General features: G+C 65.2%; 45 protein-coding genes, 1 tRNA gene and 2 pseudogenes (1 of these 48 only partly in view). 29 read left to right on the top strand and 19 right to left on the bottom strand.

Annotation, left to right across the window (positions count from 1 at the left end):
• The 5 genes from ACFWP0_RS11030 to ACFWP0_RS11050 all read right to left on the bottom strand — a co-directional run.
• Positions 1 to 152: the 5' portion of a Bug family tripartite tricarboxylate transporter substrate binding protein gene (locus ACFWP0_RS11030; RefSeq protein ID WP_377841964.1), read on the bottom strand. The gene continues 838 nt to the left of window position 1, outside the view; 152 of the gene's 990 nt are visible here — the first part of the coding sequence; its start codon is at positions 150 to 152; the stop codon falls past the left edge of the window.
• Between the two features lie 151 nt (positions 153 to 303).
• A complete protein-coding gene (locus tag ACFWP0_RS11035) occupies positions 304 to 1,218 on the bottom strand; it encodes a LysR family transcriptional regulator (protein WP_377841966.1) in 915 nt (304 codons plus the stop codon).
• Between the two features lie 40 nt (positions 1,219 to 1,258).
• Entirely contained in the window at positions 1,259 to 2,017 is a 759-nt protein-coding gene (locus ACFWP0_RS11040) for a GntR family transcriptional regulator (protein ID WP_377841969.1), read from the bottom strand.
• A gap of 16 nt (positions 2,018 to 2,033) precedes the next feature.
• On the bottom strand, positions 2,034 to 2,945 hold the full coding sequence (locus tag ACFWP0_RS11045; protein WP_377841971.1) for a fumarylacetoacetate hydrolase family protein: 912 nt from the start codon (positions 2,943 to 2,945) through the stop codon (positions 2,034 to 2,036).
• A gap of 65 nt (positions 2,946 to 3,010) precedes the next feature.
• Positions 3,011 to 4,135: a cupin domain-containing protein gene (locus ACFWP0_RS11050; protein WP_377841973.1), complete on the bottom strand. Its 1,125-nt coding sequence runs from the start codon at positions 4,133 to 4,135 to the stop codon at positions 3,011 to 3,013.
• Between the two features lie 214 nt (positions 4,136 to 4,349).
• On the opposite strand from ACFWP0_RS11050, the gene ACFWP0_RS11055 reads away from it, so the two are divergent.
• The 6 genes from ACFWP0_RS11055 (at position 4,350) to ACFWP0_RS11080 (ending at position 9,693) form a co-directional block, all read left to right on the top strand.
• Entirely contained in the window at positions 4,350 to 4,595 is a 246-nt protein-coding gene (locus ACFWP0_RS11055; protein ID WP_057283314.1) for a hypothetical protein, read from the top strand.
• Between the two features lie 406 nt (positions 4,596 to 5,001).
• A complete protein-coding gene (locus tag ACFWP0_RS11060) occupies positions 5,002 to 5,580 on the top strand; it encodes a GAF domain-containing protein (RefSeq protein WP_377841975.1) in 579 nt (192 codons plus the stop codon).
• 89 nt (positions 5,581 to 5,669) lie between these two features.
• Entirely contained in the window at positions 5,670 to 5,879 is a 210-nt protein-coding gene (locus ACFWP0_RS11065) for a sulfatase (RefSeq protein ID WP_377841977.1), read from the top strand.
• A 301-nt stretch (positions 5,880 to 6,180) separates the two neighbouring features.
• A complete protein-coding gene (locus tag ACFWP0_RS11070) occupies positions 6,181 to 7,182 on the top strand; it encodes a tripartite tricarboxylate transporter substrate binding protein (protein ID WP_377841978.1) in 1,002 nt (333 codons plus the stop codon).
• A gap of 40 nt (positions 7,183 to 7,222) precedes the next feature.
• A complete protein-coding gene (locus ACFWP0_RS11075) occupies positions 7,223 to 8,770 on the top strand; it encodes a UxaA family hydrolase (RefSeq protein WP_377841980.1) in 1,548 nt (515 codons plus the stop codon).
• A 23-nt stretch (positions 8,771 to 8,793) separates the two neighbouring features.
• Positions 8,794 to 9,693, top strand: coding sequence for a LysR family transcriptional regulator (locus ACFWP0_RS11080; protein WP_377841982.1), 900 nt, complete (start codon positions 8,794 to 8,796; stop codon positions 9,691 to 9,693).
• 20 nt (positions 9,694 to 9,713) lie between these two features.
• On the opposite strand, the gene ACFWP0_RS11085 is transcribed toward ACFWP0_RS11080, so the two are convergent.
• Entirely contained in the window at positions 9,714 to 10,397 is a 684-nt protein-coding gene (locus ACFWP0_RS11085) for a diguanylate cyclase (RefSeq protein WP_377841983.1), read from the bottom strand.
• Between ACFWP0_RS11085 and ACFWP0_RS11090 the strand changes: the two genes are divergently transcribed.
• The 6 genes and pseudogenes from ACFWP0_RS11090 to ACFWP0_RS11115 all read left to right on the top strand — a co-directional run bounded on the left by ACFWP0_RS11090 (position 10,369) and on the right by ACFWP0_RS11115 (position 22,500).
• Complete coding sequence (locus ACFWP0_RS11090) at positions 10,369 to 10,863, top strand: DUF421 domain-containing protein (RefSeq protein WP_377841985.1); 495 nt, start codon at positions 10,369 to 10,371, stop codon at positions 10,861 to 10,863. The genes ACFWP0_RS11085 and ACFWP0_RS11090 overlap by 29 nt on opposite strands.
• Positions 10,864 to 10,997: 134 nt before the next feature.
• A complete protein-coding gene (locus tag ACFWP0_RS11095) occupies positions 10,998 to 13,967 on the top strand; it encodes an autotransporter outer membrane beta-barrel domain-containing protein (RefSeq protein ID WP_377841987.1) in 2,970 nt (989 codons plus the stop codon).
• Between the two features lie 660 nt (positions 13,968 to 14,627).
• Complete coding sequence (locus tag ACFWP0_RS11100; RefSeq protein ID WP_377841988.1) at positions 14,628 to 17,417, top strand: autotransporter domain-containing protein; 2,790 nt, start codon at positions 14,628 to 14,630, stop codon at positions 17,415 to 17,417.
• 428 nt (positions 17,418 to 17,845) lie between these two features.
• A pseudogene (locus ACFWP0_RS11105) lies at positions 17,846 to 18,343 on the top strand (transposase); the annotation flags it as partial.
• 342 nt (positions 18,344 to 18,685) lie between these two features.
• On the top strand, positions 18,686 to 22,126 hold the full coding sequence (locus tag ACFWP0_RS11110) for a CheR family methyltransferase (RefSeq protein WP_377842336.1): 3,441 nt from the start codon (positions 18,686 to 18,688) through the stop codon (positions 22,124 to 22,126).
• Positions 22,123 to 22,500: a response regulator gene (locus ACFWP0_RS11115; RefSeq protein WP_377841990.1), complete on the top strand. Its 378-nt coding sequence runs from the start codon at positions 22,123 to 22,125 to the stop codon at positions 22,498 to 22,500. Before ACFWP0_RS11110 ends, ACFWP0_RS11115 begins: the two co-directional genes overlap by 4 nt.
• Positions 22,501 to 22,661: 161 nt before the next feature.
• On the opposite strand, the gene ACFWP0_RS11120 is transcribed toward ACFWP0_RS11115, so the two are convergent.
• The 4 genes from ACFWP0_RS11120 to ACFWP0_RS11135 form a co-directional block, all read right to left on the bottom strand.
• Positions 22,662 to 24,017, bottom strand: coding sequence for a PQQ-dependent sugar dehydrogenase (locus ACFWP0_RS11120; protein ID WP_377841992.1), 1,356 nt, complete (start codon positions 24,015 to 24,017; stop codon positions 22,662 to 22,664).
• Positions 24,014 to 24,442 carry a DUF2231 domain-containing protein gene (locus tag ACFWP0_RS11125; protein ID WP_377841994.1) on the bottom strand — a complete coding sequence of 143 codons (429 nt, stop codon included), beginning with the start codon at positions 24,440 to 24,442 and terminating at the stop codon, positions 24,014 to 24,016. Before ACFWP0_RS11125 ends, ACFWP0_RS11120 begins: the two co-directional genes overlap by 4 nt.
• 353 nt (positions 24,443 to 24,795) lie before the next feature.
• A complete protein-coding gene (locus tag ACFWP0_RS11130) occupies positions 24,796 to 25,647 on the bottom strand; it encodes a c-type cytochrome (protein WP_377841995.1) in 852 nt (283 codons plus the stop codon).
• On the bottom strand, positions 25,644 to 26,099 hold the full coding sequence (locus ACFWP0_RS11135) for a c-type cytochrome (RefSeq protein WP_377842338.1): 456 nt from the start codon (positions 26,097 to 26,099) through the stop codon (positions 25,644 to 25,646). The genes ACFWP0_RS11130 and ACFWP0_RS11135 overlap by 4 nt, the downstream gene beginning before the upstream one ends.
• A gap of 144 nt (positions 26,100 to 26,243) precedes the next feature.
• Here ACFWP0_RS11135 and ACFWP0_RS11140 point away from each other — a divergent pair, with 144 nt between their 5' ends.
• The 3 genes from ACFWP0_RS11140 to ACFWP0_RS11150 are packed head-to-tail and all read left to right on the top strand — an operon-like array spanning position 26,244 to position 30,097.
• Positions 26,244 to 27,203 (top strand): cytochrome c oxidase subunit II, encoded by a 960-nt coding sequence (locus ACFWP0_RS11140; RefSeq protein ID WP_377842340.1) that lies wholly within the window; start codon positions 26,244 to 26,246, stop codon positions 27,201 to 27,203.
• Positions 27,200 to 29,746 (top strand): cytochrome c oxidase subunit I, encoded by a 2,547-nt coding sequence (gene ctaD, locus ACFWP0_RS11145; protein ID WP_377841997.1) that lies wholly within the window; start codon positions 27,200 to 27,202, stop codon positions 29,744 to 29,746. The genes ACFWP0_RS11140 and ctaD overlap by 4 nt, the downstream gene beginning before the upstream one ends.
• A gap of 27 nt (positions 29,747 to 29,773) precedes the next feature.
• Positions 29,774 to 30,097 (top strand): hypothetical protein, encoded by a 324-nt coding sequence (locus ACFWP0_RS11150; protein WP_377841998.1) that lies wholly within the window; start codon positions 29,774 to 29,776, stop codon positions 30,095 to 30,097.
• Between the two features lie 231 nt (positions 30,098 to 30,328).
• Here ACFWP0_RS11150 and ACFWP0_RS11155 read toward each other — a convergent pair whose 3' ends face one another.
• The 3 genes and pseudogenes from ACFWP0_RS11155 to ACFWP0_RS11165 form a co-directional block, all read right to left on the bottom strand.
• Entirely contained in the window at positions 30,329 to 31,255 is a 927-nt protein-coding gene (locus ACFWP0_RS11155; protein WP_377841999.1) for a symmetrical bis(5'-nucleosyl)-tetraphosphatase, read from the bottom strand.
• Positions 31,256 to 31,825: 570 nt separating this feature from the next.
• Positions 31,826 to 32,252, bottom strand: a pseudogene (locus ACFWP0_RS11160) (alcohol dehydrogenase catalytic domain-containing protein).
• A 19-nt stretch (positions 32,253 to 32,271) separates the two neighbouring features.
• Positions 32,272 to 32,481 carry a hypothetical protein gene (locus tag ACFWP0_RS11165; RefSeq protein ID WP_377842001.1) on the bottom strand — a complete coding sequence of 70 codons (210 nt, stop codon included), beginning with the start codon at positions 32,479 to 32,481 and terminating at the stop codon, positions 32,272 to 32,274.
• A 119-nt stretch (positions 32,482 to 32,600) separates the two neighbouring features.
• Between ACFWP0_RS11165 and ACFWP0_RS11170 the strand changes: the two genes are divergently transcribed.
• Positions 32,601 to 32,984 (top strand): hypothetical protein, encoded by a 384-nt coding sequence (locus ACFWP0_RS11170; RefSeq protein WP_377842003.1) that lies wholly within the window; start codon positions 32,601 to 32,603, stop codon positions 32,982 to 32,984.
• A 66-nt stretch (positions 32,985 to 33,050) separates the two neighbouring features.
• Here the strand turns inward: ACFWP0_RS11170 and ACFWP0_RS11175 are convergent.
• Positions 33,051 to 33,125 (bottom strand) — tRNA-Arg (locus ACFWP0_RS11175).
• 231 nt (positions 33,126 to 33,356) lie between these two features.
• On the opposite strand from ACFWP0_RS11175, the gene ACFWP0_RS11180 reads away from it, so the two are divergent.
• Positions 33,357 to 34,256 (top strand): c-type cytochrome, encoded by a 900-nt coding sequence (locus ACFWP0_RS11180; RefSeq protein ID WP_377842005.1) that lies wholly within the window; start codon positions 33,357 to 33,359, stop codon positions 34,254 to 34,256.
• 68 nt (positions 34,257 to 34,324) lie between these two features.
• On the opposite strand, the gene ACFWP0_RS11185 is transcribed toward ACFWP0_RS11180, so the two are convergent.
• The 4 genes from ACFWP0_RS11185 to ACFWP0_RS11200 all read right to left on the bottom strand — a co-directional run bounded on the left by ACFWP0_RS11185 (position 34,325) and on the right by ACFWP0_RS11200 (position 39,139).
• Complete coding sequence (locus ACFWP0_RS11185; protein WP_377842006.1) at positions 34,325 to 35,848, bottom strand: 3-hydroxyacyl-CoA dehydrogenase; 1,524 nt, start codon at positions 35,846 to 35,848, stop codon at positions 34,325 to 34,327.
• A gap of 32 nt (positions 35,849 to 35,880) precedes the next feature.
• Positions 35,881 to 37,110 carry a CaiB/BaiF CoA transferase family protein gene (locus tag ACFWP0_RS11190; RefSeq protein ID WP_377842008.1) on the bottom strand — a complete coding sequence of 410 codons (1,230 nt, stop codon included), beginning with the start codon at positions 37,108 to 37,110 and terminating at the stop codon, positions 35,881 to 35,883.
• 204 nt (positions 37,111 to 37,314) lie between these two features.
• Positions 37,315 to 38,463, bottom strand: coding sequence for an acyl-CoA dehydrogenase family protein (locus tag ACFWP0_RS11195; protein ID WP_377842009.1), 1,149 nt, complete (start codon positions 38,461 to 38,463; stop codon positions 37,315 to 37,317).
• 52 nt (positions 38,464 to 38,515) lie between these two features.
• A complete protein-coding gene (locus ACFWP0_RS11200) occupies positions 38,516 to 39,139 on the bottom strand; it encodes a TetR/AcrR family transcriptional regulator (protein WP_377842011.1) in 624 nt (207 codons plus the stop codon).
• Between the two features lie 151 nt (positions 39,140 to 39,290).
• Here ACFWP0_RS11200 and ACFWP0_RS11205 point away from each other — a divergent pair, with 151 nt between their 5' ends.
• Both ACFWP0_RS11205 and ACFWP0_RS11210 read left to right on the top strand, forming a co-directional pair.
• Positions 39,291 to 40,262 carry an NAD(P)H-dependent flavin oxidoreductase gene (locus ACFWP0_RS11205; protein WP_377842012.1) on the top strand — a complete coding sequence of 324 codons (972 nt, stop codon included), beginning with the start codon at positions 39,291 to 39,293 and terminating at the stop codon, positions 40,260 to 40,262.
• The gene (locus ACFWP0_RS11210) at positions 40,259 to 40,996 is read left to right on the top strand and encodes an enoyl-CoA hydratase-related protein (RefSeq protein ID WP_377842014.1); all 738 of its coding nucleotides are present in this window, start codon (positions 40,259 to 40,261) and stop codon (positions 40,994 to 40,996) included. Before ACFWP0_RS11205 ends, ACFWP0_RS11210 begins: the two co-directional genes overlap by 4 nt.
• A gap of 9 nt (positions 40,997 to 41,005) precedes the next feature.
• On the opposite strand, the gene ACFWP0_RS11215 is transcribed toward ACFWP0_RS11210, so the two are convergent.
• Positions 41,006 to 41,839: an enoyl-CoA hydratase/isomerase family protein gene (locus ACFWP0_RS11215; protein WP_377842016.1), complete on the bottom strand. Its 834-nt coding sequence runs from the start codon at positions 41,837 to 41,839 to the stop codon at positions 41,006 to 41,008.
• A 114-nt stretch (positions 41,840 to 41,953) separates the two neighbouring features.
• On the opposite strand from ACFWP0_RS11215, the gene ACFWP0_RS11220 reads away from it, so the two are divergent.
• The 10 genes from ACFWP0_RS11220 to ACFWP0_RS11265 all read left to right on the top strand — a co-directional run bounded on the left by ACFWP0_RS11220 (position 41,954) and on the right by ACFWP0_RS11265 (position 52,435).
• Complete coding sequence (locus tag ACFWP0_RS11220) at positions 41,954 to 42,814, top strand: NAD(P)H-hydrate dehydratase (protein ID WP_377842018.1); 861 nt, start codon at positions 41,954 to 41,956, stop codon at positions 42,812 to 42,814.
• Between the two features lie 120 nt (positions 42,815 to 42,934).
• Entirely contained in the window at positions 42,935 to 43,168 is a 234-nt protein-coding gene (locus ACFWP0_RS11225; protein WP_377842020.1) for a hypothetical protein, read from the top strand.
• Positions 43,169 to 43,548: 380 nt separating this feature from the next.
• Positions 43,549 to 45,162 (top strand): ABC transporter substrate-binding protein, encoded by a 1,614-nt coding sequence (locus ACFWP0_RS11230; RefSeq protein WP_377842021.1) that lies wholly within the window; start codon positions 43,549 to 43,551, stop codon positions 45,160 to 45,162.
• Between the two features lie 87 nt (positions 45,163 to 45,249).
• Positions 45,250 to 46,221, top strand: coding sequence for a succinylglutamate desuccinylase/aspartoacylase family protein (locus tag ACFWP0_RS11235; protein WP_377842023.1), 972 nt, complete (start codon positions 45,250 to 45,252; stop codon positions 46,219 to 46,221).
• A gap of 95 nt (positions 46,222 to 46,316) precedes the next feature.
• Entirely contained in the window at positions 46,317 to 47,294 is a 978-nt protein-coding gene (locus ACFWP0_RS11240) for an ABC transporter permease (protein WP_377842025.1), read from the top strand.
• Positions 47,295 to 47,300: 6 nt separating this feature from the next.
• Positions 47,301 to 48,218 (top strand): ABC transporter permease, encoded by a 918-nt coding sequence (locus tag ACFWP0_RS11245; protein ID WP_377842027.1) that lies wholly within the window; start codon positions 47,301 to 47,303, stop codon positions 48,216 to 48,218.
• A gap of 154 nt (positions 48,219 to 48,372) precedes the next feature.
• Positions 48,373 to 49,356, top strand: a complete 984-nt coding sequence (locus tag ACFWP0_RS11250) for an ABC transporter ATP-binding protein (protein ID WP_377842029.1) — start codon at positions 48,373 to 48,375, stop codon at positions 49,354 to 49,356.
• Positions 49,353 to 50,363 (top strand): ABC transporter ATP-binding protein, encoded by a 1,011-nt coding sequence (locus ACFWP0_RS11255; protein WP_377842031.1) that lies wholly within the window; start codon positions 49,353 to 49,355, stop codon positions 50,361 to 50,363. The genes ACFWP0_RS11250 and ACFWP0_RS11255 overlap by 4 nt, the downstream gene beginning before the upstream one ends.
• Complete coding sequence (locus ACFWP0_RS11260) at positions 50,363 to 51,268, top strand: alpha/beta hydrolase (RefSeq protein WP_377842033.1); 906 nt, start codon at positions 50,363 to 50,365, stop codon at positions 51,266 to 51,268. Before ACFWP0_RS11255 ends, ACFWP0_RS11260 begins: the two co-directional genes overlap by 1 nt.
• Before the next feature lie 36 nt (positions 51,269 to 51,304).
• Positions 51,305 to 52,435, top strand: coding sequence for a M20 family metallopeptidase (locus tag ACFWP0_RS11265; RefSeq protein ID WP_377842035.1), 1,131 nt, complete (start codon positions 51,305 to 51,307; stop codon positions 52,433 to 52,435).
• The last annotated feature ends 185 nt before the right edge of the window (positions 52,436 to 52,620 follow it).

The following is a 52,620-nucleotide window of genomic DNA, read 5'->3' on the forward strand; positions in this document are numbered from 1 at the left end:
GTCAGGTCCACGCTGCCGCCGGCCGGGTAGCCCACCACCAGCGAAATGGCGCGCTCGGGATAATCGGCGAACGCGGACGGGGCCGCGGCCAGCGCGGAAGTGGCGCAAAGCGCGACAAGCGCGCTGCGCAGCGGATGCAATATGGACTTCATTTATTTCTCCCTGGGGTGCTGTGGCGGACGGCGGCGCCGTCTCATTTGAGGTTTCGGGAGCTATTCTCCTGCCGGGACCAGGGGCATTCCGTGCCAAGTCGGCACATTCCGGTGCTGATTCGCTTCGGCGCCCGCCTTGCGCGTGCGCCGCCTAGGCCTTCCGGCTGGCGGTGGCTTCCCAGGCGGCCTCGGCAAGGTCCGCCAGCCTGGCCCGCGACCGGTACAGGCGCACCTCGAAGGCGATTTCGTCGCTGCGCCCGCCCAGCGCGGCCAGCGCGCCCCGACGGCAATCGGCCGCCACCATCGACCAGGGCAGCCAGGCCACGCCGAGGCCCTTGGCCACGGCGCCGTGCGCGGCGTCCAGCGAATCGCTGCGCAGGAAAGGCGCCAGCGCATACGGTGTGGTTTCCAGGCGGTCGCCCACGATGCGTTCCATCGCCAGGCCCCCCGCATAGGTGATCAGCGGCGCGGGATGGCCGCCCTCCTGCAGCGCATAGCGGGCGCGCCCCCGCGAATCCGCCTGGCTGACCGGCACCAGCTTGTCGGTGCCCAGCGTCATGTAGCGGTAGCGCCCCGGGCTCAGCTGCACCGACAGCGCCGGATGCTCGTAGCAGCACAGCAGGTCCACCTTGCCCTGCTCCAGCCGCGCCGCCATGTCCTGCATCATGCCGGTGGACAGTTCGACCTGCGTGCCCTCGGTCAGCACCTTGGGCGTCCGATGGCGCAGCCTTGCGATCCAGTCCGCCACCAGGGTCCGCGCCAGGCTGCGTCCCGTGGCGATGCGCAGCACGGCCTCGCCGGCCGCGCCCGAGCTGCGGATGCGATGGCGCACCAGCCCCATCTGCTCGACCACCTGCGCCGCCGTCTTCAGCAAGGCCTCGCCTTCGACCGTCAGCGTCACGGGCAGGCGCTGGCGCTCCACCAGCGGCGCGCCCGCCCAGGCTTCCAGCGCGCGGATGCGCCTGCCGAACGCGGGATGCGTCACATGGCGCAGCTCGGCCGCGCGCACGAAGCTGCCGGTCTGCGCCAGCGCAATCAGGTCTTCAAGAAGTTTCAGGTCCGCCATGGACGCCAAGCTTACGGCATGGCGCCAGGCGCCGCGAGAATCAGGCGCTGGCCGCCTGCCTGCCGGGCCAGGCCAGGATGCGCTCGATGACCTGCGCCGTCTTGCGATAGTGCGCGGCCAGCATCGCGGCCGAGCGGTCGGCGTCGCGCGAGAGCGCCGCGTCCAGCAGCTGGCGATGCTCGTCGTCGACATTGCGTTCGGAGCCGCTGGCCACGGCCAGCGCGCGCGCGGGCCGGCGGTAGCGTTCCGTCTGCGCGTACAACTGTGCCGACAGGTCCAGCAGCCAGGGCGAACGGCAGGCGCCGATCAGCGCGTGGTGGAAATCGTGATGCCGCGCTTCCAGCGCTTCCTCGCGTTCCTGGTCCAGGACAGGCGCCTCGTCCGCGCGCCGGGCGGCCAGCGCCAGCGCGTGGAACGCCCCCACCAGGCGCGCCTCCCAGGCGTCGTCCGCGTTGGCCAGCGAGCGCCGCAGCGCGTCGCAGTCGATCAGGATGCGGGTTTCGCAGGCGTCCCACATTTCCTCGACGGACAGCGGCGCGATCCGGAAGCCGCGCGACGTGGTGGTCACCACCATGCGTTCGCTGCGCAGCCGGTTCAGGGCCTCGCGGATGGGCGAGAAGCTGCCGCCGTAGCGCTGCTTGAGCAGCTCCAGGCGCAGGGACTGCCCGGGCGCGAACGCGCCGCGCATGATGTCGCGCCGGAGCAGCCGATAGATCTGCTCCGACAGCGTGATGTCTTCCACCTCTGCGCCGCCGTCCGCGCCGGGCTCCTCGCGCAAGGCCTTGATTCTGGGTTTCAAGCGGTGCTCCCGGTCCCTATGCCGCCACCACCGGATGGCGCAGCGTGCCGATGCCCTCGACGCAGGCCACGACCACGTCGCCCGGCCACAGCCATTCCTGCGGCTTGCGGCCCGCGCCCACGCCTTCCGGCGTGCCGGTGGCGATGATGTCGCCCGCCTCCAGCGTGATGGCGGCGCTGATGTCGGAGATCAGGAACGGCACCTTGAACAGCATGTGCCGCGTGTTCGATCCCTGCTTCTTCTCGCCGTTCACCGTCAGCCACAGGTCCAGCACCTGCGGATCGGGGATTTCGTCGGCCGTCACGATGCAGGGGCCGAAAGGCGCATACGTGTCCTGGCCCTTGGAATAGATCCACTGGCCCGCGCGCCGGCAATCGCGGGCGGACATGTCCAGCATCACGCTGTAGCCGAACACGTAGGACAGCGCGTCCGCCTCCGCCACGCGCGACGCGCGCCGGCCCATGATGACGGCCAGCTCCACTTCCCAGTCCAGCTGCTGGGTGATCTTCGCGTTGTGTTCGATGGCGTCGCCCGGCCCGATCACGGCGGTGGGCGGCTTGGAGAAGATCACCGGCTGCTTGGGCAGGTCCGCCGAGGTATCCAGCGTGCGGCTGGATTCCGCCACGTGCTCTACATAGTTCAGGCCGATGCCGAAGATATTCTTTCGCGGGCGGGGGATGGGCGCCAGCAGCTTCACGTTTTCTTGCGGCAAGGCGGCGCCGACCGGCCAGGCGCCGCGGAACGTGTCGATCAGCCGCGTCGCCTGCGCCACCGCGACGGGCCCCAGGTCGATGAATTCCAGCATGTCGCCGGGCAGGTCCACACCGCCTTCCTGCCCCAGCAGGAAGAGGTCCACCACATAGCCGTCTACCAGCGCCCCCAATCGGGCGGCGGCAGTGGGATGAGCGCGAAATGTCACCAGGCGCATAGGTACTCCAGGAATGCAAACAGGTTGAAACGGGCGCCGCCACCGGGCGGCGCGGCGGATGAAAACTAGATCAGCGCCTGGCGGCCGCCATTCTCCGTGACCGCTTCTTCGCGGTACAGCGACAGCGCCCGCATGACGGGCAGGTCGTTGAAACAGAACAGGCAGGCATCGTCGTTGGAAGACAGGTTGGCGTGTTCGTGGATGGCCCACGAGGGCACGCAGAAGATGTCGCGTTCGGTCCAGTCGTAGCGCTTGCCGTCGATGACGGAAAAGCCGCTGCCCTTGGCGACCTGGTAGATAAAGCTGCCGGTGTGCCGGTGCGCCTGGGTGTGTTCGCCGGGACGCAGCATCTGCATGCTGGCGCCGATGGTGGGCATGACCGGGCCGCCCGTCGCCGGGTTCACGTATTCAAGCAGGATGCCGTCGTAGGGGCTGCCGGCGGCCGTGCGCGCGCAGCGGCGCAGCGCCTCGTAGGTGGGTTCCCATTCGTACTTGAAGAGCGGCGAATAGGGTTTGGTCCAGCCGGCCGCCTGCGGCCGCAGCGCCACCCCGCCCCAGGCCCCGCTGGTGTCGTCCACGGGATGGGTCACGGTTTGGTTCAGGTCGGGATGCACGGCATAGAAGCCCGCTTCCAGCGCATTGACCAAGGGAATGTCCAGGCCGTCCTGCCAGATGCAGGTGGTGCCGTCCTCGGCCACGCCGTGCTCATGCCAGGTGCCGTTCGGCGTCAGCACGAAGTCGTTCGCGCCCAGCGTCATCTTGTGGCCGTCCACCACGGTGTACGCCCCCCGGCCTTCCATGATGAAGCGCAGCGCGGAATGGGAGTGCGCGTGCGCCGAGGCCAGTTCGCCCGGCTTCATGACCTGCAGGCCGGAATACAGCCAGCCCACCGCCGCGGCCACATCGCGGCGGCCGGGATTGTTCAGGTAGATCACGCGGCGGCCCGCCTCTTCGGGCGAAACCAGCTCGGCGGAGCGCAGGACATGGCCGCGCAAGTCCTGGTAGCGCCAGACCACGGGCACGGACGCCGACCGGGGCGCCCAGGGCTCGATCTTGTTCGCCACCGTCCACAATGCGCCCGCCTCCAGGCGCGCGAGCTCCTGGTAATAGGCCACCCGCTCGGGCGAGTCGGCCACGTTGGCGCGGCCGGCGGTGTCTTCGCGGTAGGCGTCGTAGCGGTTCGCTTCCATCCCATGCCCCTTGGTTTTATAAAACACTCAGGATTTTCGAAAATATTAAGAGCCGGAAGGGAGATGCGGCAATGACCCTGCGCTAGGGGTTTTCCTCAGGCGGGCGCATGGCTGGCGAATTAGTTGGCGCGCCACCGCAAAATACTGTACAAAAACACAGTGAGACGTGATACATTTCGCTCGCCCGAAAAACTGTCGTCCAGGGGAGAATCCTGTGTCAGAAGCTGCTCATCTCGTTCAGTACATCGTCGTTCCCTACCGCGCCGCCGCCAACGGCGTCGCCCCCGGGGAAATCCGTCCGGCCAGCAGCGAATTCGGAGCCATCCGAATCGCGAATTCCATGGCCTCCAAATTCGCGGGCGTCGCCGCCTATGAAGTCTTGATCGACAAGGAAACCGGCGACATGGAGTCGCCTCGCATCCTGGCGCAGATCGGCACCGTGCCGTCGCTGGATGACTGAACCGGGACGCGCCCGCGCCCTGGCTTGGAATGCCGCCTTGCGGCATGGCCGCGGCTAGCGGCATATCTTGTGACGCGCATTTGCCATGCACGTTTTTCATGCGTGAACGACTTTTACCTTCGATGCAGGGCTGCGTGGACTGGCCTCCATTCGGTCCTATTCTTGCGGGCGTACGGGTCTTCCGCCTCACAGTCCGCGTAACTGTGAAATACCATTCTGCCGATCAGTACGGCAAACATGCTCGAGCACCCCAGATCGGTATTTCCGATTCCATTTAAGAGGGCAAGAGAAATTTGATAGGGAGGATGGCCCTTCATGAACGCCCCCACACATCCCAGGCGCTCAGCAGAAAAAATTCTGGCAAAAAAAGTGGCCAAGAGAACTGGTTTACAACGGGCCGCCGGTCATGGCCGCCGCGATTGCGGCCGTGAAGTTGGCGCAGGAACCCTCGCCCGACCTCTGGCTAGTCAGCCTCGCAACGATTGCCTGCATGTGGCTGGCCATCGCGACGGGCGTTCGCATCTCGCTTGCCCGAGCGGAAGACGCAAAAGAAGGGCCGGATTTCATCCACGAGGGACTATTTGCAGCCGTCTCGACGGTGCACACCATGCTTGCTCAGTATTGTTCAACGCGAAGTTGCGGCGGCGATATTCGTGCAACCTTCCATCGAGTCGTCCCTCCTGTGAATGACCCGGAGCAGATCGAGCAAATAATCAACTATGTAGGTTCGAACGGCGAGGGCGCTGGACGCCACTTCCCCATCAATGCCGGCATCACGGGCCGAGCCATCCGCAAGAAAACACCCGTGATCATGGCCAGTACGATGAGCAGTGAAGAGCAGCACCGCACTGAGCTCGTCAATGAATGGGGCTACACGGAAGCCCAGGCAAGACGCCTGATGCCGGGCCGATTTTCCGCAGTTGCCGTGCCGGTGCTCGGCCATTCTGGACAGCATGCGGTCGGTGCTCTACTCGGATTCAAGTGATAGAGCACTCTTTGATCGAGAAGACGTCATGGAGATCGTCGGCGTCGGTAGCCAGCCATCAGCGAGTTCGTCACGAAAAGGTACTGACCATGAAAACTGCCCCCGACACCCCGCGCTGGACGTTTGTCAAAGAGGCCAAGACCATCTCGAAGCCCGGAGCAGTTATCCAAGTGCGGGAGCTGACACTTACCGATCATGGTTTGCGTGCGATCACAAGCGGCAGTACCGGCATCACGCAAGGCGTAGCCGAGGACTTCGGTCCACCTTCACCTGCCAAGCGCAAGCTCCTGCCTGCATAGACGAAAAACGGAAACTCTGGGTTTCCTTTTTTTTTGCCTGGAACGCCCATGCTGCCTTGACCGCCACATCGCGCAGCCGAATCACGCGGCTCCGCCGGTTGCTGGCTCCACGCGGCAAACTCCTGCAAGATCCAACCCGTCGTTGACCGACCCAGTTTCCCAGACGCCCAAAACCAAAAAATATTGTTGTCTTAAGCAATTGCAAGATGCTTGTTCTTGGGTTTCTCGACATCGAGAATGAGGCTGCGTCCATGGCGACGCCGCGGGCCTGGGCCCGACGCCAACAAGACTGGAGACAAAGATGAACGGTATGCCGCAATTGCGAGCCGCCCGGCGCTGGCTGGGCGCCTGTGCGTTGACCTTGCTGGGAACCGGCGCGGCCGGCGCCGCCGACGCCCCCTTCCCCGAACGTCCGCTGCGCCTGGTGGTGGGGTTTGCGCCCGGCGGCGGGGCCGACATCGTCGCCCGCCTGGTGGCGGTGAAGATCGGAGAACAGCTGGGCCAGCCGGTAGTAGTGGAAAACCGCCCCGGCGCCACCGGCACGATCGCCGCCGACAATGTGGCGCGGGCCGGCGCCGACGGCTATTCCCTGTTCCTGGGGTCGCAATCCACCATGGTCGTGGCCCCGTCGCTGTTCCCCAAACTGCCGTTCGACCCGGTCAAGGACTTCGCGCCCGTATCGCAGATGGTGTCGATGCCTCTGGTGCTCGTCGTCAACCCGGCCCTGGTGCCGGCGCGCACGGTGGCCGAACTGGACGCGCAGATCCGCGGCGCGGGCGACGGCGCGCTGACTTACGCCTCGTCCGGACAGGGCGGGCCGCAGCATATCGCGGGCGAACTGTATGCGCACCGGATCGGCGTGAAGGTGACGCATGTGCCCTACAAGGGCGAATCGGCGGCCCTGTCGGACGTGCTGGCCGGCCATGTGCCGTACATGTTCGCCAACCTGCCGGTGGCGATGCCTTACCTGGCGTCCGGCAAGCTGCGCGCGCTGGCGGTGACCGGCCTGCAGCGCGACGCCAAGGCGCCGGCCTTGCCGACGATGGCGGAGTCGGGCTTCGCGGGGTTCGAGGTCTTGACCTGGTATGGCGTGTTCGCGCCCGCCCGCACCCCGACGGCGGTGATGGACCGGCTGTACGGCTCGATCCGCGCAACGCTGGACGACGCCGATACGCGGACCCGCCTGACCGACCAGGGGTTCACCGTGCTGGGCAGCAAACCGGCGGAGTTCTCGGCCTTTGTCCGCGACGAAGTGCCGCGCTGGTCGACGCTGATCGGCGATATCGGCATCCGGCCGGAATAACGGCGCAGCCGCCCCCTTCGATACGCTACACGAGGTAGATATGTTCGATTTTTCTGGAAAGCGGGCCGACGGCCCCGTGATCCGCCTGCATCCGGCGGACAACATCGTGGTCGCGCGCATGCCGGTGGGCATCGGCGTGGCGGTGCCCGGCGAGTCGCTGGTCACGCGCAGCCAGGTGCCTGCGGGCCACAAGATCGCCGCGCGCAATCTGCGCGCCGGCGAGCCCATCCTGAAATACAACGTCTGTATCGGCTTTGCGGCGGTGGACATTCCCGCCGGCGCCTACGTGCACTCCCACAACACCGATTTCCGCGAATTCGATCGCGATTACGCGTTCGGACGCGACTACGTGCCCACGGCGCTGCTGCCCGAGGCCGAACAGGCGCGCTTCCTGGGCATCGTGCGCGACAACGGCCAGGTGGCCACGCGCAATTACGTGGGCGTGCTGTCCACGGTGAACTGCTCCGCCACGGTCGTGCACCGCATCGCCGAGGCCTTCACGCCGGACATCATGGCGCAGTATCCCAATGTGGACGGCGTGGTCGCCCTCAGCCACGGCATGGGCTGCGGCATGGAGATGTCGGGGGAGCCCATGGACCTGCTGCGCCGGACCATGGGCGGCTACGCCTGTCACGCGAACTTCGCGGCGGTGCTGATCGTCGGCCTGGGCTGCGAGCGCAACCAGCTCGACGCCCTGCTGCAAGACCAGGGCCTGCAGGCGGGCGACCGGCTGAAAACCTTCATCATGCAGGAGACCGGCGGCACGCGGCGCACCATCGAGGCCGGCGTGGCCGCGGTGCGCGACATGCTGCCGCAGGCCAACCAGGTCCGGCGCCAGCCGGTGTCGGCCCGGCACCTGACCGTGGGCCTGCAGTGCGGCGGCTCGGACGGGTTTTCATCCATCACCGCCAACCCCGCCCTGGGGGCAGCGATGGATATCCTGGTCCGCCACGGCGGCACCGCCATCCTGTCCGAGACCCCCGAGATCTATGGCGTCGAGCACACGTTCACGGCGCGCGCGCGCAGCCGGGAAGTCGGCGAAAAACTGGTTGAACGCATTCGCTGGTGGAAGGAAACGTACTCGCCGGGACGCGACGTGCAGATCAACGGCAAGGTCAGCCCCGGCAACCAGATGGGCGGCCTGGCCAACATCTTCGAGAAGTCGCTGGGCTCGTCCATGAAGGGCGGCACCTCCGGCCTGATGGAGGTGTACCGCTATGCCGAGCCGGTGCGCCAGCCCGGCATGGTGTTCATGGATACCCCGGGCTTCGATCCCGTGTCGGCAACGGGACAGATTGCCGGCGGCGCCAACCTCATCTGCTTTACCACCGGCCGCGGCTCGATGTTCGGCGCCAAGCCGGTGCCTTCGATCAAGCTGGCCACCAATACGACCATGTACGAACGCTTGACAGAGGACATGGACATCAATTGCGGCGCTATCCTTGACGGCAGCGCCAGCCTGCCCGAAATGGCCCAGCAGATCTTTGCGCAGGTGCTCAGCGTGGCGTCCGGCGAGCGCAGCAAGAGCGAGCTGCTGGGGCTGGGCGATCACGAGTTCGTGCCCTGGAATATCGGGGTAGTCAGCTAGGAAGATCGATCGGAAGGGGGATCATGGATACGCGGTACCTACAGAGTTTCGTGGCGGTGATCGAGTGCGGGTCCCTGGCCGAAGGCGCGCGCCGCCTCGACCTGACGCCGGCGGCGATCGCCGCGCGTGTGCGGGCCATGGAGCAGGATCTGGGCGTGGCGCTCGTCAAGCGCGCCGGCCGCAATGTGCGCGCCACCGAGGCCGGCCTGAAGGTGCTGGAACGCGCGCGCCTGGTGCTGCGCGAAATGCGCGACCTGCGGGCCACGGCCTGCGACGATACCCCGCTGGGCGAGTTCCGGCTCGGCGTCTCCACGTCGGCGCTCGCCGGCCTGATGCCGCCGGTGCTGGCCGGCCTGTACCGGCGGCATCCAAAGCTTGCGGTGTTCGTCCAGCCCGGCACGTCCAGCCACCTCTACCGCAAGGTCATCGACGGCGAGCTGGACGCGGCCTTCATCGTGCAGCCCCAGTTCACGCTGCCCAAGGGCTATGCATGGAGGCTAGGGGCGGCCGAGCCGCTGGTGGTGCTGGCGCCGGCGGCGCTGCGCGACCGCGACGCGCACGCGCTGATGGCGGACGAGCCTTTCATCCGCTACGACCGCAGCGTGTGGGGCGGGCGGCTGGCCGACCGCTATCTGCGCCAGCACGCGATCCGGCCGCGCGAACGGCTGGAGATCGACGGCCTGATGGCCATCGCCAGCATGGTCCGGGAAGGCCTGGGGGTGTCGCTGGTGCCGGACTGGGCCCCGGACTGGCTCGACAGCCTGGGCCTGTCGCGCGTCGCCTTGCCCGGTGTCGCCCCCGTGCGCCGCATGGGCATCCTGTGGGCGACCCAGACGCCGCACGCCCAACTGGCCGAGGCCTTCGTGCAGGAGACCGAGCGCTTCCTTGGAGGCTCGCAAAAGGGTCAGCCCGCGCCTGGGTGAACCGGGCGCGGCGCGTCGGCCTACCGCCGCTTTCGCATGCCGCGAAGCAGCTCCTCCAGGTAGGGCAGGATTTCGAGGAAAAGCCCCGCCGCGAGCAGGGTATAGATGTAGGCCGCGGGCAAGGGCTGCGTCTTCCACTGCGGCGTCCAGCTGGCCGCCGTTTGGCCCTGCCCGAACAGGGACAGAAACGCATCCCAATGCCGCACGGCCAGCAGCACGATGGCCAGCAGCGGCAGCAGTTCCAGGAAGCTATGAATATGCTGCTCCACTGGCGAAATTCGCCGGCGGCTGTGCGCATACGACACATCCCACAGGGCGGTGGCTTCGTGCGCAAAGAACATGGCGATGACGAATGCGAATATCAGCGCATTGATTTCCAGAAACAGGCAGGCCAGCAGCGCCGAGCCCATCTGCGCGAACATCAGCATATGCAGCCAGGATTCCTTGGCCCCCGACGTCCGCGCAATATCCGACCGCCGGTGGCAAAACCAGTCAGCAATGCCCGCGACCATCCACAGTGGCGGGATGAAGTACAGCAGGATAAGAAGCGCGGGGTCATCCGGCATGGCAAAGTCGATATCGCGAAGGCGCCAGCGCCCGCGCAGCAAGCACCGTGCCCGCGCGAGGCACGCGACTTGCTGCGCGGCTTGCGCCCTTTCCGCAGGAGACAAGACGATGAGCCCCGACTGGTCTGCAATGTTCACGTTTTCCGTGTCTCCGCTTGAGATCTTCATCCGCGGCAGCACCGTGTACTGGTTCATCTTCGTCCTGCTGAGGGTCGCCGGAAGGCGGGACGTCGGCTCGTTCGGCGTGGCGGACATGCTTGTCCTCGTGCTGATCGCGGACGCCGCGCAAAATGCCATGGCCGGCGAATACAAATCGATCGTCGACGGGCTGGTCCTTGTGTCCACCATTGTCGGGTGGACGGTGGTCGTGGACAGGGTCAGCTACTTCGTCCGGCCGGTGGGGCGCCTGCTCGCCTCGGATCGGGTGTGCCTGGTTCACGACGGCGTCATCGCCCGCCGCAACCTGCGCCGGGAATACATCACGGAAGAAGAGCTCATGAGCGAACTGCGCGTCAGAGGCATTGCGGATCTGGGCGAAGTCCATCGGGCCTATATAGAAGCCGATGGCAATATCAGCGTGCTTAAAAGGCGCGCACGGGATTAATCCCTCATCTTTTCAAAGTAATCCAAATCCTGTAGCGTTATGTCGGAAAGTTTCCCGTTTGGCCCGCGAGTAACGTGTGCCTGGCTGCGCGCTTACTCGTACATATAAACGACGACGCGTATAGGAAGCGACCAATGCAGCAGAGAATCTTGCCGGTAAATACGGTCCTGGCGCTGATGGCGGGAATCATCCTTGCTCCGAATCAATCCCATGCTCAAGCAGTAATCGATGCGAATGCATCCACCACGGTAAACCTCGATGGCCTGGCGGATCCGGGCTCGACGGGCGTGGCGACAGTAAGTCCCGGCATTACCGTCAGCGTCGCTACCGGACCCGCGGTATTCGGCCAGAACAAGACCTGGGCGCTGAATAATCTGGGATCCTTGACCAGCGCCGACGGCGGGTCATTCGCGGCAACGCTGCAGAATGGCAACTCTCTGACAAACAGCGGCACAATCTCGGGCGCGGGCGGCGGCTTCACGTCGGTCAATGCGCCAACCACTGTCTTGAACCGGGGAACGATCCAGACCACGGGCGGCGACGGCGTGCTGCTGCGCGCCGGCGGCGGCCTGCAGAATCTGCAGGGAGGCCAGATCATCGGGGCAAGCTCGGGCGTCTATGTCATCAATGGCTCGGACATGCTGGTCAACGCGGGCAGCATCGTGGCCACCAGCGGCGCAGGCGTGCACCTGGAAGGCGGCAGCAGCCGGATGCGCAACGACGCGACAGGCGCCATTTCGGGCACCACCTACGGCTTGCAGATGGTGAACGGTTCCGAAACCGTGACCAATCTCGGCCGGATCACGGCCAGCGACGGGGTGGGCGTCGACTTCGGCGCCGGCGGCACGCTCATCAATGCCCCCGGCGCGACGGTCCAGGGCAGCGTGGGCGGCGTGCATACCACCAACGGTTCCGCGCAAGTCACGACGGCCGGCACGATCAGCGGAGGCTCCTACTCCGTACAGTTCGCCACCGGCAACGGCACGCTGACCATGCAGACGGGCGCGCTGCTGCAGGGCCCCGCGCTGGGTGGGGACACCAGCCGCATCATCCTGGAAGGCACGGGGTCGGCCAGCAACGATTTCCTGAAATTCGGCTCGCTGGACATGGTCGGCAGCCAGTGGACCTTGCTGGGCCGCACCGAAGCCCGCACCTCGACCGTATCGAACGGCCGCCTGATCATCGGCTCGCCCGGAACCTCTGGCGCCATTCTTGCCGGAGACACCGCCACCATCCAGCCAGGCACGGAGATGGTCGGCTACAACAGCACGGTGCAAGCCTCGGTCACGAACCAGGGAACGCTGTATGTCGGCAGCGGATACGCGTTCCCCGGAGGCGCGGCCCCGTCGACGCTGGACATAGGCGGCGCGCTCAACAATTCGGGCAGCACGGTCCTTACCCGCGGCGCCCCCTTCGGCAATACGCTGAACATCGCGGGCAGCTATACCGGCGTAGGCGGGCAAATCACGATGGGCGCCCTGCTCGACGATCCCTATCTGGGGCCCATCGCAAACCAGGTCACGGACCGGGTCCTGATCCGCGGCGCCGCCGCCGGCCCGACACAGGTCAACGTGGTCACCGTGGCCGAGGCGCAAACGTCCGCGGCAACGTCCACCATGCTGCCGGCAAACGCCTGGGTGCGCAACGACGCCCTGGTCGTATCGCCCACGAACGGCGTATCTCTGATCCAGGTGGCGGGCGCTTCGTCGGTCGATGCGTTCTCGATGGGCCGCGAATACGTGACGGGCGGCACGCCCTACCAGTTCAAGTGGCTCGCGTTCGGCCCTGGGTCGCCAAACGGTCCGGCCGCCCCAAGCCAGAACCTGGTGGGCTTCCCCAATTCATACTGGGACTACCGCCTTGAACGCGTGTACGTCACGGCGGTGCCGCTTCCGCCCGGCCTCATTACAACGTTCCCCGGCGGCGGCGGAACCGGCGGCGACGGCGATGGCGATGGCGATGGCGATGGCGATGGCGACGGCGGCACCGGTGGCGGCGGGGATGGCGGCACAGGGAGTGGAGGCGATGGCGGCACCGGTGGCGGCGGCACGGGCGGCGGAGGGACTGGCGGCGGCGGAACGGGAGGCGGTGGAACCGGAGGCGGCGGCATCGACGTCCCGTCGCGCTGGGCCGTGGCGCCGCAGGTGCCCAGCTACATCAGCCTGCCGGGCGCGCTTTTCAATGCGGGCTTGCAAGACCTCGACAGCCTGCATCGCCGCTTGGGCGAAGTGCGCGACTCCCAAGCTACCGGAGTGCCCACGGCAAAAGGCGAGGGCTTTGTCCGCGCCTACGGCAATACCTCGACGTATCACACCAACGTGAGCTTCCAACGGTACGGCTACGACACGGACCAGGATTATTCGGCCATCCAGTTCGGCGGCAGCGCCATATTGCGCCGCGACGATACCGGCACGGTCCGCCTGGGCGGCGCGGTCACCATCGGCAATTCATGGATGTCTCCCGACGCCGCGGATGGCGGCAGCGTGACCCGGACGGACATGCAGAGCCTCGCGGCGATCGCAACGTACCTGCACCGCGACGGCTGGTATGCGGACGCGATCCTGTCCGCCGGCACGCTCAGCGCGCGCACGCGCACGTCGGTCTACGGCAACGACAAGATCGCCTCGATCGACGGCAACAGCTACGCGGCGTCGCTTGAGGTCGGCTATCCGTTTGCCCTGGGCGCCAGCGGATTCAATCTTGAACCGCAAGCGCAATACGTCTGGCAGCGCCTGCGCTTCGACGATTTCACCGACCGGGACGGCATCGAGACCAGCCTGGGCGGCCAGACCCAGAACACGCTCCGGATCGGCGCGCGCCTGACGCGGCCCTTCGATACCGCCGAAGGCACGCGCGTCACGCCGTACATCAAGGCGAATTACCTGCAAGGCCTGAACGGCGAGGGCTCGGCCACGATAGGCTCGGTTGACTTCCCGCTCGGCAAATACGGGCAGGCCTGGCAGCTCGGCGCCGGGATCAACGGCATGGCCAGCAAGCGCCTGTCGCTATTCGCGGAATTCAATCATCAGCAAGAATTCGGCAGCTCGGGCTGGAGCGGCTGGCAGTTCAGCGGCGGCCTGCGGTATATGTTCGGCGGCGAGTAAGACTACGGCGGCGGCGTCGATCTCCAGGGATCGGCCGGCGCCCGCCGCCATCACAGCGCGGGCCGCAACGCGCGATTCAACGCCTGGCCCAGGTTTCCGCCTGGGCCAGGCGGCTTTCACCGGCGGCTCTAGAAACGGATCGACAGGCTGGCTTGCGGCCTCTCAACGTTGCCCTTGCCGAACTGCCCGCCATAGGCCAATCCAAGAGCCGCGCGCGCAGAAAACGTCAAGTCCGCGCCGATCTCGACGACTGCGTCCTAGGCAATGGCCGCCCCAGAGACCCAATAAACCCAGCGCTTGGCGAACTGGCCTTGGCTGCAAGGGCCATTTCGGGGCCGGCCCACATCTATTTAAATAATATTGATTGTATCTGTTCGTGCCATTTTTATTATTTGGATGGTATCCAAAGCCGCATTTTCAGCAGTAAGGGTGGAATCCATTTATCGCCATTTTGATAATACGGATGGTATCTCTCTATTAATTCTTGGTATTGCAAAAAAACTGGGATAAATTGCGACCTTTTTTCAAAGGCGCATTACTTTTTACGCGGATTGATTAGTTACTTAGCAATACTTTTATATCAATCCAGTAACGCTTTTATAGCAATCCAGTAATGCTTTTGATGCCAGACCATTAATCGAGATATAGAGGATCCACGTTTTGACATATGGCACGAAGAAGTGGCTGACGGCGACGCTCGCGTTGAGTACGACCTACTGCGGCGGCGTCGCGGCGGCGGACCTGACTGTTGCGCCAGGCAATACGCAGGTGCTGGACGGCTCGGCCAGTTTCCCCGGCGGGGTCGATGTCAGCGGCGGCACGCTGGTGATCGGCGGCAACGGCGGCGGAGCAGGCGTCGCAATCGGTGGGAACGTCAACGCGACATCGAACGGCATCATCGCGGGCTTCGGCTCGATCAACGGCGATCTCAGCGTGACGGGCAACGCGCGCGTCGCGCCCGGGTATTCCGTCGGCACGCCGACCGGCGTCTCCAACGGCAACCTCGTCGTCAACGGCAACCTGTCGATGAACAATGCGGTGTTCGACTTCGAGACCGGCTATGCGGGCCTGCCCATTACGCAACCCGGCACCGGCGACAACATCACGGTCGGCGGCGACGTTGCCCTCAATAACACGACGCTGAACGTCTCCGTGAATACCTTGGGCGTCAACGCCGGCTACTACCGGATCCTGTCATACGGCGGCGCCTTAAGCGGCAACGGCCTGACGTTGGGCACGGTCACCGGCGACTCCCTGCCCGCGGCGACCATCCAGTCGCTGACCGGCGACAAGCAGATCAACCTCATCCTGGGTCCGAGCACGACCAACTTGTGGAACGGCAACGGCGCGGCGTCCTCGACCCGAGCGGGCGGCGGCGATGGCGCATGGAGCGCCGCCAGCACGAACTGGAATAGTCCAACCAATGCCGCGGGGGCCCTGCCCGATGGCGGATACGCCATTTTCACCGGCGCGGCCGGCACGGTGACCGTCGATGGCGGCGCCGGTCCGGTACGCGTGTCGGGCATCCAGTTCGCCACCGACCGGTATCGCCTGCAAGGCGCGCCCATCACCCTGGTCGGCAGCGGCGGCAATCCTCCGGTCATCGTCGTCGGCGACGGCACCTATGCCTCCGGCCAATTCGTCGACACCATCGACAACCCACTGCAAGGCACGCAGGGCTTCGTCAAGACCGGCCCGGGATCCGTGATCCTGACCGCCGACAGCAGCGGCCTGACCGGCCCCATCCTGATCGCCGACGGCGCCCTGGAAATCGACGGCAAGCTGAACGGTCCCGTCGATATCGGCCGCGAAGTCGTGCTGGCGGGGGTCGGCCAGCTGGGCACCACCACTCTGTATCCCACTGCGGTTGTTTCTCCGGGCAATGATGGCTCGCCCATCGGCACCCTCACCATCAACGGCAACCTCTCCTTCGGCGAAAACACCATCTATCGCGTGCATGCCGATCCGGCCGGCAGCGCGAGCGACCGCATCCACGTCACCGGCGCGGCCTACCTCGACGGCACCGTGGCGCACGTGGGACCCGACGGCAACTATGCGCCGCGCACGACCTACAACATCCTGACGGCGGACGGCGGCATACAGGGCAGGTTCACCGGCGCCTCCAGCGCTTATGCATTCTTGACGCCCACGCTCAGCTACGACACGAAAAACGCGTTCATGACGCTTACGCGCAACGACGTGCCGATTGGCAGCATCGGCGACTCGGACAACGGCAGCAGCGTGGGCGACGCGCTGGACAAGGAAGACCCGCCCGCGACCGGAAACGGATCGTCGTCGACCGGAAGTGAATCGTCGCCGGCCGGAAACGGATCGCCGGCGATCGGAAGCGGCATCGCATCGGGCAAAGACACTGGCGCCAGCCAGGTGACGGCGGCGGTCCTCACCATGACGCCGGACGAAGCGCGCTCGGCCTTGAAGGCGCTTTCAGGCGAAGCGTACGCAAGCACCGCCAGCGTGTTGCAGAGCCAGGGGGATACCGCGCGCACGCTGCCCCTCGCCCACTTGCGCGGCAACCTCGACGCGCCGGCGCTCGCCGGACGGCCGACGGCCCAAGTGGGCTCGCCGTTGTCCGACGCGCTGCCGCAAAGCGGTGCGCATCCGATCTGGGCGCAGGCATTCGGCAACTGGAGCAGGTTCGGCGGCGACGGCAACGCGTCGAGCGTGAGCCAATCGGCCGGCGGGCTCTTTGTCGGCAGCGACGGCGCAGTGGGCGGCGGCTGGCGATTGGGCGGCGCGCTCGGCTACACCGGCAGCCACAGTTCGATCGCCGACGCGTCGTCGCGCACCAATGTCGACAGCTATACGGCGACGATGTTCGGCGGACGAAATTTCGAAGCCGGACCCGGCCATTTCCGCTTTATGGCCGGCGCGGCCTACACCTGGCACGATATCGACACAAAGCGCGACGTGGCGGCCGGCAGCCTGAACCAGCGGCTCGAATCGTCCTATCACGCCTCTTCGACGCAAGTGTTCACCGAACTCGGCTACAACCTGCCGCTGGGCGATGCCTACACCATTGAGCCCTATGCCGGCCTGGCGTGGAACCAGGTGCGCACTCGCGACTTCGAGGAATCGGGCGGCACGGCCGCCCTGCACGGGGAGGGAAGTTCCGACGACGTGACCAGCACCACGCTGGGACTGCGCGGCGCGTGGCAGTTCGGTTCCGACCGCGCACCGGGCCGCCTGACCGCGTCTCTGGGCTGGCGCCACGCAATGGGCGATGTGAAGCCTGAGCAGGTGCTGGCTTTCGACGGCGGCAGCACGTTCTCGGTGACGGGCGTTCCGATCGCGCGCAACGCCGCGGTGCTCGGGCTTGGCGCCGAAATGGCCATCGCGCGCAACACGACGGCCGGCATCGCGTACGACGCGCAGTTCGGTGGCGGCAATCGGCAGCAGTCGGGTCTGCTCAAGCTGGCCATGCGCTTCTAGGCCGACGCCAGAAGATGCGCAGGCGCCGCAATCGCGGCGTCTGCGGCGGTCTGCGCATGGGCTGCACGAGCCAAATGAAAAAGGGGCGAATCTTTCGATTCGCCCCTAAATCATGGATCTACAGTCTTACCTGGAGATCGGCAAAACACTGCGGATCTAAGTACTGCGCTTCGGGCGCGACGTGGACACAACATCCACGCAACCCATTGACTGGATGGTGCGCCCGACAGGAATCGAATCTGTACGCGCACCAAATAGTGCGATTTAACGCCGAAGTTCGCAGGAATTGCGCCCACTTTAGGCGCATGCATTCGCACTAATTTGCGGTCGTGGTCCCAAGAATGGACACGACGATCTCCGGGGCCTTCTAGCGCCCCGCGCGCCGCTGGCCTTACTCAACACGTCCGAGGCCATTCTTCAATGAAGTCCGCGCTGAGTGCGACTTGAGGCGGTTGGCGCTGTCCATTGTCGCGCTGGGCAAGGACGCGAACGCGGAGGAGTGGAACGGCTACCCTCGTCTTCTTCTGCGCGAAACTGCCCGCAAGCTCAACGAGCTGGGCACGCCTTCAATCGAAGAGCTTTTTCGATGGACCACCATCGCCTCGGACAAGGACCTGCGCACCTTTCTGTCTGGCACGCTCACACCTAGCGCTTATCGGCGCATAGGTAGGTGGGAACACGAGGCCGTGCTCGAGGCGGCCCAGCGCCGTCTAGACCGAATGCCAGAAGCGATGAAGGTGCGGCGGCGCACGGTGGAGCATGTATTCGGCACGTTCAAACATTGGATGGGCTACACCCACTTCTTAACTCGTCGCTTGGGCAATGTGAACACGGAAATGAGCTTGAATGTACTGGCCTACAACCTCAAGCGGGTGATGCACATCCTGCACCTCAGGCCCTATCCCGGCTCCATCAAACAGCCCTAACTCGCGCCGCCGTCACTGCTTACAAGCGCGCCCCGCCCGTCGGTCCAGCATCTTAGGACTGGACGCTGCGCCTATCCCTCGCCGCGAACCGTACCCACAGCGCCCCGGCCCTCGCGTGTCGACAACTCCACGTAGGGCAGCTAACCGAGCGGCTGGTGCGGCTATGGACTGGCCCGAGAGATTTGGGCTGGTTGGTCCGTTGGGGTTATCGTGGAACCCTAACCTTTGAATTGCTATGAATTAATGAGCACTGACCGAGTCCAATTTCCTTCCGAGCCCACCGCCCCGGCCCCCCGTGGCACCTCCAAGGACGCGGCAGTCCCCACCACGCTCGTCGTCGGAATGGGCGCCTCGGCGGGAGGACTTGACGCCTTCCGAGCGTTCTTCAGGACGATGCCGACCGATACTGGTATGAGCTTCGTGCTGGTGCAGCATCTGGACCCGGAGCGGGCCAGCGCCCTCCCCGAGATCATTGGTGCGTGCACCCCCATGCCTGTCACCTTGGCTAAGACGGGTGACGCCCTTGCCCCAAATCACGTCTTCGTCATTCCGCCCGATTCACTTATGACACTGTCAGAAGGAGTTCTGCAAGTCGTGCGGGCTCCCTCGGCCACGGCGCGCCGTGCCTCCGTTAACGCTTTTCTGGTTTCGCTGGCCGAAGACCAAGGGGAGAAAGCGGTAGGTATTATTTTGTCCGGATTTGGAAGCGACGGCGCACGCGGCGTAGAGGCCATCCGTGAACATGGGGGCCTGACACTGGCGCAGGCGGAGTTCGACCACTCGCCCAAGACGGGCATGCCGCAGAGTGCGGCATTGGGTGGATTTGTTGATCATGTACTGCCGGTCGAACAAATGCCGGCAGCCTTGCTAGAGCATTGGGCGTATCGACTCAAAGTACACAGTTCAAAAGGTCCGGACGGTGTACACAAAGATGTCGCCCACCAACTGGGGGCGATCTGCGCGGTTCTAAATAGCCGCCTTGGTCGCGACTTCAGCCAATACAAAAGCAACACGATGATGCGCAGGATTCAGCGCCGTATGCAAGTGCTGCAATCGGAGAGTGTGACTGATTATGTTGAGCAACTGCGCCAACGCCCCGACGAGCCTGAGTTGCTGTTTCGCGAAGTGCTTATCCGCGTAACGCGATTTTTCCGCGATAGTGGTGCATTTGCGTCGCTCGCCGACAAGATCCCCGGGATTTTGACGTCCGACGAGGGCCAGGACACTCGAGTTTGGGTTGCGGGATGTGCAACAGGGGAAGAGGCATACACGTTGGCCATCCTCTTCAAGGAAGCCATGTCGCGCGCCGACCGTCCCCGAAAAGTGCAGATATTCGCAAGTGACATTGATGACAAGGCCTTGGAGATTGCGAGGGATGGCTTCTACGGGGCCTCTATCGCGGCCGACATTCCCGCGCCCTTGCTAGACAGGTATTTTGTCAGGGAGAACGACGGTTATCGCGTTGCGAAGGACATACGTGAGATGTGCCTTTTTTCTACACACGATCTTGTAAAGGACCCTCCGTTCTCCCGACTTAGCCTAATTTCATGCCGAAATCTCATGATTTACTTCGCGCCGGCGCTGCAAAAGCGGGCCATGGCAATGTTCCACTATGCGCTGCGTCCGCACGGTCTCCTGTTCCTTGGTACTTCCGAAGCCATTACGACTCACAGTACGCTGTTTTCCGCGATCGATAAGAAACACCGGATATTTGGGCGCAGGGCAGTACCTACCCAGCTGCCGCTCTCATCAGCGGCTCCATCGATAGCTACCCGCCCAAAGGGCGCACAATCTACGCACGACCTTGAAATCGATCCGCAAGTCGCGCGGATAATGTCGAAGTACACACCCGCATTCGTTGTCATCGATAGTCGCCAGAATATTCTTCGTCTTTCCGGCCAAATCGGGAAGTATCTGGTCCCGAGTGACGGCGCCATGAGCATGAATTTTCTCACTCTAGCGCACGTCGACCTGCGGGCGCCCCTGCGCGCTGCCATTAAACAGGTCACGTCCACCCAGCGGAGTGTCATCTCCGAGGGCATTGTGCTCGAGGTCGGCGGGCGTGCCGAAGCCGTGACTGTGGCCGTCGAACCGCTGGACAATCGCCCAGGATTTGCCAGCGACGGTCTGGTCGTGGTTGCCTTTCGGGACCACGGACCAGCTCGCACCGTGGAACAAGGTGACAACGACGAAGCCGCGCGCATAGAACTCGCTAATGCCCGCGAGCATCTGCAGACGCTCACCGAGCTGCTCGAGACCTCGAATGAGGAACTCCAATCCTCGAATGAGGAATATCAGTCGGTGAACGAGGAGCTGCAATCCACCAACGAAGAACTGGAGACGTCCAAGGAGGAGCTGCAGTCAATCAACGAGGAGTTGACGACACTGAATTCTGAATTGAATGCCCGTAATGACTCTCTGGTTGAACTAAACAGCGATTTGACCAACCTTATCGACAGTACGTCGATCGCCACGCTTTTTCTTGATAGTGACCTACGAATCCGACGATTCACTCCAGCCGTGCTCAGTATCTTCCGCGTCCGCGAGGGTGATCAGGGCCGTCCTATAAACGATATCGTCTCGCGATTGGCCGAGGACGGACTACACAGTGATGCCGCCCAGGTGCTTCGCACCCTTCTTCCTGTTCAGCGCGAGGTTGGATTGGCAACCGGTGATAGGTCGTTCCAGATGGATATTCGTCCCTACCGCGGCGTGAACAAGGTCATCAGCGGCGTTGTTATCACATTCGTAGACATCACCGACCGCGAAAGGGCCGAAAGGGCTCGTGCCAGCCTCGCGGCGATCATCGATTCTTCCGATGATGCGATCATTGGGCACGACCTGGACGGCGTCATCACAAGTTGGAACATCGCCGCCGAGAAGATGTTCGGATATAGCGAGCATGAGGCGCTAAACCGGAATATCACCTTTCTCGCGCCACCAGGTGAACGTGAGCATGAACACGAACTTCTCGAACGGGTGCGTCGAGGCGCGCGCGTCGAACACTACGAGACTATGCGTTTGCGGAAGGATTTGCGGCCGGTCGAAGTTTCGCAGAGCCTGTCACCCGTACGCAATAGCATGGGCACCATCATGGGCGCCGCGCGGATCGTACGTGAACTTACGAAAAGTCGGCAAGCCGATAGGGAAAAGTCCCTGCTTTTGCGCGAACTCGACCACCGGGTCAAGAACATCCTGGCGACAGTCTCGTCGATAGTTAACCAGACCCTGAAAACCGCCGCGACGCCGGAAGATTTTGCCGCCAGCCTGGAAGGGCGCATTATGGCGCTCGCCAGGGCACACAATTTGCTCACCCAAGACGGCTCTGGCGCGGGCGGGCTAGAGACGATCGTCCAGACGGAGCTTGCACCCTACCATGATGACGCAGGGCGGGTGACGTTGGCGGGCCCCCCAGTCATTCTTACGCCCAAGGCTGGCCTTGCGCTTGCAATGGCTATCCACGAGCTGGCCACCAATGCTGCGAAGTATGGAGCACTTTCCACGAGCGATGGCCGGCTGACCGTATGCTGGCAAGTCGTAACGTGCGCGGAGGGACCAAGCCTGCGAATTGACTGGCGGGAGGAAGGAGGGCCTGCGATTAAATCGCCGCCCAAGCCTGGCTTTGGAACCACTTTGATCGAACGCGTCCTTGCTTTTGAGTTTGACGCGAAGGTGGAGAGATCTTTTGCCCACGAAGGCCTAACGTGTGTCTTCGATCTACCTTGGTCGCATGAAGTTGGATATTTGGCGCCATGGCCCAACACATCTGAGGGGGCTTCATGAATGACCATGTGCTGGAAGGCCTTCGCGTATTGGTTGTCGAGGACGAAGCCTTAATCGCGCTTTTTCTCGAAGAAGGGTTACTTGCTGCCGGCTGCGAGGTCGTCGGCCCGGTGAGCAAGCTGGATGCCGCAGTCAAACTTGCCGAAGACGAGCAGCTGGACGCGGCAATTCTTGACGTGACTGTCCGCGGCGGCAGCGTTTTCCCGGTCGCCAAGATACTGATGGAGCGAGGAATACCATTCACGTTCGCAACTGGCTACGGCGAATGGGCGTTACCCGACGCGTTTCGTGGCAAACCGGTGCTGAAGAAGCCTTTTACTTTCGCGGAGCTTGAACGAGCTCTGCAGACCGCGATGGCGCCTCCACCTCGATGATGGACGGTGAAGGGCCCATTGAGGTAGACCTGACCGATCGGGTATGGTTGCCAACGTGACGACCGTCGAACAGCCTCTATAGCTCTCTGGCACCGGACACGCGCAGCATGAGGCGGCCTCGTCTTGAGGTTTACGTGAGATTCTTCATCCCAATGAAGTCGCTATCTGCCCCGCGCAGGCGGGGAAGACTCCGAGAGCTGCGTGGTCGCGGCCGGCTGTGATGACAGTCGGGTTTGCGTCGGCGTTATGCGCCAAATCGTATTGGAAAGATCATCAGCGACGATGAGCGCGCCGTTTGGGTCAACAGTCACACCCACTGGACGGCCGCGGGTTGTGCCATCGCTATCGCGAAATCCGGTTACGAAATCTATGGGCGGGCCGGACGGTCGCCCGTCCCGAAATGGAACGAAGACTACTTTGTAGCCGACCGGATCCTTGCGATTCCAGCTGCCGTGTTCACCAACGAAAACCCCATCCGCGAACTGGCCACCTATCGCTTCGCTCGAGAAGTCGACGCCTAGTGCCGCGACGTGGGACCCCAGACTGTAATCGGGCTTGATCGACGCAGCGACCTTTTCTGGGTCTTGTGGCCGGACGCGCTCGTCTACGTTTTGCCCCCAATAGCTGTATGGCCAGCCGTAGAAGGCGCCTTCCTGGACTGCAGTCAGATAGTCGGGAACTAGATCCGGACCGATCTCATCGCGTTCATTCACCACCGCCCACAACTGGCCCGTATCCGGCTGGATGGTGAGTGCGGTGGGATTTCGCAACCCCGTGGCGTACGCTTTGTATTCGCCGGTGCGGGCATTGACTCGCCAGATGCGGGCGCGGTCGGCTTCCACTGCCATTCCGCGTTCCGTGATGTTGCTGTTGGAGCCGATCCCTACGTACAGATACTGTCCATCGGCACTAGCGGTCATTGCCTTGGTCCAATGATGGTTGATTTCCGACGGCAGGGGCGTCACCGTTTCTGGCGGACCATTCGCCTTAGTTTGCCCTGGCTGATAGTCGAATCGCACTAAGGCGTCTTGATTGGCAACATAGAGATTGTTGCCCACCAAAGCGAGGCCATACGGCGCATTAAGATTGTCCGCGAAAGTCGAGGCCTCGTAGGTGCCGTCGCCGTCGGCGTCGCGCAGCAGAGTCAGGCGGTTGCCACCCTTTACCGGGCTGGTGCCCCTGGCCTTAATAATGCCGGCGATCACGTCTTTGGGCTTGAGTTTGGGAGCGTTGCCGCCGCGGCCCTCTGCCACCAGGATGTCGCCATTGGGCAATATCAGCGTCTGTCGCGGGATTTTCAGGCCGGTGGCGATGGCGGTGATCGTATAACCCTCTGGCACGGTCGGCGCCCTGCCCCCCCACGCCGCGGGTTTTGCAATCACCATGTCGGGCAGCAGCCCCGTTTCCGGCTTGGGCAGCTCGGGCTCGGGTCCGACCCGCGAAGGTCCGGCTTGGCCGGCGCATACCCCCGTCACTGCGGCCAGCGCTCCAACAGCAAGCAATCGAAGGTATTTCATACGGCGCCTCTTATATGCGGGGTGCGAAAGCCCAGCCATATGGCCGCGCAGGAAAACACCACAACAACGATCGACAAAGCCAAGCCGGCAGGCATGCTTGCCCACGCATCGCGGGCATGTATCAGGGCATTGAAAATTCCCACGATCCATGCCACCAGCAATACCAGCGCATACGGAATGACTCCGCGCGTGCGCTGACGAGCCCGGAAGAGGTCGATGACGGCGAAGATCAGCGCAATGCCGCCAAAAATGAGACCGCCGACCAGAAGCCACGAGGCGAAATTACTCCACTGGATGTCAAAAGACTTCGAATAGGCGAAATCGGCGAGCGCTGCGCCGAGAAACAGGGGAAGCATCCCAGCCAGAAACACCGCCGGCACCGGGTGCACGGTTAGACCATGCCGATGTTCAATGATTTGGGCCACTTTTGATCGCTCCTTGTAGCGGACTGGTGCGCGGGCGCAGCAAGCATCGTGCCAGAGCGAGGACGATGACGACTCCGATTCCCGTGACGCACTGGGGAACGCAGAGGTGTTGGGAGTAAAAACTACCTGCGCTCCTGTTTTTACGCTCTGCACGGCATTGGCGTGAGGGCGCTTCAGTTCGAAATGTCTGGCGAAGTGTGGAGCCGCCGCGTTGCTGCGGCGGACAACACGGGCGCGGAGCTATTGCGGGCGTTCGAAAACAGCGCGCAGGCAGTGCAGGAGGCCGCGCACCGCGCCCAGTGGGTCCGAGGAGCCTATTCAGCTGGGGAGCTGGCGACTTTGAGTGAAACGATTTAGCGGTCGCGCTTGGACAGGGTATACAGAAACGCGGCAATATCCCGAGCGTCCTGCTCGGACACCCCCAAGTCCGGCATAACCGTCCCCTGTTTTACAGCACCGGGCGCGCGCAGCCATCGTTGTAGGTTTTCAGGCGTATTAGCCATCGCACCGGCAATGTACGGACGGTCGGCCATGCCGGCCAATGAAGGCCCGACATGATTCCAGGCGCCAGTCACGCCGGGGATCGTATGGCACGTAACGCATAGATATTGATGAAGGGCAGCCTTGCCCGCCACGGAATCCCCGAGACGAAGCGAATCGGGCGGCGCGTGGTCCGTCGAGGCGGGGGGCTGTCCGTCATCCATGTGCTGGTAGTCCGCCGGAGATAGCGTGGGTAGCACGCGCATGAAGGCCACGACGTCCCAGATCTGGTCATCCGTCAGCCGATACCGCCAAGCGGGCATGCCAGTCATCTTGATGCCCTGTCGCGTGATCCAGAAAATGTCGGATGCCGGGCGCGCCCGGGCGGTCGCAACAAGTGCGGCCGGTGCGGGATTCAGGCCCAGTGCGTAAGGTTGCGGCGCAACACCCGGGGCGCCGTGACATTGCACACAGTGCGTGCTGTACAGGCGCGCCCCGTTCTGGATCCGCTCCTCGCCGTTCAGTTCCGGAACTTGCACATCGGCTGACCGCAGCTTGACCGAGCGCGCCAGCGCGGTATCCATCAGGTGATAGACCACCGCTCTGTGGGGGGAGGTTGCGCTGACGTCATACCAGCCGAAGTAGACGATCGCAACGCACAATATTCCGGCGATTGCGCCCGAGGCAGCGATGGCCAACGCCGCAATACGCCCGGCGCGCATCATGGCGTCCTCTTGCTCACGTCATCGCGCGACAGCAGGAAGGCGGCGATGTCCTCGGCGTCCGCGGTCTGCAGGCCCGTTGCGGGCATTGCGGTGCGGGGATTGATTGCGGGAGGGTCTAGCAGCCAGCGCACAAGATTGTCCGTCGTGTTGGGCAGCACACCTGCCACGTAAGCCTGCCGCCATAGCTTATGCAGCGGAGGCCCGACGTTGGACGCCGGCCCCCTTACGCCGGAGACAATGTGGCAGGCAATGCATCCGCGCTCGGCGATTAGCCGGGCCCCACGTGCCGGGTCCGCCTCGGCGCGCTTTCCGGCCGCCAGCGCCGGCGGTGAGAGCGGCGGACGACCGTCCCCGCACGCGCAAGTCACGAGCAACGCAACGAGAATCAGCAACAGGCGGGTGGGGTGTGCGATCCGGCGCAAGGGGCTGCCTCCGTGAATGGCGCGGGGCACCCGCAATTTTCGTTCCGCGGTACCCGGATTGCGCAGGACGGGAACACCATATGCTGAGGCGCCGCAGCCATCGTAGAACTTTTCTCAGTCTACCCATACGGCTGAACGGCCCCTATACATAATATGCCGCCTCTCTTTTTCTTGGTGTTTACCACCACGATGCCTGCCGCAGTGTGGGCGCAACCCCGGTCCGGCATGCCGCCGAGTGGGGAGGAGGCTGGCCAGATCGCCGAACTCGGCTGGGTGCTTTTTCTCGGCGGCGCCGGCATCTTCTTGACGGTGGCGGTGATGACGGCCATGGCCATGCACGCGCCTGGGCGTGTGCGCCGCATATTGGCGAAGCCTGCACTGATAGTGGCGTCCGGCATCGTCTTCCCCGTCCTTGCACTGACGACGCTGCTACTTTATGTTCTGTCCCCCGCTCACCTGACCGCGCACGACGGCGCAACGCCGGCGGTGCGCATCGAAGTCACCGGCGAATTATGGTGGTGGCGCGTCCGCTATCTGGACCCGTCCGGAACTCCCCTGTTCGAAACCGCGAACGATATCCGCCTTCCCACCGGACGGCCGGTGGAATTCCTGCTGCTGTCCGAAAATGTGATTCATAGCTTCTGGATCCCCGACCTGGCCGGCAAACTGGACATGATTCCCGGCCGGGTGAACCGCCTGCGCGTGCTGGCGCGCACGCCGGGTACTTTTTTGGGGCAATGCGCGGAGTACTGCGGGGCGCAGCATGCCCAGATGAGGTTCGACGTGCAGGCGCTGGCGCCGGAGGATTTTGACGAGTGGTTGCGGCGGCAACGCCAACCCGCCAGCTTGGCCGGACCCGAACTTCGGCAGGGTGAACAGCTGTTCCAGCGCGCGTGCGCGCAATGCCATTCCGTGCGGGGAACGCCGGCCAAGGGCACGCTGGGGCCTGACCTGACCCATCTGGGCAGCCGTCCGTCGCTGGCGGCCGGCGTACTGCCCAATAACGTGGGCGCGCTGGCCGGATGGATTGCCGGCGGCCAACATATCAAACCAGGCAACGGCATGCCTGCCTTCGATCAATGGCCGGGCGAAGACCTGCGCGCCGTGGCTCGCTACATGGAAAGCCTGAAGTGACCGCCGAGAACACCACGCCCGACGCGCCCCGACGGCTTCCGAATCCGCTACCGCGCCCAGCTGAGGAATTCGAACAGCTCAAGCTCGCGTGGCGGCGCCCCACGGGGTTCAGGGCCATCACGGTCGTCAACAACACCTCCATCGGCTTGCTTTATATCGGCACGGCGTTGCTGTTCTTCTTGTTGGCAGGCATCCTGGCGTTGCTGATGCGCACCCAGCTGGCGACGCCGGACAGCGATCTCATCGGACACGCGCTCTACAACCAGCTGTTCACCATGCACGGCACGGTCATGATGTTCCTCTTTGCTGTGCCGGCGGTCGAAGCGGTGGCCGTGCTGCTGTTGCCCAACATGCTGGGCGCGCGCGATTTGCCGTTTCCGCGGCTATCGGCCTACGCGTACTGGGCCTACGCAATCGGTGGCCTAGTCTTTTTCTGCAGCATCTTCGTGGGCCTGGCACCCGACGGCGGCTGGTTTATGTACCCGCCGCTGACTGGCGCCCGGTATTCACCAGCTGTGAATGCCGATTTGTGGCTGCTAGGCATCGGATTCATCGAAATCTCGGCGATCGCCGGCGCGATCGAACTTGCGGTCGGCATCCTGCGTACGCGCGCTCCGGGCATGACCCTGGAAAAGATGCCATTGTTCGCATGGGTGATGCTGGTGTTCTGCGGTATGGTAATCATCGCGTTTCCGGCCGTCATCGTGGCCACCGCGCTCCTCGAACTGGAACGCGCCTTCGACATGCCGTTCTTCATTGCCGAGCGGGGCGGCGACCCGTTGCTGTGGCAACATCTCTTCTGGTTCTTCGGCCATCCCGAGGTCTACATCATTTTCCTGCCGGCCGCCGGCATGGTGTCGATGATCATCCCCGCCATGACGGGCACGCCCCTGGTCGGCTATCGCCTGGTGGTCCTGGCGGTGGTCTCGACCGGCTTTCTCAGTTTCGGCCTGTGGGTGCACCACATGTTCGCGACGGGAATCCCACGGCTTTCCCTTAGCTTCGCGTCGGCCGCGAGCATGGCGGTCTCGGTGCCGACGGCCATCCAGATATTCGCCTGGATCGCCACCATCGCCGCCGCCGACCGGCTGCGGCCACTGAAGACCCCAATGCTCTTCATCCTGGGATTTTTCTTCGTGTTCGTCATCGGCGGACTTACCGGCGTTATGGTCGCGGTCATCCCCTTTGACCTCCAGGCGCACGATACCTACTTCGTCGTCGCTCACCTTCACTACGTGCTGTTCGGCGGAATGGTGTTTCCCCTGTTCGCGGCGTTTTATTACTGGATGCCATTTGTCAGCAGGCGCACCTTGTCGGAACGGATGGGACGCTGGGCATTCTGGCTGATGTTCGTCGGCTTCAACGTGGCCTTTTTCCCAATGCACTTCACCGGCCTGGCCGGCATGCCGCGCCGGGTCTACACCTACGCGGAGAGCCAGGGCCTGGGATCTCTGAATATGGTGTCGACGGTGGGCGCATACCTTATCGCCGCCGGGGTTCTGATATTCCTGGTCGACGTTGCGCGCAACTTCAGGCCCGACGCCGATAAGAATGCCGGCAATATCTGGCGCGCGGGCACCCTGGAATGGCTGCCCAGCGGCAGCCATGGCCTGCGCAGCGTGCCTGCGGTGACCGGCCGCGAACCTTTGTGGACCCAGCCGGGTCTCGCGCAGGAAGTGGAAGCCGGGGGCCACTTCCTGCCCAGCGCTCCGGGCGGACTGCGTTCGACGCTGGTGACCACCGCGCTCGACGCCCGTCCCGACTACGTTCTGGTACTTCCGGGGCCGGCATGGTCGCCGTTCCTGGCCGCCCTGGGCACGGCCGGCTTCTTCCTGCTCCTCACCTTCAAACTGCTGCCGCTTGCCGCCACATTCGGCATGCTGGCACTGGCCGCGCTATGGCGCTGGTTGTGGGACGCGGACACGGGGCCGGACTATCCATCGGTGGATATTGGCGGCGGCCTGCGCATTCCGATGATGTGTTCGGGCAGCGCCTCCCATGCGTCCTGGGCCATGGTCCTGCTGGTCATTGTCTGCGCCAGTATTTTCGGCTCATTAGTCTTCAGTTACCTGTTCCTGTGGACCACAAATCCTGAGGCATGGCCGAAAGCCAGTGGACTGCCCCCCCCGGCCTGGCAGGTGCTGTCCGCCTGTCTGCTGCTGGGCGCGGTCGCGTTGGCGGCTGGCGCCGGACGCCGCCTGGGGCAGGTCGGCCAGCCGTTCTTGAGGTGGAGCATGCCTACGGCCATCGTCCTGCTGTTGGCATCGGCGGGCGTGGAGCTCAACGCACACTGGCAATCCGGCCTGAGGCCACAGGCGTCCGCCTATGCGGCCGCCGTATACGCGATGGCCGGACTGCAGGCCGCTTTTGCGGCGCTGGCTGGCGTCATGGGGGTGTTCACCGTCGCGCGCTCCCTGGCAGGCACGCTGACCACTACGCGGCGCGCCGCTTTTGACACCACGATGTTGATGTGGCGGTACACCGCTGCCCAGGGTCTCGCCGCGCTGGCGCTGCTTCATGTCTTTCCACGGCTGACGGGTTAGGCCATGAAACCGCGGTTTGGGATCGAATTGCTGTTCCTCATCGCCGGCCCCACCATCTGGCTGGCGCATTACCTGTTCATTTACACCGTTAATGCGCTGGCTTGTGCCCGGTCGGCCTTGGCGAGCCAATGGATGGGGCTTCCCGCCTCGTCATGGATTATCCTCGCCGGCGGCGCGCTGGCATTGGCCGGCATGGCGGGAGCCACATGGCGTCAGCGCCTGCGCCAACGCCCGCCCGCGTCCAGCACGGCCACATTCTATGCATGGCTCACGACCGCGTTGTGCCTGCTGTCGGCCCTGGCGGTCATTTGGGAGACGCTGCCCCTCTTCCTGATGCCGCCGTGCCTGTAGGGATGCAGCCAATATTGCAGGATGGAGTTACCTGCTCGACCGCACCATGTATCACTTTCCCGTGCTGCGACGGATTCTTGAACCGCAACGCGTCTGTCTGGTGCGGGACGGCCGCCTGATCGTGGCCGGATTGAAACGCGAACATATCAGCCGGGGCGAATTGATGGAGCAATTCGCGCCGCAGGGGCGGATCACTATGATGATCCTATGGCCGCCGCCCCTAGTCCTAGCCTAACGGCTACCAGCCTGAAACGACCAGGCGCGACGAAACTCGGACCCGGCCCCATCGCGCCGAATCGGCGCAGCCACCGGGGTCTCGGAAGGCGATATGAGGGGCTCGCGACCAACTTGAAGCAGCTTCCGATCGCTCAGTCTCAGGGCCGTCAGCACACCGCCCGTCACGCAACCGGTGTCCACGCAGGTGACGTCCGAACGCACCAGCAACCCCAACGTCGCCCAATGTCCAAAAATGATAGGCGTGCTGCCGACAAGCCTGCCTGGCACATCGAACCAGGGCAGCGTGCCGCGTGGCCAGCAACCCGGCGTGTTATTAGCGGTAGGCGCCAACTCACCGGTGCGCGTGCACAGGCGCATGCGGGTAAAGGCGCTGACGATAAATCTGGTCCGGTGCTCCCATTGCAATTTGTCCCGCCATGCCAACACCGCCGGTCCATTGAACGTGCGCATGTGATGCCGCCATTGGTCGTCTCTCAGCAGGGTTTCGACTTCACCCGCGAGCGAGATCGCGGTGGCCGCGTCCCAATGGGGGAAAATGCCGGCGTGGGCCAGAATGTGACCTGCCTCGGCATGCATCAAGGGGCGGTGGCGCAACCAGTCCATCAGAATTTTCGCGTCAGGCGCGTCGATTAGATCCTTCAATGTGTCGCGCTTACCCAGCCGCATACAACCGGCCGCGATGCCTAGCGCCCGCAAGTCGTGATTGCCCAGGACCACGGTGGCGCGATCACCCAGGGCCATGACGCGCCGCAACGTAGCGGCGGATTCGGGCCCCCGGTTAACTAGGTCGCCCACGAACCACAACCGGCATTCCGGATCGTCCGCGATTTCCGGACGGGACAGCAACGCGTCTAGCGATGCGCAACAACCATGCACATCGCCGACGACCCAGATCGAGGGAGCTCCGGGCGCATCGGCCATGGCCGCTGCGCTTCCTGCCGCAGCGTCAGGGCTTGCTTCGCGCGTCGGCTCCCCACTTTCGCGGACTCTGGTGGTCTTGACCGGTTCCGATCTGCGCGACATGGCCTTCCCTCTTCGTTCGGTTCTACTTCCCGCCGTGACTTGCCTAAACTTCATGCGCGGTATCGTCGGACGGCGGATTGGGTTGTCCTGCTTTCAGCTTCATGGCACGACTCTCCCTGGACAGCGCGGTATGCAGAGCCAATCCAGCAAACGCCATGCCCGGCATCCAGTGCGGAGAGCCGAGCCCACAATGCGGTAAGCGCGCGATGGCGGAGACAGGGGCAGCAGAATCTTCAATATCAGGCTCCCTTTCCGCTGGCCGGCTAGCTCTTGCCGGTCATCGTACGGGCCCGTATCAGCGCATCCACGATCGTCCGGTATGCGGCGTCCCTGCCTTCAGGATTCGGGCTTCTTAACGCAAATGATGGGTGATACGCGGCCAACACATGGCGACCACCACTCTTCAGGATCTTGCCCAGCGAGCCCCTCAGCGTGTACTTGAACCAGTGGCAGGAATCTTCACCAGGTTCACGTGGCGTATGGCACGCGCGCCAATTCGGCCTGTAGGCCTTGAAACGGTCCCGTGGCTTGCGGTCCGCCATAAAACGCGGTGCCGGCCTCGCAACCGTTGGGATTGGCGTTGTCACACTGTGCGCGATAGCCGGCCCGGCAATAGGCGCAGTAGCCGCAGGCGATCGTCGACGGGATCACCACGCGATCGCCGACATACAAATTGCGCCCCCCGGCCCAGTTGCTCGACGACTCCCACGCCCTCATGACCCAGAATCGTCCCCGGTTGCATGGCCTCGACTGTGCCCCGAACAAAGTGCAGGTCGGTGCCGCAGATCGCGCTGGCAGTCAGCCGCACGATGGCATCACGGTCATCCTGCAGTTCGGGGTCGGCAACCGGGTCAAGGCGGATGTCGCCGACACCATGGAATACGACAGCTTTCATTGTTGGCCCCTCAATCGGTTCAGGACCGGTTGTCCACCGGCGGAGCGCCTGGCGTAGCCCGGCCCGGGTCCCATACGTCCTTGGGGTCCATGCCGGGCGGAATTTGACGCCCAGCCCCAGTCCGGTTCGGGTCCGCCGGACGGTCGGATAGCGTGCGCTCGCCCTCGGGCACGGGCTTGTGCTGGGCATCTTCCGGGGTGTCTTGATGCGAATGGGGCTTGGTGCTCATGACGGCGTCCTCGTTCTTCTACAGCAGCGCGACCGGCGCAGCGGCGGTACCGGGCCGCCAGCAAGTCGTGTGCCAGAAAATGCTGTGAGAACACGCTAAACAACTACTGGCGTCCGGTATTGAACGACCGTGAGATCCGCGAAGTCACCTACGAGGACCTAGTCCTTGAGATCTCGGAACTTCCACCGCTGGCCGCTAAGACCTTCAACAATGCCATGACGCCTCTTCGCGGCATCTGGACGATCGCGCTCAAGAGACCACTGCGGGAGTTAGGCGTGCGGGAGCGCGATGCACGGCAAACACGCCGCACATATGCCACGATGGGCCTCCAGGCGGAGATGAACCCTGGGTATCTGTCCAGACAGATGGGCCACAAAAATGCCAAGATGTTCTTCGAGGTCTGTTCGAAGTGGATCGACGGCGCGGCCAAACCAGCGAGAGAAAGACAAGATGCGGCGGCTTGTCGCCCAGCATCGCCCAACGGTGCCTTTGGGGCCTTCTGAGCCAGTCCCGAAGTAGCCATTTTGGGCCCAGCGTGGACCCAAATTACTACTACGTTTTTGATTCTGTGGTGCGCCCGACAGGAATCGAACCTGTATCAAGAGCTTCGGAAACTCTCATTCTATCCATTGAACTACGGGCGCAGCGCAAGGAGGCGGTATTGTACCTAGTTTTCCACGATATGCATGAAGTGGATCAAATCTTGCGCCAAACTCATCGAAAACCCCTTCCGTTGCATTGGACTCGCGTCCATGACACCGTTATATAATCCAGCGTTTGCTTGCAGGCGGGCATGGTTTGCCGCCGACTTGTGCAGTACTGATTTTCTGTTGCCGCCGCCAGGCGCCCCCGGTACCCGTTAGCAGGATTTGGTCATGAGCAACGAGCAGGAACACATAGAAGAGCACTCCTCCCCCATCAAGACCCCGAAGCAATTGATCGTCACGATCGTCCTGGCTTTCGTGGTTCCCATCGCCATCATCATCCTTCTGGTGAACATGGTGGTCTCGGGCACCAAGGTAGGGGCCGGTTCGGACGCGCTGTCCGGCGAGGCCGTCGCCAGGCGCATTGCCCCGGTTGCAGGATTCGAGCTTGTCGACGCCAACGCCCCCCGGGTCTTCAAGACCGGCGAGCAGGTCTTCGCCGCCGTCTGTACGGCCTGTCACACCGCCGGCGTCGCTGGCGCACCCAAGATGGGCGACAACGCCGCCTGGGCTCCGTTCATCAAGGCCGGCTACGACACCATGCTGAACGTGGCGCTGCACGGCAAGGGCGGCATGCCCGCCAAGGGCGGCAACCCCACGCTGTCCGATTTTGAAGTTGCGCGCGCCGTGGTCTACATGGCCAACAAGTCCGGCGCATCGCTGCCTGAACCCGCCGCCCCGGCCGAGGAAGGCGCCAAGAAGGAAGCGGACGCGGCTCCCGCCGCCGCGCCTGTTGCCGCCGTCGCTCCTGCTGCTCCCGCCGCGCCGGCGCCCGCCGCCGCGGCCCCTGCCCCGGCATCTCCGGCCCCGCAGCAGACCGCCGCCGTCAACCCGGCCGGCGAGAAGCTCTACAAGAGCGTCTGTTTCGCCTGCCACGCCACCGGTGTGGCCAATGCCCCCAAGTTCGGCGACAAGGCCGCCTGGGAGCCCTTCATCAAGACCGGCATGGACGCCATGGTGCAGGTCGCCATGCAAGGCAAGCCGCCGATGCCCCCGAAGGGCGGCGCGGCCAACGCCTCGGAAGAAGACATCCGCGCGGCCGTGCAATACATGGTGGACGCCGCCAAGTAAGTCCCGGCAACGTCCGCAAGGAAAAAGCCCCTTGACGCATCAAGGGGCTTTTTTTCGCCGTAGTTTTATCAGTCCGCCGACGACTTCACCAGGGACATGCCCAGCTGCACGCGGCGCTGCAGCCACAGGCTGGGGCGGTAGCGGGGGTCGCCCGTCACGCGCTGCATGCTCTTCAGGATTTCCAGGATGCGGTCGGCGCCCAGCTTGTCGCCCAGGGCCAGCGGGCCCACCGGATAGCCCAGGCCCAGCGTCACGGCCAAGTCGATGTCTTCCGGCGTGGCGATCTGCTGCTGCGCGATGTCGCTGGCGATGTTGACGATGGTCGCCACGATGCGCTGCGCGATGAAGCCCGGCGAATCCTCGATCACCGTGACCGGCACGCCGTCGGCGGCCAGCAGCGCATGCGCCGCGTCGCGCCATTTGGCTTCGGTCGCGGGCGACGCCATGATGGTGCGGCGCTTGGCGGCGTCGAAGGCGTAGAGCGTGTCCAGGCCCACCGTGCGGGCCGCATTCAGGCCTTGGGCGGACACCGTCGTGGACACGTCTTCACCGAACGGCGTGACGATGATCAGCGCATCGGCATCGGGCGAGGCGCCCGAGACCAGCCTGGCGCCCAGCTTTTCGATCAGCGCCGAGGCGCGCGCATAGCCTTCCGCATGCTTGGGGCTGACCCAGACCTTCAGCCCTTCCGGCAGCGCCGGCACGGGCGCTTCGGCCGGCGCCTGCTTCTGGCCGTCGGCGTAGGCGTAGAAGCCTTCGCCGGCCTTGCGGCCGATCAGGCCGCCCGCCAGGCGCACGGTCGTGATGGGCGACGGGCGAAAGCGCGGCTCGTCGAAGAACTGGCGATAGATGGATTCCATGACCGGGTGCGACACGTCCAGCGCGGTCAGGTCCAGAAGCTCGAACGGGCCCATGCGGAATCCGGCCTGCTCGCGCATGACGGCGTCCACCTGGGCGAAGGTGGCCACGGCCTCCTGCGCCACGCGCAGGCCTTCGGTATTCATGCCTCGGCCGGCGTGGTTGACGATGAAGCCGGGCATGTCCTTGGCGCGCACGGGCGTGTGGCCCATGCGGCGGGCCAGGTCGGCCAGCGCATCGCCCACCTCGGGCGCGCTGCGCAGGCCGTCGATGACCTCCACCACCTTCATCAGCGCCACGGGATTGAAGAAGTGGTAGCCGGCCACGCGCTGCGGACGCTTGCAGGCGGCCGCGATGGCGGTAATGGACAGGGACGACGTGTTCGACGCCAGGATGCAGTCCTCTGACACCACGCCTTCCAGCGCCGCGAACAGGTCGCGCTTGACGTCCAGCCGCTCGACGATCGCCTCCACCACGAGCTGGCACTTCGACATGTCGGTCAGCGCGGTGGCGGACTCCACGCGCTCCAGCGCGGCTTGCGCGTCGGCGGTGGTCAGCTTGCCCTTCTGGGCCAGCTTTTCCCAGGTCTGGCGCAGCGACTCGCGCGCGGCCGCCACGGCGTCGGGGCTGGTGTCGTACAAGCGCACGCGCAATCCGGCTTGCGCCGCGATCTGCGCAATGCCGCGCCCCATGGCCCCGGCGCCCACGACGCCGATGGTTTGAATCTCCGTCATCAACTATCTCCTGCCTGTATTGGGATGGTTCTTCAGGACCGGCTTTGCGCCAGCGCCTGGATTTCTTCGGCCGACAGCCCCAGCTTTTCGGACAGCACCTGCTCGGTGTGCTCGCCCAGCATGGGCGGCGGACGGCGGTATTCGACCGGGCTGCCGGAGAATTTCAGCGGGCTGGCCGCCATTGGCACCGTGCCGGCCGCGGGATGGGGCAGCTCGCGCTTCATGCCGCGGGCCAGGACCTGCGGGTCTTCGTAGACCTGGTCCAGCGTGTTGATGGGACCCGCCGGCACGCCCACGGCTTCCAGGGCGGCAAGCCAGTGGTCGCGCGCGCCCGTGGCCATGCGCTCGGCCAGCAGCGGCACCAGCTCCTCGCGGTTCTTCACGCGCTGCGGATTGGTGGAGAAGCGCGGGTCCGCCGACAGCTCGGGCAGGCCGATCGCGCCGCAGTAGTTGCGGAACTGGCTGTCGTTGCCGACCGCCACGATCAGGTGGCCGTCGCTGGCCGCGAACACCTGGTACGGGACCAGGTTCTGGTGCGCGTTGCCGGCGCGCAGGGGAGCCACGCCGGAGGTCATGAAATTCAGGTTCTGGTTGGCCAGCATCGCGACCTGGCAATCCAGCAGGGCCATGTCGATGTGCTGGCCCAGGCCGCTCTGGGCGCGCTCGAGCAGCGCCGCCAGGATGCCGACCGTGGAATACATGCCGGTCATCAGGTCGGCCACGGCCACGCCCGCCTTTTGCGGACCGCCGCCGGGCAGGTCGTCGCGTTCGCCGGTGATGCTCATCAGGCCGCCCATGCCCTGGATCATGAAGTCATAGCCGGGGCGGCTGGCGTACGGGCCCGTCTGGCCGAAGCCGGTGATCGAGCAATAGATCAGGCGCGGGTTGATTTCCTTCAGGCTCTCGTAGTCCAGGCCGTACTTGGAAAGTCCGCCTACCTTGAAGTTCTCGACCAGGATGTCGCTCTGCAGGGCCAGTTCGCGCACCAGCTCGGCGCCGCGCGGCGACGCGATGTCCAGCGCCACCGACATCTTGTTGCGGTTGGCCGACAGGTAGTACGCCGCTTCGGTGCTGTCGTGGCCCGCTTCGTCCTTCAGGTACGGAGGGCCCCAGGCGCGCGTATCGTCGCCCGCGCCGGGCCTTTCGATCTTGATCACCTCGGCGCCGAGGTCGGCCAGGTTCTGGGTGCACCAGGGGCCCGCCAGCACGCGGGTCAGGTCCAGCACGCGTATGCCGGTAAGGGGAGCGGGACGTTGCGACATCTGTGATCTTTTCGCTAGAAGAGAAATGAAAACGTCCGGCCTGCGAGCAGGCGCAAGCCAGACTGGAATTCCGTCATGCCGTCGGCCCTGGGGCCGCTGGCGCGTCATGCCCGGGCGCGCCGCTGGGGCGCGTCCGGGTCACCAATCGTCAAACAGGATATTAGCCTTTTGAACGCTATCGCCGGTTTTCCGGCGCCCGAAAGATCAGGAATGCGCCTTGATGGTCTCGCGCGCGATCACCAGCTGCTGGATCTGCGAGGTGCCTTCGAAGATGCGGAAGAGGCGCACGTCGCGGTAGAAGCGCTCGACAGCGTACTCGGACATGTAGCCCGCGCCGCCGTGGATCTGGACCGCGCGGTCGGCCACGCGGCCCACCATTTCGGTCGAGAAGAGCTTGCAGCAGGCGGCCTGCATCGTGGTGTTCTCTCCGCGGTCGCGCATGCGGGCGGCGTCGAGCACCATGCAGCGCGCGGCGTAGAGCTCGGCCTGGCTGTCGGCGATCATGGCCTGGATCAGCTGGAACTCGGCGATGGGCTGGCCGAACTGCTTGCGCTCGGTGGCGTACTTGACGGCATCGCTCAACAGGCGGTCGGCGATGCCCACGCACAGGGCCGAGATATGCAGGCGGCCTTTGTCCAGCACGCGCATGGACGTGCGGAACCCGTTGCCTTCTTCGCCGCCCAGCAGCGCGCTGGCGGGAACGCGGCAGTTGTCGAACACGACGTCGCTGGTCAGGGCGCCGGCCTGGCCCATTTTCTTGTCGGGCTTGCCGATGATGAGGCCCGGCGTGCCCGCTTCGACCAGGAAGCACGAAATCGAGTTGGCGCGGCGTTCCGGCGCGGTGCGGGCCATGACCGAGAACAGGCCGGCGACCGGCGCGTTGGTGATGTAGCGCTTGGTGCCGTTGAGCACGTAGCTGTCGCCGTCGCGCTCGGCGGACAGGCGCAGCGCCATGGCGTCGGAGCCGGCGTCGGGCTCGGTCAGCGCGAAGGAGCCGATGAGCTCGCCGCTGGCCAGCTTGGGCAGATAGCGGGCGCGCTGCTCGTCGGTGCCGGCCAGAACGATGGCTTGCGAGCCAATGCCGATGTTGGTGCCGGCCAGCGAGCGGAACGCGGGCGAGGTCTGCCCCAGCTCGAACACGACGCGCACCTCTTCTTCCATGGTCAGTCCCAGGCCGCCGAAGTCGGGCGAGATCGACAGGCCGAACAGGCCCAGTTCGCGCATTTCGTTGACGATATCGGGCGGCACCTGGCCGCTTGAGGCCAGTTCGTCTTCGGCGGGGATCAGGCGTTCGTGCACGAAGCGGCGCACGGCGTCCAGCAGCAGGGTCAGGGTTTCGGTGTCGAGGGCCATGATGGGAGTCTCACTAGTCGGATGCAGGTCGGGTTTCAAGTGGGCGGCGCGTTCAGGCGCGCATGCCGCCCACCAGCAGATCGAAGTAGCCGGCGGCGATGGTTTCGGCGCTGTCGCCCTGGCCCGGCTTGTACCAGCGCACCATCCAGTTCAGCATGGACAGCACCGCGCGGCCGGTGGCGGCCACGTCCAGCGGACGGAACGCGCCCTCGGCCACGCCTTGGGCGATCACTTCGCGCAGGCGCTTCTCGTAGCCGTCGCGCAGCCGGGCGGCGTCTTCGCGCTCGGGCAGCGCCATGCCGGAATAGCCGATCAGCATGGTCACGAATTCCGCGTGGTGCTGCTCGAAATAGCGGGCGTGGCCCACCATGAACGCGCGCAGCCGCGCCGCGCCGCCGTCGGCGCCGGCCACATCCCGGCCGACCGTCTGCGTCAGCCCGTTCAGCGCTTCCAGGATGATGGCGTCGTAGATATCTTGCTTGGTGGGGTAGTAGTGATAGATGGCCGCCTTGGACGCCCCGATGGCGGCGGCCAGGTCCGACACGGAACTGCCGTCGTAGCCGCTGCGGGCGAAGAGCTTGGCGGCTTCTTCCAGGATGCGCTCGCGCGGGGCCTCCAGAATGGGAGGCCGGCCGGCGCGGGCGCGTTTCTGGGCGGGAGGGGCGGAGGTCGCCATGACAGCCTTTGCGTAGGGCTGCGCCGGACGCTGCCGGGGTTCGAGCGAACCTCCATTGACAGCGGTTCGGCGCATGCCGTTAAATAAAGATTAATTAATTACCGGACGGTCGGTAGGTAATTATATACCCTAAATCCAACGCGAAGACGCCATGCCCCACTCTCTCGTGACTGATTTATATGGCCAGATGTCCTTGCCGGTCATCAGCGCCCCCATGTTCATCGTTTCCAACCCGAAGCTGGTGATCGCCCAGTGCACGAGCGGCATCGTGGGATCGTTCCCCGCCCTCAACGCGCGCCCGCAAAGCCTGCTGACCGACTGGCTGGACGAAATCCAGGCCGGCCTGGCCTCCCACCGCGAGGCCAACCCCGGCGCCACCGTCGCGCCGTTTGCCGTCAACCAGATCATCCACCAATCCAACGACCGCCTGGAGCAGGACCTGGCGGTGTGCGCCAGCCACCGCGTGCCGCTGATCATCACCAGCCTGCGCGCCCCCGGCGACCTGGTCAAAGGCGTGCACGACTGGGGCGGCAAGGTGTTCCACGACGTGACCACCATCCGCCACGCGGAAAAGGCGCTGGAAGCCGGCGTGGACGGACTGATCCTGGTGTGCGCCGGCGCGGGCGGCCATGCCGGCACGCTCAGCCCCTTTGCGCTGATCTCCGAAGTGCGCCGCTTCTACGACGGCCCGCTGATCCTGTCGGGCGCCATCACCTCGGGCGCCCACGTGCTTGCGGCGCTGGCCATGGGCGCGGACTTCGCCTACATGGGCACGCGCTTCATCGCCAGCGAGGAAGCCAACGCCAGCGAGGGCTACAAGTCCGCCATCGTCGATGCCAGCGCCTCGGACATCCTGTACACGCCGTTCTTCACCGGCATCCCGGGCAACTACCTGAAGGCCAGCATTGCCGCCGCGGGGCTGGATCCGGCCAACCTCCCGCAGCCGGACAGCGGCGCGTCCAATTTCGGCTCATCCCGCGTCAAGCCCTGGAAAGACATCTGGGGCGCGGGCCAGGGCGTGGGCGGCATCGCCAGCGTGGAGCCGGCCAGCAAGATCGTCGACACACTGCGCCGCGAATACGCCGAAGCGAAGGCCCAACTGGCCGGCAGGTCCTACGCATGAGCGCGGGCCTGAGGGTCGCGCGCGATGGCGCCGTGCTGACGCTGGTCATCGACCGCCAGGAATGCCGCAATGCGCTGGACACGGCCACCTACGCCGCGCTGGCCGAGCAGATTTCGCTGGCCAGCGCCGACCAGGCGGTGTCCGCCGTCATCCTGGCCGGAGCGGGCGAGCATTTCACGGCCGGCAACGACTTGCGCGACTTCCAGGCCGAACGCGGCGCGGGCGACAGCGCAGGAATGTCCTTCCTGCGGGCACTGTCGACAGCGGAGGCGCCGGTCATCGCGGCGGTCGAGGGCTACGCCATCGGCATCGGCGTGACCCTGCTCCAGCATTGCGATTTCGTCCATATCGGCGAAGGCGCCACCTTGCGCATGCCGTTCGTGGCGCTCGGCCTGTGCCCGGAAGGCGCGTCCAGCCTGCTGATGCCGCGCCTGTTCGGGCGCCGCGCGGCCGAGTGGCTGCTGCAGGGCAAGGCGTTTTCCGCCCAGGACGCGCATGCGGCCGGGCTGGCTACCTCGGTCACGCCCAAGGGCCAGGCGCTTGCGGCCGCCCAGGCCACCGCCGCCGACCTGGCGCGCCAGCCCCCCGCGGCGCTGCGCCTGGCCAAGGCCATGATGAAGCGCGCGGATCGCCAAGCCATCCAGGAAACGCTGGACTACGAATGCCAGCAGTTCCGCGCCCGCCTGCAGACCGAAGAAGCGCAGGCGGCGTTCGCGAAGTTCTTCAAGAAATAGCGCAACGCCTCAGAACGGCGAGTCGGGCCGGAAATTCGGCGCCCGGCGTTCGCGCAGGGACTGGATCCCTTCGCGAACGTCCGGGCCGCCAAAGCCCATGAATTCCAGGGCCAGCGACGTATCGAAAGTCGGCCCCGCCATGCGCAGCCAGTTGTTCAGCGAATACTTGGTCCAGCGGATGGCCGTCTGCGAGCCCGCCGCCAGCTTGTTGGCCACCTCGAACGCCTTGGCGATCAGCTCGGCCTCGTCCACGCACAGGGACACCAGGCCGATGCGCTCGGCTTCCTCGCCGGAGACGGTTTCGCACAGCATCAGGTAGTACTTGGCCTTGGCCATGCCGCACAAGAGCGGCCAGACGATCGCGGCGTGGTCGCCCGCCGTGACGCCCAGGCGGGTATGGCCGTCGATGATCCGCGCGTCGCGCGCCGCGATCGAGATGTCGGCCAGCAGGCCGGCCACCAGCCCCGCGCCCACCGCCGCGCCATGCATGGCGGACACGATGGGCTTGCTGCAATTGATGATGTTGTAGACCAGGTCGCGGGCCTCGCGCCAGACCCGCGTGCGCACGTCGAAGTCGTCGGCCATCTGCTGCACCAGCTCCAGGTCGCCGCCGCCCGAGAAGCCCTTGCCCTCGCCGCGTATCACCACCACCCGGGTATCCGGGTCGGTATCGATGTCGCGCCAGATGTCGGCCAGTTCGCGGTGCATGCGGTCGTCCGCCGTGGACAGCTTGCCGGGCTGGCCGCCCTTGGTCCCCATGATCAGTTCGAGCACGCCGCCGGGATGCCGGCGCAGCTTCAGGGATTCATAGGCTGAATAGTGTTCCAGCGTGATGTCAGTCATTGTCTACTCCGCGTTGTCTTATACGTTGGGATCGGCCAAAGGCCCGCGCATTTTTGCGCACTATAGTGGATGCACCCGCCCGCGCCATGCCGATTCCCCGAGGAGCCTCAGCCAATGAACACCCCCGCCCCGCACGCCGACGCCGCCATTGACCGGGCCACGTTGCCCGCCCTGTTCGCCCCGCGCCAGCCGGACACGCACAAGGGCAGTTTCGGCACCGTCGGCGTGGTGGGCGGCGGCCCCGGCATGACGGGCGCCGCCCTGCTCGCGGCCCGGGCGGCCCTCAAAACCGGCGCCGGCAAGGTGCTGGTGGGCTTTGCCCAGGAGGCCTGCCCCCTGGCCTGCGACCCCATCCAGCCCGAACTGATGCTGCGCGACTTCCGCTCGCTGCTGGGCGACGACCCCGGCGTCACCGCCTGGGCCGCCGGCTGCGGCATCGGCACCAGTGCGCTCGCGGCCAACGCGCTGTCTGAATTGTTCGTGCTGCGGCGCGAAGCGCCCCTGGTGCTGGACGCCGACGGCCTCAACCTGCTGGCCAGGGGCGACATCCGCCCCAACTGGGGCGCCGGCCCCGTGGTGCTGACCCCGCATCCGGCCGAGGCCGGCCGCCTGCTGGGCGTCAGCACGGCGCAGGTGCAGGGCGACCGGCCGGGCGCCGCCTGGCAGTTGGCGCAGCGCTACAAGGCCTGGGTCGTCCTCAAGGGCGCAGGCACGGTGGTCTGCGCCCCCGACGGCGGCTTGCAGGTCAATACCAGCGGCAACCCCGGACTGGCCACGGCCGGAACCGGCGACGTGCTGGCGGGCATGCTGGCCTCGCTGATCGCCCAGAAGCTGCCGCTGGAACAGGCCGTGCCGGGGGCCGTCTGGCTGCACGGCGCCGCCGCCGACGCGCTGGTTGCGCGGGGCATCGGCCCGATCGGCCTGACGGCCGGAGAACTCGCGGATGCCGCCCGCATCCTGCGCAACGGGGGCTAAATACCTGAGAAATAAACATTTTTACAACATACTAGGGTTTTCCCTAAAACAGGCATTGCTTTTGTTTTAGGGTTATCCCTATAATGGTTTACCCCAAGACGAAACGGACTGGAGAAAACCATGAGCGAACTGACCTTGAACCACACTGCCCGCCTGACCGACGCGCTGGAGCGCGACCTGCTCCGCGGCGCCCTCGAGAATCAGCCGAATTCCCACCCGCTGACCAACCTGAAGAAGGCTGGCCAATCCGTAGTCGCAGCCGTTGCCGCCGTGTTTGCCTTCATCGACGAAGTGAATGATTCGATGAACAAGGCACGTGCCGCCAGCTCGCGCTTCTCCGGATCGCAGTGGTAAGACCAGCCGCGCTGGACTGAATCGCGACCGATCTCCCGCGATTGAGCCCGGCGCGCTGCCGTTGCAGCGCCCGCTCGGCCCTCCCCGAGCGCCCGCTGCGACGGACCGGCGCCCGCCCTCACCGGCACCATCGCGCCGCGCCGGCCCCTTCGGGGGCCCCCGCGACGCCCCCTTTGCCTCCCCCTTCTCGGCGTTTTCCCTAGCGCCGCATTCGCCGTTGTGCATTGACAGCGCGCGAAGCCCCTACCGATAATCGGCCCCTTGCCGTCGTGCCTGGCGCCAAACACCGATAAGCCCCCGGCCCGCGCACTCCGCCCGGCCGGCGCAGGTGGTCCATCCGCAAGCACGATCCGGTTCGTTTCCCATCCGGAGTTGTCACCATGAAGTTGCGCACCACCCTGGCCCTTGTGGCCGCGGCCATCCCCCTGGCAGCCGCCCAAGCCCAGACGCTGAAGGTAGGCCTGTCGGCCGAACCCACCTCGGCGGACCCCCACTATCACAAGATGACGCAGAACGACGCGTTTTCCGCGCACGTCTACAGCTCGCTGGTGGGCCGCAGCGCCGATATGAAGCTGGTGCCCCAGCTGGCCACGTCGTGGAAGAACCTGGACGACCTGACCTGGGAATTCAAGCTGCGCGACGACGTCAAGTTCTCCAACGGCAAGCCGTTCACGTCCGAAGACGTGCTGTTCACGATCTGCCGCACGCTGAACAACGAAACCAACGTGTCGCAGTCCTACATGGACATGACCAAGCGCATCACCGACGTGCAGACGCCCGATGCGCACACCGTGATCATCAAGACCGGCGAGCCCTTCCCGCTGATGCCGGCCGAACTCGCGCGCTCGCTGCCGATCGTCTGGAACGGCATCGTCGAACACGGCAAGCTCAATTTCGACCCCAAGAAGGGTTGCGGCGTGACAGGCGCCTGGCCCACCGTGGCGGATTTCAACAATGGCAAGGACGCCATCGGCACCGGCCCCTACACGCTGAAGTCCTACGTCAAGGGCACCGGCATCGAGCTGGTCCGCAACGAGAACTACTGGGGCCCCAAGCCGCACTGGAAGGAAGTGAAGTTCGTGCCGGTGCCCTCGGCCGGCCCGCGCCTGACCGGCCTGCTGTCGGGCGACTTCGACATGATCGAAAACCCCGCCGCGCGCGACCTGCCCCGCCTGAAGGACAACCCGAAGTTCGGTTTCGTGGCCACCCCGTCCACCCGCCTGGTGTTCTTCCAGCCGGACGTGGGCCGCAACCCGAGCCCCTTCGTCAAGGGCGCCGACGGCAAGAATCCGCTGCAGGACCTGCGCGTGCGCAAGGCCATCTCCATGGCCATCGACCGCAAGACCATCACCGCCCGCATCATGGACGGCATGGCCACCCCGGCCTTCCAGTACATGCCCGACGGCATGTTCGGCGCGCTGCCCAAGGCCCCGGAAATCAAGTACGACCCGGAAGGCGCGAAGAAGCTGCTGGCGGAAGCCGGCTACCCGAACGGCTTTGAACTGACGCTATCGTCCACCAACGACCGCTATGTCAACGACGGGCAGATCGCCCAGGCCGTGGCCCAATACCTAGCCCGCGTCGGCATCAAGACCAATGTGGACGCCATGACGGCCTCGATCTACTTCCCCAAGCGCGCCAAGCGCGAATTCAGCTTCTCGATGGGCGGCTGGCCGGCGGAAACGGGCGAGGCCTCGGCGCTGTTCCAGCTGTGGGTGGCCTCCCTGGATTCCCCCGTCAGCCTGGGCACCAGCAATTACGGCGGCTTCTCCAACGCGGACTTCGACAAGGTCTACAAGCAGGCCATCGTGACGGTCGACGCGCCCAAGCGCGAAAAACTGCTGCAGGAATCCACCCAGATCGCGCTGGACAACGTGCCGCTGATCCCGCTGCACTTCGAAAGCAGCATCTGGGCCTTCCGCAAGGGCATCACCTACGAAGGCCGCCGCGACCAGTACACGCTGGCCACCTCGGTCAAGCCCGACGCGAAGTGAACGGATTTGCCTGAATGAAAAAAACGGCTGCCTCGCGCAGCCGTTTTTCCATCCCCTATACAATCCTCTCGCTTCATCGGAATTTCCATGCCCACGTCTTTGCCCACGCCCAGCCCACGTCCTTTTCTTCTTGCCTGTCCGGATCTGTCGGCCGAACGCCTGGGCAATTCCGATACGCCCGGCGTCTGGCACTTCGACTCCGGCGCGCCCGGCAAGCGCGTGATGCTGAGCGCCCTGGTCCACGGCAATGAGCTGTGCGGCGCCTGGGCGCTGAAGGAAGCCCTGGCGGCGGGCCTGCGCCCGCGGCGCGGTTCGCTGACGCTGGCGTTCTGCAACCTGGCCGCGTTCGACCGCTTCGACTCCCGCAACTACGCCCCCGCGCGCTTCGTCGACGAAGACATGAACCGCGTCTGGAGCGACGACAAGCTGGCCGTGCCCATCAGCCAGGAACGCCGCCGCGCCGCCGAGATCCGCCCCTGGGTGGAACAGGCCGATTGGCTGCTGGACTTCCATTCGATGAGCAATTCCGACGTGCCGCTGCAGCTCACAGGCATGGAGCAGCGCAATATCGACCTGGCGCTGGCGCTGGGCAACCCCGCCACCATCATCGCCGATGCCGGCCACGCCGCCGGGGTGCGCATGCGCGACTACGGCCGCTTCGGCGAAAGCGGCGACAACGGCACCCGTTCCCTGCTGATCGAATGCGGCTTCCATGGCGCGCCCGAGGCGCGCGGCGTGGCGGTGGACCAGATGGCGCGCTTCCTGGTCGAGGCGGGCACGGTCGACCGCGGCGACATTCCCTCCGGCTGGTTCGCCCCCGGCGCCCAGGTCCAGCGCGCATTGCGCGTGACGCACGCCGTCGCCGCCAAGAGCGCCGACTTCCGGTTCGCCGAGCCCTGGAAGGGCCTGGAAACGCTGGCCGCGGCCGGCACCGTGATCGGCTGGTCCGAAGGCGAGCCCGTCGTCACGCCCTATGACAACTGCGTGCTGATCATGCCGTCCACCGCGAATCTGCGGCCTGGCGTGACCGTCGTCCGGCTGGCGCAGCCCATCGTCTAGGCAAGAACGCAACCTACACCCTGGCCATGTCGGCCAAGCCCGCCAAGTAAGCGCGCGGCGCCCGCAAACCCCGAGCCCACCAAGGAAATCATCACGTGGCCTTGTTCATCCTACGCAGACTGATACAGAGTCTGTTCGTGCTGCTGGCCGTTTCGGTCGTGGTCTTCTTCGCGGTGTATGCCGTGGGCGACCCGATCGAGCTGCTGGTCAGCCCCGAAGCCAGCCAGGCCGCGCGCGAGGCGATGATCGCCCGCCTGGGCCTGGACCTGCCCGTGTGGCAGCAGTACACCGGGTTCCTGTGGCGCGCGCTGCACGGCGACCTGGGCACATCCTTCGTGCACGGCATCCCCGCGATCGAACTGATCGTGCAGCGCATCCCCGCCACGTTCGAGCTGGTCATCGTGGCCATCCTGCTGACCTGTGCGATCGGGATTCCGCTGGGCCTGGTCGCGGGCCTGTACCGCGACGAGTACCTGGGCCGCGGCATCATGGCCTCGTCCGTGCTGGGCTTCTCGCTGCCGAACTTCTGGCAAGGCATGATGCTGATCCTGCTGTTCGCCGTGTGGCTGGGCTGGCTGCCCGCCACGGGCCGCGGCGACACGGTCACCGTGCTGGGCGTGCGCCTGTCCATCCTGACCGCCGACGGCTGGTCCCACCTGATCATGCCCGCGGTCAACCTGGCGCTGGCCAACATCGCCCTGGTGCTGCGCCTGACCGCCTCCGGCGTGGTCGAGGCCCGCAGCCAGGACTACGTGAAGTTCGCGCGCGCCAAGGGCGTCAAGCCCGGGCGCATCGTGCGCCGCCACATCCTGCGCAACATCCTGATCCCCGTCGTCACCGTGATCGGCATGGAATTCGGCAGCCTCATCGCCTACTCCACCATCACCGAGACCGTATTCGCGTGGCCCGGCATGGGCAAGCTGCTCATCGACAGCGTCTACCAGCTCGACCGCCCCGTCGTGGTCGCCTACGTGATGCTGGTCACCCTGATCTTCGTGGTCATCAACCTGGTTGTGGACATCCTGTACGCCGCGCTCGACCCGCGCGTGCAGCTCGTGGCCCCCGCTCAATAATCCGCCATGGCTAACTCTCCCAATCCCGGCCGCACCCGCACCGTCCAGCCTCTGGCCGAGACGCCCAAGCGCGCCGCCATCCTGAAGAAACTGCGCGCGCGCCCCACGGTGCGCGGTTCCGTCATCGCGCTGGCCGTCCTGGTGATCCTGGTGGTCTTCGCGCCGTATTTCGCGCCGCAGAACCCGTACGACCTGGCCAACCTGTCGCTCATGGACGGCCGCCTGGCGCCGCGCCAGGCGCTGATGGACGGCAGCATCGCCTGGCTGGGCACCGACGACCAGGGCCGCGACATGCTCAGCGCCATCCTGTATGGCCTACGCATCAGCCTGATGGTGGGCCTGTCCGCCGTCGTGCTGGCCACCGCCATCGGCGGCGCGATCGGCCTGGTGGCCGCCTATGTGGGCGGCCTGGTCGACACCGTGCTGATGCGCATCGTCGACTTCATCCTGGGATTCCCGACCATCCTGGTGGCGCTGGTGCTGCTGGTGGTGCTGGGACGCGGGGTCGACAAGGTGATCCTGGCCCTGGTGCTGGTGCAGTGGGGCCATTACGCGCGCATCATGCGCAGCCGCGCCCTGCAGGAACGCCGCAAGGAATACGTGGAAGCGGCCGCCAACCTGGGCTTTCCGGCCTGGCGCATCATGCTCTTTCACCTGCTGCCCAACTGCCTGGGCCCCGTCATGGTGTTCGCCACCATCCAGATCGCCACCGCGATCGCCCTGGAAGCGACGCTGTCCTTCCTGGGGGTGGGCGTGCCCATCACCGAGCCCTCGCTGGGCCTCCTGATCTCCAACGGCTTCCAATACCTGCTGTCGGGCGACTACTGGATCAGCCTGTTCCCGGGCATTGCGCTGCTGGTGCTGATTCTTTCCATCAATATCGTGGGCGACCGCCTGCGCGAAAGCCTGGACCCCAAGAGATGAGGCCCACCCCCGAAGCGCTGCGCGCTTCCCCCTTAGGCGGGCCCCCCTCCAGGGGGCGTGCCGGCGGACCGGCAAAGCCGGCTCCGCGGCACCCCGATCAAGCGACAGCCGTTACATGCGTTGCGGGTGGCGCTTTGCGCAATGGACAAATGAAATGAGCGAAGTTCTTCTTGATGTGCGCGGCCTGCGCACCGCATTCCATACGGAGGCCGGCGCCTGGCTGGCGGTCGACGGCGTCGACCTCACCGTGCGCCGCGGCGAGATCGTCGGCCTGGTCGGCGAATCGGGCTCCGGCAAATCCGTGACCGGCTTCTCGCTATTGGGCCTGATCGACCCGCCCGGAGAGGTCGTGGACGGCGAAGTGAAATTCAAGGGCGCCGACCTGCGCAAGCTGTCCGAGGAGCAGATGCGCCAGCTGCGCGGCAACCGCATCGCCATGATCTTCCAGGACCCGCTGATGACGCTCAACCCGGTGCTGCGCATCGGCGAGCAGATGATGGAAGCGATCCTCACCCATGAAAACGTGTCGCGCGCCGAGGCCGAGGAGCGCTGCCGCGAGGCGCTGGCCATGGTGGGCATCCCGTCGCCCGAAACGCGCTTGAAGAGCTATCCGCACGAGTTCTCCGGCGGCATGCGCCAGCGCGTGGCGATCGCCATCGCGATGCTGAACAAACCCGACCTCATCATCTGCGACGAGCCCACCACCGCGCTGGACGTCACCATCCAGGGCCAGATCCTCTACCGCATGCAGGAGATCTGCCGAGAGCACAACACCGCGCTGATCTGGATCACCCACGACCTGGGCGTGGTGTCCGAGCTGGCCGACCGCGTGGCCGTGATGTATGCCGGCCGCATCGTCGAAAGCGGTCCGGTCGAGCAGGTGCTGGACTCGCCGCGCCACCCCTATACCAAGGGCCTCTTGGATTCGATGCCCGGCGCCACGCAACCCGGCGCGCGCCTGCACCAGATCAACGGCATGGCGCCCAGCCTGGCCGGCCGCCCCTCGGGCTGTGCGTTCCGTCCGCGCTGCCCCAGCGCGGTCACGCGCTGCACCGAGCAAGCCCCCTCCGTCACCACCGAAGGTCCGCGCAGCTTCCGCTGCTACGTGCCGATAGCCCGCGAGGCACAGCAGCGATGAGTCAAGTCGATACCCCCGTCATCGAGCTCAAGAACGTCCACAAGCGCTTCGAGCAGCGGCCCGACCTTGCCCAGCGCATCCTGGCCCTGACCGGCCGTCCCATCGACCGCCGCACCGTGTATGCGGTCAATGGCGTGGACCTGTCGATCAAGCGCGGCGAAGTGGTGGGCCTGGTGGGCGAATCCGGCTGCGGCAAGTCCACGCTGGGGCGCGTCGTGGCCGGCCTGCACCGCCAGAGCGAAGGCGAACTGCGATACCAGGGCCAGGACGCCAACCGCCTGCGCGGCGCCGAAAAGCTGGCCTACACGCTGGGCGTGCAGATGATTTTCCAGGACCCGCAGGCCTCGCTGAATCCCCGCCAGCGCCTGCGCCAGATCCTGGGCGAATCGCTGAAGGTCCACAAGCTGGCGCCCCCCGACCAGATTCCCGCGCGCATCGACCAGGCGCTGAAGGAAGTGGGCCTGGACGCCGAGTACCGCGACCGCTTCCCGCACCAGATCTCGGGCGGCCAGCGCCAGCGCATCGGCATCGCCCGCGCGCTGATGGTGGCGCCGAAATTCCTGGTCTGCGACGAGCCCGTGGCCGCGCTGGACGTGTCCATCCAGGCGCAGGTGATCAACCTGTTCATGGACCTGCGCGAGCAGCACGGCTTCACCTATCTGTTCATCAGCCATGACCTGGGCGTGGTCAAGCACATCTCCGACCGCGTCGCGATCATGTACCTGGGCAAGATCGTGGAGATCTCCACATCGGCCGAAATCTTCGCGCGGGCCAATCACCCCTACACTCAGGCCTTGATGGCCGAAGTGCCGGACGTGGCCCGCCGCGGCCGCAAGTTCACGCCGATCAAGGGCGAGATCCCGTCGCCGCTGAATCCGCCCCCGGGCTGCACGTTCAACCCCCGTTGCCCCCACGCCATGCCGCGCTGCCGCGAGCAGGCGCCGGCCCTGAAAGAAATCTCGGCGGGCCACTGGTCCGCCTGCCACCTGAATGAAGCGAGCGCCTGATGAAACCCTCTGAGATGTCCAACGTAGACCGCATCGCCATCGAGATGGGCCATGCCGGCCGCAACGCCATCCTGTATGTGGACGAGGACCGCAATTCCGACCGTCCGTTCAAGCTGCAGACCTACCGCCCCTACGGCTACACGCCGGACCGCCCCGTGGTCATCGTGCAGCACGGCGTGCTGCGCAACGGCGACGAATACCGCGACTTCTGGGTCGAGGCCGCCGACAAGCACAAGCTGCTGATCGTGGCGCTGACCTTCTCCAACGAGATCTGGCCCGGCGTGGAAAGCTACAACAACGGCCGCGTGTTCTCGGCCGGCGGCAATCCGCGCCACATCGACGGCTGGACCTACGCGCTGGTGGGCAACGTCATCAAGGACATGATCGACGGGGAGATCACCGACGGCCAGAACTTCTACCTGTTCGGCCACAGCGCGGGCGGCCAGTTCGTCCACCGCCTGATGAGCAGCCAGTCGCACGCGCCGTTCAAGGCCGTGACGGCCGGCAACCCCGGCTGGTACACGCTGCCGACGTTCGACTATCCCTTCCCCGAAGGCATGGACGGCGTGGGGCTGACGGAAGAGCACTTGGTGAAGCTGCTGGCCTACCCCATGACCATCCTGGCGGGCGACCAGGACATCGCCACCGACGACCCCAACCTGCCGGCCGAACCCGCCGCCATGCGCCAGGGCCCGCACCGCTTTGCGCGCGCGCAAAACTACTACGGGGCCGGCCGCAAGGAAGCCGAGCGCCGCGGCGTGCCGTTCGGCTGGACGCTGCAGGTCGTGCCGGGCATCGGCCACGACGGCCGCGCCATGTCCGCCGTCTGCGCCAGCCTGTGGTTCGACGGCAAGATGCCCGACGACGCCGAACTCGCCCGCCTGGCCGGCCAGCAGGTCGCCTGACCCCCTCTTTTTCCGTTGCTGAATTCAGATACCGCCATGTCCACTACTCAGAGCGCCGAACAGATCGTCGCCGGCATCCAAGGCTGGCTGCAATGCGAATCGCCCTCGAACTTCCCCGATGGCATCGCCGCGATGGCGCGCATCATCGCCGACTACGCCGCCGCCGCCGGCCTGACGGTGGAACTGTCGTCGCTGGGCCCGGCCACCGGCCCGCTGCTGTACGCGACCAACCGCGCCCCCGGCGACACGCGCCCCGGCATCCTGATCCTGGCGCACATGGACACCGTGCACCCGGTCGGCACGCTGCTTGAGAACCCCGTGCGCATCGACGGCGACCGTCTCTACGGTCCCGGCAGCTACGACATGAAGGCGGGCATCTACCTGGCGCTGACGGCCCTGGCCGGCGTGGCGCGCCCCGGCGCGACGCAGCTGCCCGTGGACTTCCTGGTGGTTCCCGACGAGGAAACCGGCAGCCACGCCTCGCGCGCGCACATCGAGCGCTTTGCCGCCAACGCCAAGTACGCGCTGGTCTGCGAACCGGCCCGCCCCAACGGCGGCAAGTGCGTCACGGCGCGCAAGGGCACGGGCATGCTGAACCTGAACGTCAAGGGCCGCCCGGCCCACGCCGGCATGCAACACGAGAAGGGCCGCAGCGCGATCCGCGAAATGGCCCACCAGGTGCTGGCGCTGGAAGCCATGACCGACTACGACCGCGGCATCACCGTCAGCGTCGGCACCATCGCCGGGGGCACCGTGACCAACACCGTGCCGGCCCTGTGCCGCTGCGTGGTGGACTTCCGGGTTCCCGACATGGGGGCAGCGCAGGACGTGCTGCGCCGGATGCGCGAGCTGTGCGCGGTGGGTCCGGATGTGGAGCTCGACATCGATGTGGAACTGAACCGTCCGCCGATGGTGAAGACGGAAGCGGCGGCGGCGCTGCTGGCGCTGGTTCAAGGATATGCGGATCGCGCGGGGTTCCTGCTGGAAGATGCGCCGATGACGGGGGGTGGCAGCGATGCGAACTTCACGTCGGCGATGGGGATTCCTACGTTGGATGGTTTGGGCGCTGATGGAGACGGGGCGCATACGTTGAATGAGTACATTCTTGTTTCTACGTTGGAGCAGCGGTTGAAGTTCTGGGAATTGCTGCTTCGGGAATTGGCTTAGTTTTTTTGGGTTTTTGCGGCTGGGTGGTGGTTCTTAAGACGCCCGGCGTGGCGGGGGGAGGCGGATCTTGCGGCGCCCGCCGGCCGCCCCCGGCCGGCCGCGCGGGCGGCCTTGGGGGGCTTACGCAATGTCTTGCGGCACATGATGCCGCCTGACCAGGGTCTGATACCGATGAAACGCCGAAC

It is taken from the genome of Achromobacter sp. NPDC058515, assembly GCF_042721735.1.
Lineage (GTDB): Bacteria > Pseudomonadota > Gammaproteobacteria > Burkholderiales > Burkholderiaceae_B > Achromobacter.

Excerpts from the sequence above, each read along its gene's own strand:
- ACFWP0_RS11035 (WP_377841966.1), bottom strand. The coding sequence starts at position 1,218 with ATGGCGGACCTGAAACTTCTTGAAGACCTGATTGCGCTGGCGCAGACC.
- ACFWP0_RS11045 (WP_377841971.1), bottom strand. The coding sequence starts at position 2,945 with ATGCGCCTGGTGACATTTCGCGCTCATCCCACTGCCGCCGCCCGATTG.
- ACFWP0_RS11050 (WP_377841973.1), bottom strand. The coding sequence starts at position 4,135 with ATGGAAGCGAACCGCTACGACGCCTACCGCGAAGACACCGCCGGCCGC.
- ACFWP0_RS11060 (WP_377841975.1), top strand. The coding sequence starts at position 5,002 with ATGGCCGCCGCGATTGCGGCCGTGAAGTTGGCGCAGGAACCCTCGCCC.
- ACFWP0_RS11065 (WP_377841977.1), top strand. The coding sequence starts at position 5,670 with ATGAAAACTGCCCCCGACACCCCGCGCTGGACGTTTGTCAAAGAGGCC.
- ACFWP0_RS11070 (WP_377841978.1), top strand. The coding sequence starts at position 6,181 with ATGAACGGTATGCCGCAATTGCGAGCCGCCCGGCGCTGGCTGGGCGCC.
- ACFWP0_RS11075 (WP_377841980.1), top strand. The coding sequence starts at position 7,223 with ATGTTCGATTTTTCTGGAAAGCGGGCCGACGGCCCCGTGATCCGCCTG.
- ACFWP0_RS11080 (WP_377841982.1), top strand. The coding sequence starts at position 8,794 with ATGGATACGCGGTACCTACAGAGTTTCGTGGCGGTGATCGAGTGCGGG.
- ACFWP0_RS11090 (WP_377841985.1), top strand. The coding sequence starts at position 10,369 with ATGAGCCCCGACTGGTCTGCAATGTTCACGTTTTCCGTGTCTCCGCTT.
- ACFWP0_RS11095 (WP_377841987.1), top strand. The coding sequence starts at position 10,998 with ATGCAGCAGAGAATCTTGCCGGTAAATACGGTCCTGGCGCTGATGGCG.
- ACFWP0_RS11110 (WP_377842336.1), top strand. The coding sequence starts at position 18,686 with ATGGGCGCCTCGGCGGGAGGACTTGACGCCTTCCGAGCGTTCTTCAGG.
- ACFWP0_RS11115 (WP_377841990.1), top strand. The coding sequence starts at position 22,123 with ATGAATGACCATGTGCTGGAAGGCCTTCGCGTATTGGTTGTCGAGGAC.
- ACFWP0_RS11120 (WP_377841992.1), bottom strand. The coding sequence starts at position 24,017 with ATGAAATACCTTCGATTGCTTGCTGTTGGAGCGCTGGCCGCAGTGACG.
- ACFWP0_RS11130 (WP_377841995.1), bottom strand. The coding sequence starts at position 25,647 with ATGATGCGCGCCGGGCGTATTGCGGCGTTGGCCATCGCTGCCTCGGGC.
- ACFWP0_RS11155 (WP_377841999.1), bottom strand. The coding sequence starts at position 31,255 with ATGGCCGATGCGCCCGGAGCTCCCTCGATCTGGGTCGTCGGCGATGTG.
- ACFWP0_RS11165 (WP_377842001.1), bottom strand. The coding sequence starts at position 32,481 with ATGAGCACCAAGCCCCATTCGCATCAAGACACCCCGGAAGATGCCCAG.
- ACFWP0_RS11180 (WP_377842005.1), top strand. The coding sequence starts at position 33,357 with ATGAGCAACGAGCAGGAACACATAGAAGAGCACTCCTCCCCCATCAAG.
- ACFWP0_RS11185 (WP_377842006.1), bottom strand. The coding sequence starts at position 35,848 with ATGACGGAGATTCAAACCATCGGCGTCGTGGGCGCCGGGGCCATGGGG.
- ACFWP0_RS11190 (WP_377842008.1), bottom strand. The coding sequence starts at position 37,110 with ATGTCGCAACGTCCCGCTCCCCTTACCGGCATACGCGTGCTGGACCTG.
- ACFWP0_RS11195 (WP_377842009.1), bottom strand. The coding sequence starts at position 38,463 with ATGGCCCTCGACACCGAAACCCTGACCCTGCTGCTGGACGCCGTGCGC.
- ACFWP0_RS11200 (WP_377842011.1), bottom strand. The coding sequence starts at position 39,139 with ATGGCGACCTCCGCCCCTCCCGCCCAGAAACGCGCCCGCGCCGGCCGG.
- ACFWP0_RS11205 (WP_377842012.1), top strand. The coding sequence starts at position 39,291 with ATGCCCCACTCTCTCGTGACTGATTTATATGGCCAGATGTCCTTGCCG.
- ACFWP0_RS11210 (WP_377842014.1), top strand. The coding sequence starts at position 40,259 with ATGAGCGCGGGCCTGAGGGTCGCGCGCGATGGCGCCGTGCTGACGCTG.
- ACFWP0_RS11215 (WP_377842016.1), bottom strand. The coding sequence starts at position 41,839 with ATGACTGACATCACGCTGGAACACTATTCAGCCTATGAATCCCTGAAG.
- ACFWP0_RS11220 (WP_377842018.1), top strand. The coding sequence starts at position 41,954 with ATGAACACCCCCGCCCCGCACGCCGACGCCGCCATTGACCGGGCCACG.
- ACFWP0_RS11225 (WP_377842020.1), top strand. The coding sequence starts at position 42,935 with ATGAGCGAACTGACCTTGAACCACACTGCCCGCCTGACCGACGCGCTG.
- ACFWP0_RS11230 (WP_377842021.1), top strand. The coding sequence starts at position 43,549 with ATGAAGTTGCGCACCACCCTGGCCCTTGTGGCCGCGGCCATCCCCCTG.
- ACFWP0_RS11235 (WP_377842023.1), top strand. The coding sequence starts at position 45,250 with ATGCCCACGTCTTTGCCCACGCCCAGCCCACGTCCTTTTCTTCTTGCC.
- ACFWP0_RS11245 (WP_377842027.1), top strand. The coding sequence starts at position 47,301 with ATGGCTAACTCTCCCAATCCCGGCCGCACCCGCACCGTCCAGCCTCTG.
- ACFWP0_RS11250 (WP_377842029.1), top strand. The coding sequence starts at position 48,373 with ATGAGCGAAGTTCTTCTTGATGTGCGCGGCCTGCGCACCGCATTCCAT.
- ACFWP0_RS11255 (WP_377842031.1), top strand. The coding sequence starts at position 49,353 with ATGAGTCAAGTCGATACCCCCGTCATCGAGCTCAAGAACGTCCACAAG.
- ACFWP0_RS11260 (WP_377842033.1), top strand. The coding sequence starts at position 50,363 with ATGAAACCCTCTGAGATGTCCAACGTAGACCGCATCGCCATCGAGATG.
- ACFWP0_RS11265 (WP_377842035.1), top strand. The coding sequence starts at position 51,305 with ATGTCCACTACTCAGAGCGCCGAACAGATCGTCGCCGGCATCCAAGGC.